The 55,838-nt window shown below is 65.4% G+C and carries 53 protein-coding genes and 2 pseudogenes (1 of these 55 running past the window's edge); 41 read left to right on the top strand and 14 right to left on the bottom strand.

All coding sequences use genetic code 11. The annotated features are described in order from the left end of the window. Window positions 1-133: the 5' end (the start) of a hypothetical protein gene (locus tag UNPF46_RS01600; protein ID WP_142248811.1), read on the bottom strand. It extends 488 nt beyond the left edge of the window; 133 of the gene's 621 nt are visible here — the first part of the coding sequence; its start codon is at window positions 131-133; its stop codon lies beyond the left edge, outside the window. Window positions 134-240: 107 nt separating this feature from the next. On the opposite strand from UNPF46_RS01600, the gene UNPF46_RS01595 reads away from it, so the two are divergent. Continuing rightward, on the top strand, window positions 241-894 hold the full coding sequence (locus tag UNPF46_RS01595; protein WP_245448504.1) for a TetR/AcrR family transcriptional regulator: 654 nt from the start codon (window positions 241-243) through the stop codon (window positions 892-894). A 217-nt stretch (window positions 895-1,111) separates the two neighbouring features. Further along, window positions 1,112-2,824, top strand: a complete 1,713-nt coding sequence (locus UNPF46_RS01590) for an LTA synthase family protein (RefSeq protein ID WP_142248810.1) — start codon at window positions 1,112-1,114, stop codon at window positions 2,822-2,824. Window positions 2,825-3,014: 190 nt separating this feature from the next. Here UNPF46_RS01590 and UNPF46_RS01585 read toward each other — a convergent pair whose 3' ends face one another. Together UNPF46_RS01585 and UNPF46_RS01580 are read right to left on the bottom strand one after the other, a co-directional pair. Further along, window positions 3,015-4,571 carry a glycine betaine ABC transporter substrate-binding protein gene (locus UNPF46_RS01585; RefSeq protein ID WP_142248809.1) on the bottom strand — a complete coding sequence of 519 codons (1,557 nt, stop codon included), beginning with the start codon at window positions 4,569-4,571 and terminating at the stop codon, window positions 3,015-3,017. Beyond that, the gene (locus UNPF46_RS01580) at window positions 4,568-5,350 is read right to left on the bottom strand and encodes an ATP-binding cassette domain-containing protein (RefSeq protein WP_142248808.1); all 783 of its coding nucleotides are present in this window, start codon (window positions 5,348-5,350) and stop codon (window positions 4,568-4,570) included. Before UNPF46_RS01580 ends, UNPF46_RS01585 begins: the two co-directional genes overlap by 4 nt. 277 nt (window positions 5,351-5,627) lie before the next feature. On the opposite strand from UNPF46_RS01580, the gene UNPF46_RS01570 reads away from it, so the two are divergent. The 6 genes from UNPF46_RS01570 to UNPF46_RS01545 all read left to right on the top strand — a co-directional run bounded on the left by UNPF46_RS01570 (window position 5,628) and on the right by UNPF46_RS01545 (window position 10,680). Beyond that, window positions 5,628-6,446 carry an ABC transporter ATP-binding protein gene (locus UNPF46_RS01570; RefSeq protein WP_142248807.1) on the top strand — a complete coding sequence of 273 codons (819 nt, stop codon included), beginning with the start codon at window positions 5,628-5,630 and terminating at the stop codon, window positions 6,444-6,446. Next, window positions 6,446-7,234 carry an ABC transporter permease gene (locus UNPF46_RS01565; protein WP_142248806.1) on the top strand — a complete coding sequence of 263 codons (789 nt, stop codon included), beginning with the start codon at window positions 6,446-6,448 and terminating at the stop codon, window positions 7,232-7,234. Before UNPF46_RS01570 ends, UNPF46_RS01565 begins: the two co-directional genes overlap by 1 nt. 74 nt (window positions 7,235-7,308) lie before the next feature. Further along, the gene (locus tag UNPF46_RS01560; protein ID WP_100180626.1) at window positions 7,309-7,872 is read left to right on the top strand and encodes a DUF305 domain-containing protein; all 564 of its coding nucleotides are present in this window, start codon (window positions 7,309-7,311) and stop codon (window positions 7,870-7,872) included. Between the two features lie 9 nt (window positions 7,873-7,881). Further along, complete coding sequence (locus UNPF46_RS01555) at window positions 7,882-9,351, top strand: YncE family protein (RefSeq protein WP_142248805.1); 1,470 nt, start codon at window positions 7,882-7,884, stop codon at window positions 9,349-9,351. 40 nt (window positions 9,352-9,391) lie between these two features. Continuing rightward, a complete protein-coding gene (locus UNPF46_RS01550) occupies window positions 9,392-9,910 on the top strand; it encodes a sigma-70 family RNA polymerase sigma factor (RefSeq protein ID WP_100181552.1) in 519 nt (172 codons plus the stop codon). Next, the gene (locus tag UNPF46_RS01545) at window positions 9,907-10,680 is read left to right on the top strand and encodes an anti-sigma factor family protein (RefSeq protein WP_142248804.1); all 774 of its coding nucleotides are present in this window, start codon (window positions 9,907-9,909) and stop codon (window positions 10,678-10,680) included. Before UNPF46_RS01550 ends, UNPF46_RS01545 begins: the two co-directional genes overlap by 4 nt. Before the next feature lie 175 nt (window positions 10,681-10,855). Here UNPF46_RS01545 and UNPF46_RS01535 read toward each other — a convergent pair whose 3' ends face one another. Beyond that, on the bottom strand, window positions 10,856-11,305 hold the full coding sequence (locus tag UNPF46_RS01535; protein WP_100180623.1) for a cupin domain-containing protein: 450 nt from the start codon (window positions 11,303-11,305) through the stop codon (window positions 10,856-10,858). Window positions 11,306-11,442: 137 nt separating this feature from the next. Between UNPF46_RS01535 and UNPF46_RS01530 the strand changes: the two genes are divergently transcribed. The 19 genes and pseudogenes from UNPF46_RS01530 (at window position 11,443) to UNPF46_RS37250 (ending at window position 32,480) form a co-directional block, all read left to right on the top strand. Continuing rightward, entirely contained in the window at window positions 11,443-12,468 is a 1,026-nt protein-coding gene (locus UNPF46_RS01530) for an ABC transporter substrate-binding protein (RefSeq protein WP_174719245.1), read from the top strand. Between the two features lie 29 nt (window positions 12,469-12,497). After that, window positions 12,498-13,202 (top strand): NUDIX hydrolase, encoded by a 705-nt coding sequence (locus UNPF46_RS01525; protein WP_142248802.1) that lies wholly within the window; start codon window positions 12,498-12,500, stop codon window positions 13,200-13,202. Window positions 13,203-13,295: 93 nt separating this feature from the next. Beyond that, the gene (locus UNPF46_RS01520; protein ID WP_142248801.1) at window positions 13,296-14,618 is read left to right on the top strand and encodes an ABC transporter substrate-binding protein; all 1,323 of its coding nucleotides are present in this window, start codon (window positions 13,296-13,298) and stop codon (window positions 14,616-14,618) included. Window positions 14,619-14,633: 15 nt separating this feature from the next. Then, entirely contained in the window at window positions 14,634-15,404 is a 771-nt protein-coding gene (locus UNPF46_RS01515) for an ABC transporter ATP-binding protein (protein ID WP_100181551.1), read from the top strand. Continuing rightward, the gene (locus UNPF46_RS01510) at window positions 15,404-16,108 is read left to right on the top strand and encodes an ABC transporter ATP-binding protein (RefSeq protein WP_100180619.1); all 705 of its coding nucleotides are present in this window, start codon (window positions 15,404-15,406) and stop codon (window positions 16,106-16,108) included. Before UNPF46_RS01515 ends, UNPF46_RS01510 begins: the two co-directional genes overlap by 1 nt. 5 nt (window positions 16,109-16,113) lie before the next feature. After that, entirely contained in the window at window positions 16,114-16,995 is an 882-nt protein-coding gene (locus UNPF46_RS01505) for a branched-chain amino acid ABC transporter permease (RefSeq protein ID WP_142248800.1), read from the top strand. 11 nt (window positions 16,996-17,006) lie between these two features. Next, window positions 17,007-18,027, top strand: a pseudogene (locus UNPF46_RS01500) (branched-chain amino acid ABC transporter permease). Beyond that, window positions 17,987-18,904, top strand: coding sequence for a polyphosphate kinase 2 family protein (locus UNPF46_RS01495; RefSeq protein WP_100180617.1), 918 nt, complete (start codon window positions 17,987-17,989; stop codon window positions 18,902-18,904). The pseudogene UNPF46_RS01500 and the gene UNPF46_RS01495 overlap by 41 nt, the downstream one beginning before the upstream one ends. Window positions 18,905-19,730: 826 nt before the next feature. Continuing rightward, complete coding sequence (locus UNPF46_RS01490; protein ID WP_142248799.1) at window positions 19,731-22,070, top strand: mechanosensitive ion channel domain-containing protein; 2,340 nt, start codon at window positions 19,731-19,733, stop codon at window positions 22,068-22,070. A 102-nt stretch (window positions 22,071-22,172) separates the two neighbouring features. Further along, on the top strand, window positions 22,173-23,165 hold the full coding sequence (locus UNPF46_RS01485) for a tripartite tricarboxylate transporter substrate-binding protein (protein WP_142248798.1): 993 nt from the start codon (window positions 22,173-22,175) through the stop codon (window positions 23,163-23,165). 164 nt (window positions 23,166-23,329) lie between these two features. Next, a complete protein-coding gene (locus UNPF46_RS01480; protein ID WP_142248797.1) occupies window positions 23,330-24,982 on the top strand; it encodes an NAD-dependent malic enzyme in 1,653 nt (550 codons plus the stop codon). 352 nt (window positions 24,983-25,334) lie between these two features. Next, window positions 25,335-25,727, top strand: a complete 393-nt coding sequence (locus UNPF46_RS01475) for a BlaI/MecI/CopY family transcriptional regulator (protein WP_100180614.1) — start codon at window positions 25,335-25,337, stop codon at window positions 25,725-25,727. After that, window positions 25,724-28,243: a M56 family metallopeptidase gene (locus UNPF46_RS01470; protein WP_142248796.1), complete on the top strand. Its 2,520-nt coding sequence runs from the start codon at window positions 25,724-25,726 to the stop codon at window positions 28,241-28,243. The genes UNPF46_RS01475 and UNPF46_RS01470 overlap by 4 nt, the downstream gene beginning before the upstream one ends. Window positions 28,244-28,439: 196 nt before the next feature. Beyond that, entirely contained in the window at window positions 28,440-29,909 is a 1,470-nt protein-coding gene (locus tag UNPF46_RS01465) for a DUF1800 domain-containing protein (RefSeq protein ID WP_142248795.1), read from the top strand. Window positions 29,910-29,911: 2 nt separating this feature from the next. Then, window positions 29,912-31,162, top strand: a complete 1,251-nt coding sequence (locus UNPF46_RS01460; RefSeq protein WP_142248794.1) for a DUF1501 domain-containing protein — start codon at window positions 29,912-29,914, stop codon at window positions 31,160-31,162. Between the two features lie 30 nt (window positions 31,163-31,192). Beyond that, entirely contained in the window at window positions 31,193-31,360 is a 168-nt protein-coding gene (locus UNPF46_RS37260; RefSeq protein WP_181769725.1) for a hypothetical protein, read from the top strand. A 154-nt stretch (window positions 31,361-31,514) separates the two neighbouring features. Next, a complete protein-coding gene (locus tag UNPF46_RS01455; RefSeq protein WP_142248793.1) occupies window positions 31,515-32,036 on the top strand; it encodes a septal ring lytic transglycosylase RlpA family protein in 522 nt (173 codons plus the stop codon). 100 nt (window positions 32,037-32,136) lie between these two features. Beyond that, window positions 32,137-32,292, top strand: a complete 156-nt coding sequence (locus UNPF46_RS37255; protein ID WP_174718673.1) for a hypothetical protein — start codon at window positions 32,137-32,139, stop codon at window positions 32,290-32,292. Between the two features lie 29 nt (window positions 32,293-32,321). Beyond that, complete coding sequence (locus tag UNPF46_RS37250; protein ID WP_161497172.1) at window positions 32,322-32,480, top strand: hypothetical protein; 159 nt, start codon at window positions 32,322-32,324, stop codon at window positions 32,478-32,480. 87 nt (window positions 32,481-32,567) lie between these two features. Here the strand turns inward: UNPF46_RS37250 and UNPF46_RS01450 are convergent, their stop codons facing one another. The 3 genes from UNPF46_RS01450 to UNPF46_RS01440 all read right to left on the bottom strand — a co-directional run bounded on the left by UNPF46_RS01450 (window position 32,568) and on the right by UNPF46_RS01440 (window position 36,035). Beyond that, on the bottom strand, window positions 32,568-32,873 hold the full coding sequence (locus tag UNPF46_RS01450) for a hypothetical protein (protein ID WP_100174574.1): 306 nt from the start codon (window positions 32,871-32,873) through the stop codon (window positions 32,568-32,570). A gap of 85 nt (window positions 32,874-32,958) precedes the next feature. Continuing rightward, window positions 32,959-33,231, bottom strand: coding sequence for a hypothetical protein (locus tag UNPF46_RS01445; RefSeq protein ID WP_100174573.1), 273 nt, complete (start codon window positions 33,229-33,231; stop codon window positions 32,959-32,961). Between the two features lie 131 nt (window positions 33,232-33,362). Then, window positions 33,363-36,035 (bottom strand): flavin-containing monooxygenase, encoded by a 2,673-nt coding sequence (locus UNPF46_RS01440; protein ID WP_142248792.1) that lies wholly within the window; start codon window positions 36,033-36,035, stop codon window positions 33,363-33,365. A gap of 228 nt (window positions 36,036-36,263) precedes the next feature. On the opposite strand from UNPF46_RS01440, the gene UNPF46_RS01435 reads away from it, so the two are divergent. Together UNPF46_RS01435 and UNPF46_RS01430 are read left to right on the top strand one after the other, a co-directional pair. Beyond that, window positions 36,264-36,476 carry a hypothetical protein gene (locus UNPF46_RS01435; RefSeq protein WP_128918757.1) on the top strand — a complete coding sequence of 71 codons (213 nt, stop codon included), beginning with the start codon at window positions 36,264-36,266 and terminating at the stop codon, window positions 36,474-36,476. Window positions 36,477-36,552: 76 nt separating this feature from the next. After that, a complete protein-coding gene (locus tag UNPF46_RS01430) occupies window positions 36,553-38,013 on the top strand; it encodes a carboxylesterase/lipase family protein (RefSeq protein WP_142248790.1) in 1,461 nt (486 codons plus the stop codon). Window positions 38,014-38,034: 21 nt separating this feature from the next. On the opposite strand, the gene UNPF46_RS01425 is transcribed toward UNPF46_RS01430, so the two are convergent. Then, entirely contained in the window at window positions 38,035-38,214 is a 180-nt protein-coding gene (locus UNPF46_RS01425; RefSeq protein WP_097665084.1) for a hypothetical protein, read from the bottom strand. A gap of 152 nt (window positions 38,215-38,366) precedes the next feature. Between UNPF46_RS01425 and UNPF46_RS01420 the strand changes: the two genes are divergently transcribed. Then, window positions 38,367-39,170, top strand: a complete 804-nt coding sequence (locus UNPF46_RS01420; protein WP_142248789.1) for a DODA-type extradiol aromatic ring-opening family dioxygenase — start codon at window positions 38,367-38,369, stop codon at window positions 39,168-39,170. Window positions 39,171-39,196: 26 nt separating this feature from the next. On the opposite strand, the gene UNPF46_RS01415 is transcribed toward UNPF46_RS01420, so the two are convergent. Both UNPF46_RS01415 and UNPF46_RS01410 read right to left on the bottom strand, forming a co-directional pair. Beyond that, a complete protein-coding gene (locus tag UNPF46_RS01415; protein ID WP_142248788.1) occupies window positions 39,197-39,916 on the bottom strand; it encodes a Crp/Fnr family transcriptional regulator in 720 nt (239 codons plus the stop codon). 167 nt (window positions 39,917-40,083) lie between these two features. After that, window positions 40,084-40,353 carry a hypothetical protein gene (locus tag UNPF46_RS01410; RefSeq protein ID WP_142248787.1) on the bottom strand — a complete coding sequence of 90 codons (270 nt, stop codon included), beginning with the start codon at window positions 40,351-40,353 and terminating at the stop codon, window positions 40,084-40,086. Window positions 40,354-40,644: 291 nt separating this feature from the next. Here UNPF46_RS01410 and UNPF46_RS01405 point away from each other — a divergent pair, with 291 nt between their 5' ends. Next, window positions 40,645-41,370 carry a Crp/Fnr family transcriptional regulator gene (locus UNPF46_RS01405; RefSeq protein ID WP_100180889.1) on the top strand — a complete coding sequence of 242 codons (726 nt, stop codon included), beginning with the start codon at window positions 40,645-40,647 and terminating at the stop codon, window positions 41,368-41,370. A gap of 6 nt (window positions 41,371-41,376) precedes the next feature. On the opposite strand, the gene UNPF46_RS01400 is transcribed toward UNPF46_RS01405, so the two are convergent. The 3 genes from UNPF46_RS01400 to glgC are packed head-to-tail and all read right to left on the bottom strand — an operon-like array spanning window position 41,377 to window position 44,388. Next, a complete protein-coding gene (locus UNPF46_RS01400) occupies window positions 41,377-41,637 on the bottom strand; it encodes a SemiSWEET transporter (protein ID WP_100174567.1) in 261 nt (86 codons plus the stop codon). 37 nt (window positions 41,638-41,674) lie between these two features. Further along, window positions 41,675-43,129 (bottom strand): glycogen synthase GlgA, encoded by a 1,455-nt coding sequence (glgA, locus tag UNPF46_RS01395; protein WP_142248786.1) that lies wholly within the window; start codon window positions 43,127-43,129, stop codon window positions 41,675-41,677. Beyond that, entirely contained in the window at window positions 43,126-44,388 is a 1,263-nt protein-coding gene (gene glgC / locus UNPF46_RS01390) for a glucose-1-phosphate adenylyltransferase (RefSeq protein ID WP_100174565.1), read from the bottom strand. The genes glgA and glgC overlap by 4 nt, the downstream gene beginning before the upstream one ends. A 342-nt stretch (window positions 44,389-44,730) precedes the next feature. Here glgC and UNPF46_RS01385 point away from each other — a divergent pair, with 342 nt between their 5' ends. Continuing rightward, window positions 44,731-45,168 (top strand): hypothetical protein, encoded by a 438-nt coding sequence (locus UNPF46_RS01385; RefSeq protein WP_142248785.1) that lies wholly within the window; start codon window positions 44,731-44,733, stop codon window positions 45,166-45,168. Between the two features lie 131 nt (window positions 45,169-45,299). On the opposite strand, the gene UNPF46_RS01380 is transcribed toward UNPF46_RS01385, so the two are convergent. Next, window positions 45,300-46,280 carry an ABC transporter substrate-binding protein gene (locus UNPF46_RS01380; protein WP_142248784.1) on the bottom strand — a complete coding sequence of 327 codons (981 nt, stop codon included), beginning with the start codon at window positions 46,278-46,280 and terminating at the stop codon, window positions 45,300-45,302. 483 nt (window positions 46,281-46,763) lie between these two features. Between UNPF46_RS01380 and UNPF46_RS01375 the strand changes: the two genes are divergently transcribed. From UNPF46_RS01375 to UNPF46_RS01335, 9 genes and pseudogenes are all read left to right on the top strand, one after another. Then, the gene (locus UNPF46_RS01375) at window positions 46,764-47,864 is read left to right on the top strand and encodes an ABC transporter substrate-binding protein (protein WP_100174562.1); all 1,101 of its coding nucleotides are present in this window, start codon (window positions 46,764-46,766) and stop codon (window positions 47,862-47,864) included. Continuing rightward, window positions 47,842-48,864 (top strand): ABC transporter permease, encoded by a 1,023-nt coding sequence (locus UNPF46_RS01370; RefSeq protein WP_142248783.1) that lies wholly within the window; start codon window positions 47,842-47,844, stop codon window positions 48,862-48,864. The genes UNPF46_RS01375 and UNPF46_RS01370 overlap by 23 nt, the downstream gene beginning before the upstream one ends. Then, the gene (locus tag UNPF46_RS01365; RefSeq protein ID WP_100174560.1) at window positions 48,858-49,655 is read left to right on the top strand and encodes an ABC transporter ATP-binding protein; all 798 of its coding nucleotides are present in this window, start codon (window positions 48,858-48,860) and stop codon (window positions 49,653-49,655) included. Before UNPF46_RS01370 ends, UNPF46_RS01365 begins: the two co-directional genes overlap by 7 nt. Then, on the top strand, window positions 49,649-50,821 hold the full coding sequence (locus UNPF46_RS01360; protein WP_142248782.1) for an acyl-CoA dehydrogenase family protein: 1,173 nt from the start codon (window positions 49,649-49,651) through the stop codon (window positions 50,819-50,821). Before UNPF46_RS01365 ends, UNPF46_RS01360 begins: the two co-directional genes overlap by 7 nt. Before the next feature lie 21 nt (window positions 50,822-50,842). After that, entirely contained in the window at window positions 50,843-51,943 is a 1,101-nt protein-coding gene (locus tag UNPF46_RS01355) for an LLM class flavin-dependent oxidoreductase (protein WP_142248781.1), read from the top strand. Continuing rightward, window positions 51,940-52,877, top strand: a pseudogene (locus tag UNPF46_RS01350) (ABC transporter substrate-binding protein). The gene UNPF46_RS01355 and the pseudogene UNPF46_RS01350 overlap by 4 nt, the downstream one beginning before the upstream one ends. A gap of 381 nt (window positions 52,878-53,258) precedes the next feature. Continuing rightward, a complete protein-coding gene (locus tag UNPF46_RS01345) occupies window positions 53,259-54,104 on the top strand; it encodes a CmcJ/NvfI family oxidoreductase (RefSeq protein WP_142248780.1) in 846 nt (281 codons plus the stop codon). Between the two features lie 104 nt (window positions 54,105-54,208). Then, window positions 54,209-54,520: a septal ring lytic transglycosylase RlpA family protein gene (locus tag UNPF46_RS01340; RefSeq protein ID WP_100174555.1), complete on the top strand. Its 312-nt coding sequence runs from the start codon at window positions 54,209-54,211 to the stop codon at window positions 54,518-54,520. Window positions 54,521-54,568: 48 nt separating this feature from the next. Then, window positions 54,569-55,738: a Gfo/Idh/MocA family protein gene (locus tag UNPF46_RS01335; RefSeq protein WP_142248779.1), complete on the top strand. Its 1,170-nt coding sequence runs from the start codon at window positions 54,569-54,571 to the stop codon at window positions 55,736-55,738. Window positions 55,739-55,838: the final 100 nt, after the last annotated feature.

The raw sequence follows: 55,838 nt of genomic DNA, 5'->3' as shown, positions 1-55,838 counted from the left end.
AGCGGATCACCATCCGTACACCCTCGACCTCGAACTGGCGCATCGAGGCTATCCACAGGCTGAGGACGACCAGGCTCAGGGTGAGGGCGGCCAGCAGCCGCCAGCCTTCGAGCCAGCCTTGACGTTGCGACATGATGATCTCCCTTCGTTATGTAATCATCGATTACATTTCGACGCGCGCGGGCGGTCAATGGTGTAATCGCTGCTTACATTCACGTTCGGGTGATGCTAGGAAGCATCATGCCTGCCCGTCAGCCCTCCAAGCCGCGCGTTCGCCGCCCCGGAGCCGAACCCCGGCCGTATCACCACGGCGACCTTCGCCGCGTCCTGATCGATGCTGCGTTGCAACTCGCGGCGGAGGGAGCGGAGGTCTCGGTCCGCGAGGCCGCGCGCCGGGCCGCGGTGTCGCCGGGGGCGCCTTTCCGGCACTTTCCGAACCGCGATGCCCTGATGGCCGCAGTGGCCGAGGAAGCGCAGCGGCGTTTTCGTATCGAGATCGAGGTGGCGCTGGGCAAGGCCCCCGCCGCCGGCCCGCTCGCCCGCTTCCGCGCCTTTGGCCTTGCCTACCTGCGCTGGGCGATGCGCAATCCCGCCCACTTCGAAATCATCTCCACCGGGCGCTATTTCGCCCATGGCAGCTCCGCCGAGCTGACCCGCGACAACGCCGAGCTGATCGCCCTGACCGAGGGAATCCTCACTGAAGCGGCGGAGCAGGGCCTGCTGCGCCCGGGCGATCTCAAGCAAGTCCAGATCGCCGGCCGCGCGCTGGTCTACGGCTTCGCCCGGATGAATCTCGACGGCCACTTTCCCCGCTGGGGCGTCGCAGAGGACGAGATCGAGCGGATGGCGGAAGCGGTGATCGATCTGTTCATCGCAGGGATCGCGAAGGCCTGATCTTGCAGGCGGCTCCGTGCGGCGCTTCGCCGCCTCGTAACAATAAGCGAACGTCGCATCACGGCATGCGTTGCCTGTCCTTGACCGTTCCGTTACAGTTTTATGACACGGTGCAGGCTTCCGGCTGCGCCGGATGCCTAGCCGCCCTCTTTCCACCCTTGGGCCGGCCAGACGGCTAGGCAATACATTGCGCCGGACCAGCTGTTGCGTGTCGTCGATGGCGTCCGCGCCTAATCCAGGTCCTTCTGCCACGACTGCCGTGCTGGCGAGCGTCGCCGCGCTCGGCATCTGGCGGCTGCTTGCCGTTGCTGCGCCGCACCTCGCCGCCCTCGCATTGATGTACCAGACCGAGACCGATTTCGGCTCGCGGCTCTCCTTTGCGCTCGCCTGGGGCATTCTCAACTTCTTCTGGATCACGCTGCTGCGGCGGCCGGCGCTGTCGGGCGCGCTGTCGCTGACCATGGTCGTGGTGCTGGTGCTGCTGTCGCGGCTCAAGCACGACGTCGTCCAGATGACGGTCAACTTCATCGACCTGATGATGATCGACCGCGATACCGTGGCGTTCCTGTTCACGATCTTCCCGAATTTGCGCTGGTCGGTGATCCTGGCCGGCCTCGTCACGCTGCCGCTGATGTATGCGCTGTGGTGGCTCGATCCGTTCCGCATCCGCCGCCTGCCGGCGCTCGCCTGCAAGCTCGCCTGTCTCGCCGCGCTGGTCGGCTATTCGCTCTATCATCCGGACGAAGCCTGGCGCGGCTATTACGACGACGGCTATCTGTCGAAATTCTTCCGCTCCGGCGTCAGCTCGGTGTCGGACTTCGTGCAATACGGCTTGATGGAATCGGCCGCCGCGAGCAACGAGCGGCTCAACCTGCCGCTGGTCGATTCCTGCCACCCTGCCGGGCGCCGGCCGAACATCATCATGATCCATGATGAATCGAGCTTCGACATCCGCGCCGCGCAAGGGATCAAGGTGCCGCAAGGCTATGGCAGCCACTTCAAGTCCTGGGACGGCAAGCAGCGTACGTTCCTGGCCGAGAGCAATGGCGGGCCGAGCTGGTTCACCGAATACAACGTGCTGGCGGGGCTTTCCTCGCGCTCGTTCGGCCGCTTCGCCTATTTCGTGACACGCATCGCCTCAAATCGCGTCGAGCGCGGGCTGCCGCTGGCGCTGCGCCGCTGCGGCTACGACACGATGTCGCTCTATCCCGCCTATGGCGGCTTCATGGGCGCCCGCAGCTTTCAGATGACGACCGGTATCGAGCGCTTCCTCGACTCGAAGGATCTCGGCGCCAAGGACGTCGAGCCCGACAGCTTCTTCTACGACAAGGCGCTTCAGCTGATGGGCCAGCAGCCGCCCAACAAGCCGCTGTTCACCTTCATCTATCTCGGTGCCAATCACTTCCCCTGGGAGACGCGTTTCCGTCCCGAGCTGCTGCCGAACTGGCGCGCGCCGGGCAATGTGGCATCCATCGACGAATATCTGCGCCGGCAGGCGATGAGCGCCGAGCAGTACAGGGCGTTCATCGCTGGCCTCAAGAAGACCTTTCCCGGCGAGCCCTTCCTGATCGTGCGCTATGGCGATCATCAGCCGGAATTCGCGCCTGCCATCCTCGAGCCCGGGCTCGACGAAGGTGCCATCGGCAAGAAGCTCGACGCCTACGATCCGCGCCTCTATGCGACCTATTACGCGATCGATGCCGTCAATTTCGAACCGGTGAAGAGCGACGCCGTGATGGACACGATCGACGGTCCCTATCTGCCGCTGGTGATCCAGGAAGCCGCCGGCATCCCGCTCGACCCGTCCTTCGCCGAGCAGAAGGAGATCATGCTCCGCTGCAAGGGGATGTTCTATGCTTGCAAGGACGGCGCCGAAGCGCGGCGGCTGAACCGCCTGCTGATCGAGGCCGGGATGATCCGGGGGCTGTAACGCGATCGCTTGGATCTCGGACACAACTCCTCGACCGTCACCCTGAGGCGCTCATCAAGCGGCAAGCCGCTTGGTGAGCCTCGAAGGGCGACAGCCCGGATGCATCGCGGCCGCTCATCCTTCGAGGCTCGCCGCACGGTGCTATGCACCGCGCAGCTCGCGCCTCAGGATGACGGATCCTGCAGCTGACCTACTGCTTGATCTTCCCCCACAACCACTTCGCCACCGCCTCCGGCGAGGAGTTCGCGTCATTGCCGCTGGCGCGCAAATTCGCCTCGCGCATGGTGGCGATGTCGATCTTGCCGAGCAGCGGTTGCAGCGCCGTCTTGAGCCGCTCGTCCCCGGCGCGCTTCGGCGCCAGCAGCAGGATCGCGTCGTAGGGCGGGATCGCGTGCCTGGGATCGTCGAGCGCGACCAGGTCGTATTTCGCGATCAGGCCGTCGCTGGTGTAGCCGGCGATGACGTCGACCTCGCCGCCGGCGACCGCCGCATACATGAAGTCCGGCTGCATCTGGCGCTGGGCGCGGAACTGGAGCCCATAGGCCTTTTGCAGCGCTGCCCATTCGGGGCGCGAGAAGAATTCGTAATCGCCGGCAATCGACAGCGTCGAGGCATGTGCGGCGAGATCGGCGATGGTGCGGATGCCGAGCGCCTCGGCCTTCTTCCTCGGCATCACCAGCGCGTAGGCGTTCTCGAAGCCGAGCTCACCGAGCAGCGTGATGTTCTCCTTTGCCAGCGCAGTCTTCAGCTCTGCGACCAGCTCGGCGCGCGGCTTGATCTCGGTCCGATGCAGCTGGTTGGCCCAGAGCGTGCCGGAATAATCGACATAGAGATCGATGTCGCCGGCCTTCAACGCCTCGAAGATCACGCTGGAGCCGAGGCCGGAGCGCGCCGTGGCCGAGAGGCCCGCCGCCTGGAGGCGGTCCCTCATCAACGCCGACAGCACATATTGCTCGGCGAAGGTTTTTGCGCCGACCACATAGCCTGACGACGAGTGGCCCATCGTCGGCACCAGCGTTGCCGCGACCAGTGCCGCGATTCCCGCGGCGCCGAACGCGGTACGAGCGCGGCTGCGCTGGCGCAGGCCGCTCTCGATCAGGCCGAGCAGCTGGTCGACGGCGAGCGCGAGCAAAGCCGAGGCAAGGCAGCCGAACAGCACGAACACCCAGTTCTGGGTCTGGAGCCCGGCAAAGATGTAATTGCCGAGGCTGGTCTGCCCGATCGGCGTCGAGAGCGTCGCGGTGCCGATCACCCACACGGCGGCGGTGCGGATGCCCGCCATCATCACCGGCAGCGCGAGCGGCAGCTCGACCATCACCAGCGATTGCCGCGCGGTCATGCCGACGCCCATGGCCGCCTCGACCAGCGCGGGATCGATGCCGTTGAGCCCGGCGATGCCGTTGCGCAGCACCGGCAGCATCGAATAGAGCGCCAACGCCAGCATTGCCGGGAGGAAGCCGAACGCGGAGAAGGATACGCCGAACCAGGCTAGCGTGACCGAGGCCGCAAGGAGCAGCAGCGGATAAAACAGCGCGAGCAGCGCCAGGCCCGGCACGGTCTGCACGATGCTGGCGAGCGCGAGCAGGATGCCGCGCGGCGCCGGACGGTTGCGCGTCAGGATCGCCAGCGGCAGGCTGACGGCAAGGCCGAGTGCGAGCGCGGCGAGGCTCACCCGCACGTGGTTGCCGAGATAATCGGGCAGATGCGCCAGTGCCTCGCCCCAGCGCGGATCGGCAAGGAAGCTCATGCCGCACCGCCCTGCGGCAGCAGTGCGTTCAGCCGCTCGACCTGGCGGCGCGGCGTGCGCAACAGCTCCAGCACGTAAGCGTCGCTGCTGTTCGAGAGCTCCGCAGGCGTGCCCTGGGCGAGCAGCTTCCCGCCGCGCATCACCGCGATGCGGTCGGCGAGCAGGATCGCCTCCGTCATGTCGTGGGTGATCATCACGGTGGTCAGGCCGAGCTTGCGATGCAGCGAACGATAATCGTCGCCGAGCGCATCGCGGGTGAGGGGATCGAGCGCGCCGAACGGCTCGTCCATCAGCACGATGCGGGGCCTCGCCGCGAGCGCCCGCGCCACGCCGACGCGCTGGCGCTGGCCGCCGGAGAGCGCCGCGGGCAGGCGGTCGCGATGCGCGTTCCGGTCGAGCTGCACGAGCTCCAGCAGCTCGTCGACGCGCCGTGCGATCGCCGCTGCCGGCTCTCCCAGCAGTTTTGGGGTGATGCCGATATTGTCGGCGACGCTCAAGTGAGGGAACAGTCCGCCGCTCTGGAAGACGTAGCCGATCCGCCGCCGCAGCGCGACAGGATCGACGCTTTGCACATCCTCGCCCTCGACCGTGATGGTGCCGCCGTCGGCCTCGATCAGCCGGTTGGCGAGCCGCAGCAGTGTGGTCTTGCCGGAGCCGGAGCCACCGACGACGGCAAGAAACTCGCCCTCGGCAATGTCGAGCGAGACGTCGTCGACGGCCTTGAGCGCGCCGAAGCTCCTGGTCACGTGGACGTAGCTGATGGCTGGCTTCGAAGGCATCGACGCGGCTCATTCTTCCTTACCCTCCCCTGGAGGGGGAGGGTCGATCGCGCGCAGCGCGAGCGGGGTGGGGTGATCTCTCAACACGGGTAGTGTTGGACGTGGAAAGACCGTCACCCCAGCCCGCTGCGCATTTCGCTCCGCTACATGCCCAGCGACCCTCCCCCTCCAGGGGAGGGTACGAGCGCCCGGCAATCCATGCGTAGCACGCTTGGCGGCTTGATTGAACTTGGCCGCGCGAGCGGCTAAGGCATCAAGCGAAATTCGGAGGAAGCATATGTCGACGCCCACGGCAGTGGCGCTGGAAGATGCCAAGGTCGCGTTCCGGCTCGGGGACGGGCGGGTCTATACGGCGGTGGAGAAAGCCCATCTTGCGGTCGCGCAGGGCGAGTTCGTCGCCATCGTCGGCCCCACGGGCTGTGGAAAATCCACGCTGCTCAACGTCGCGGCCGGACTGCTCAAGCCCGCCGCCGGCAGCGTCAGGATTTTCGACCGGCCGCTCGCCGGGCTGAACCGTGAGGCCGGCTATCTGTTCCAGGCCGACGCGCTGTTCCCGTGGAAGACCGCGCTCGACAATGTCGCGATCGGGCTCGAGATCAAGGGCACGCCGCGGGCTGACGCGCTGCCTCAGGCGCAAAAATGGCTGACCTCCGTCGGCCTCGGCGCGTTCGCGAACCGCTTTCCGCACATGCTCTCCGGCGGCCAGCGCAAGCGCGTGGCGCTGGCGCAGGTGCTGATCCGCGATCCCAAGATTCTGCTGATGGACGAGCCGTTCGGGCCGCTCGATGCGCAGACCCGGCAGGTCATGGGCAATCTGCTGCTCGACTTGTGGAACGCCGACCGCAAGGCGGTGCTGTTCGTGACCCATGATCTGGAAGAGGCAATCGCGCTCGCCGACCGTGTCGTGATCATGTCCGCCGGTCCGTCCTCGCGCATCATCGGCGACTGGCGCGTCAGCCTCGCCCGCCCGCGCGACATCTTCGAGGTGCGGCTGGACAAGGAGTTCCACGAGCTCCATCGCGAGATCTGGAGCGTGCTCAAGGACGAGGTGATGAAGGGCTACGCCCAGTCCACGCAAGCGGTGGAGGCGGTGTGATGTCGCGCCCAACGCTGTTCGCGCTGCAAGTTCTGGTCGCGGTCGTCTGCATCGTGCTGTGGCAGGTGCTGTCGACCGTCCCCGTGTTCGGCAAGATCCTGCTGCCGCCGTTCTTCTTCTCCAACCCGCTCGACGTCTTCAGCCAGATCGTGAAGTGGTTCGTCTCCGGCGTGATCTGGAAGCATCTCGGCATCACGCTGACGGAATCGATCCTGGCCTTCGTGATCGGATCGGCTGGCGGTGTGCTGGTCGGCTTCTGGTTCGCGCGCCAGCCGCTGGTGGCCGCCGTGTTCGATCCCTACGTCAAGATGGTCAATGCGTTGCCCCGCGTGGTGCTGGCGCCGATCTTCGCGCTGTGGCTCGGCCTCGGCATCTGGTCCAAGGTCGCGCTCGGCGTCACCTTGGTGTTCTTCATCGTCTTCTTCAACGTCTATCAGGGCGTCAAGGAAGTCAGCCGCACCGTGCTCGACAACGGCCGCATGCTCGGCATGAGCGAGCGGCAGCTGATGCAGCACGTCTATTGGCCCTCGGCGCTGTCCTGGATGTTCTCCTCGCTGCACACCTCCGTCGGCTTCGCCGTGGTCGGCGCGGTCGTCGGCGAATATCTGGGGTCGGCAGCTGGCCTCGGCTACCTCATTCAGCAGGCCGAGGGCGTGTTCGACGTCGCCGGCGTGTTCGCCGGCATGTTCGTGCTGTCGGCGTTCGTCATCCTGATCGACTTCGGGGTGACGCTGGTCGAGCGGCGGCTGCTGGTGTGGCGGCCGACCGCGTCGGACGGGCGCGGCTAGCCACATCCGTCACCTGCTGACTTTTATGTGATTGGCCGTTCGGAATAGAACGCGCGCCCGCGCGTCATACCCCCATGCAACCGCCTGCATGGGAGTTCAGCATGCACTCGTTACAGTTTCGCTGCGTCGTTACGGCGCTCGTAAGCCGATGCCGATGGCCCAGGCCCGGCCTCGGCACGGCATTCCTGGCCGCGCGCATTCTGGTCGCGTTCGCGGTGCCTCCGCTTGCGTTCGCGCATGAATCCCATCCTGCCGCTCCGCCAGCTGCGGTGAGTACAGAAGAACGGGCGTTCCTGGAAGAAAACGAAGCCGCCATGACCAAGATGATGAACGACATGGCGGCCAAGCCGACCGGCGATGTCGATCGCGACTTCGTAGCAATGATGACCCCGCATCATCAGGGCGCGATCGACATGGCGGTGATCGAACTGCGCTACGGCAAGAACGAGCAGCTGAGGCGTATCGCCCAGGAAATCATCGTCGACCAGATGCAGGAAATCGCGGCCATGAAGCTCGCCATCGGCGAGCCAGCCACGGATACGACGCCTGCTCCGACCCAGTCGCCACCCGCTCCCGTCGCAGCCGGTCCTCATCGTCCGGGCATGCAGATGGACATGTCCAATGTAATGAAGAAGTAGGAGCCGCAGATGACCACGTCACGAAGCAATATGATCAAGAGCATCTTCCTTGCAGCCACGATGCTGGCGACCGGATCCGCGGCATGGGCGGGGCAGGCACCGGGCGCGTTGTCCGCACCCGATATTCCGATCAGCCACCACGACCGCGTCTACGCCGCAGAACAGTTCTCGAATACGGTTTCGGTCACCGACCCCGTCGACAACAAGCTGCTCGGCGTGATCCGGCTAGGCGACCCGCAACCCGGCAATTTCAGTCCGCTCTACAAGGGCCAGGTCCTCGTGCATGGCATGGGCTTCTCGCCTGATCACAGGACGCTTGCCGTGGTGTCGATCGGCTCGAATTCGGTGACGTTCATCGATACCGCGACCAATGCGGTCAAGCACACGACTTATGTCGGGCGGTCGCCGCACGAGGCATTCTACACCCCCGACGGCAAGGAGGTCTGGGTCACGGTTCGCGGTGAGAACTACATCTCGGTCATCGATGCGAAGAGCTTTGCGGAGAAGTCCCGCATCACGACCCCGAACGGGCCGGGCATGCAGATCTTCTCGCCCGACGGCAAATACGGCTATATCTGCTCGTCGTTCAACCCCGAGACGGACGTCGTCGCGGTCGCCGAGCACAAGATCATCGCCACGGTGAAGCAGGAGAGCCCGTTCTGCCCGAACATTGCGGCGACACCGGATGGAAATCAGGTGTGGTTCACGCTGAAAGATGTCGGTCGCATCCAGGTGTTCGACGCGAAGCCGCCGTTCAATCTCATCAAGACGATCAACACCGGGCCGATCACGAACCACGTCAACTTCGCGCATACGGCCAAGGGGACTTTCGCTTACGTGACGGTCGGTGGTCTGAACCTTGTGAAGGTCTTCCGGACCGACGATTTCTCGCAGGTTGCGGCGATCCCGGTCGGGAATCTGCCGCATGGCGTCTGGCCGTCCGGCGACGGCACGCGGATCTATGTCGGGCTCGAGAACGCCGATGCTCTCGCGGCGATCGACACCGCCACCAACAGCGTCGTGGCGAACGTCCCGGTCGGCCAGGCCCCGCAGGCGATCGCGTATGTTCCAAACGCCGCGCCGAACCCGGACGACCGCCAGAACCTGCAGGCGCTCGGCGTTGCCGGCCAAGTCGCTCATCTCTCGCTCACGTCGAAAGACGGTGCGAGGGACGGCAAGGCGCCGACCAGCGTGTCGCTGTTCGATCAGGGGCTGATCCAGATCTTGCAGGCCTCGGTGACCGGGCTTCAGCCCAAGCAGAAATATGTGCTTGCACTGGCGGAACGCGGTGACGGGACTGGTCCCCTGCAGCCATTGGCGGCGTTCATGACCAATCCGGCCGGATCGGCTATCGTCAACGCCGCCGGCCCGATCCGGCAGATCGTCGACCAACCGAGTGCTGCAGCAAAGCGCTATCTGGTGATTGCCGCCGGCGACGCCGCGATGCCGGGCGAGGCGGTTCAGATCGAGGCGCAATGACTTCGGTCAGGACGACATCGGAAAGATGGCGGAGTGCCTTATGAAGGACATGCTGGTTCAGGTCGAACCACTGATCCCCGCGCTCCGCCGCTATGCGCGTGCACTCATGCGCGATCGCGCTGCGGCTGACGATTTGGTCCAGGACTGCCTGGAGCGCGCCGTCAGCCGCTGGCATCAGCGGCGTGACGGCAGCGTGCGCGCCTGGCTGTTCACCATCCTCCACAATCTGGCGATCACCCAATTCCGCCAGGCCACGGCGCGAGGCAGGCATATGCCGATCGACGATGCGGGCGAGCAGGAGCTCGCCAGTGCGGCAGCTCAGGAACAGAGGTTGATCTATCAGGATGTCCTGAGCAAGCTTGCAAAACTCCCGGAAGAGCAGCGGTCCGTGCTGTTGCTGGTCGCAGTCGAGGATCTTTCCTACGCGGACGCCGCGGCAGTTCTCAACGTCCCGGTCGGCACGGTGATGTCACGCCTGTCACGGGCACGGGAGCGGCTCTTGCAGGAGATGGATGGCGTCGCGCCAGGAAACGTCGTGGTATTGCGGAGCTTGAAATGATCCAGCGACCGATCACAGAGGACGATCTGCACGCCTATGTGGACCAGGCGCTCGAGCCAGAACGCCGCGCGGCGGTCGCATCCTATCTGGACAATCATCCCGACGTCGCCGGGCGCGTCGCGGCCTTCGCCACGCAGCGGGAGCAATTGCGCGGCGCACTGGCGTCAATCGCTGACGAGCCCTTACCGGCAGAATTGAACCTGTCGCATATCATCGAGGGCCGAAAACGGCGTCCGCGATGGGCCGGGGGAATGGTCGCAGCCATGCTGCTCATTGGCCTCGGCGGTCTCGGTGGCTGGACCATGCATGGTCTGTTGCAGGACGGTTCGAACGGACTGTCCTCGTTGGCGCAGGAGGCCGCTTACTCCTATAGCGTTTTCACCCCGGACCACGTGCGGCCGGTCGAGATCAAGGCGTCCAACAGCGCCGAGTTCGCGCAATGGGCCACCACCCGGCTGAAGCAGCCGGTGAAGGTGCCCGATCTCTCGGTCTCAGGCTATCGACTGATGGGAGGCCGCCTGGTTCCGACGTCGCATGGCCCGGCGGCGATGTTCATGTACGACGACGATCGCGGCAACCGCCTCGTGGTGCTGACACGCCCGATGAGCAACCGCGATCTGGCGACGCCGATGATGCCGCAATCGACCGGCGACGTCGCGGGCTTCGTGTGGGCGGAGGCCGGCATGGGTTACACGCTCGTCGGCCAGCTTCCGGGCGACACCCTCAAGCCGATCGCAAACGAGATCCGCAAGCAGGCGCGCCCGATCTAAGAGCGTTTTCGAGCGAAGTGGATACCGGTTCGCGTCAAGAAAACGCGTCTAAACAAGAATCTAGAGCTCCGTTCCGATTCCATCGGAACGGGAAAGGGCTCTAGCACCAGGATGGACGAAACGGGCCCGCACGGCCGTGCGGGCCCGGTCACTCGACCAGGCCCGGCTTTCGGCCTCAATCCAGCAGCTTGACGTCGTCGGGCGCCTGCGGCGGCGTCTTGATCGCGATCGCCTTGACCTGGCCCGAGATCGGCTTGGTGCCGCCATGCGGCGTGCCCTTCGGGATGATGACGAGGTCACCCGGCTTGACCGTGACTTCCTTGTCGCCGAGCCAGATCGTTCCGGTGCCGTCGAGGATGTACTGGATCTCGTTGGTGTTGGGATGCAGGTGCTTGGGCACATTGCCGACCTGGATCGACACGGTGGCGCCGTCGGCGGTCATGAACGTCTTGGAGCGGTAGCCGACCTTGTTGGCGGGGCCCAGCGCGTCGCCTTCCATTTCACCGGTATGGATGATCTGTGCGGTGATGCTCTCGGCGGCAAGCGCCGGACCGAGCAGGTAGGTTGCGCCGCATCCGGCGATGAAGGCGGCCGTAATCGACAGCCCGGCTGTAATACGATTCATGGATGATCCTCCCCATCGAGAATTGTTCTTGTCTGGACATGCTATTGCGCCGAATGGCCGATGGCCAGTGCCTCCGGCAGTGCTTCTCAAGCCAGCCGGGCTGCTCTATGGTGCCGCCGGCCGAACGGAGGAAACCAATGAAGAACACGATTGCCAGGCTCGCCGGTGCGCTGCTCGCGCTGACGCTCACCACCGGTTTTGCCGCGGCGCAAAGCAAGGTCACCATCGCGGTCGGCGGCGGCTCCTGCCTGTGCTATTTGCCCACGGTGCTGGCCAAGCAGCTCGGTGAATACGACAAGGCCGGCCTCAATGTCGAACTCGTGGACCTCAAGGGCGGCTCGGACGCGCTGAAAGCCGTGCTCGGCGGCAGCGCCGACGTGGTCTCCGGCTATTTCGACCATTGCGTCAACCTGGCCGCCAAGAAGCAGGAGCTGCAGTCCTTCGTGGTCTATGACCGCTATCCCGGCCTCGTGCTGGTGGTCGCGCCCGCGCGCACCAACGACATCAAGTCGGTCAAGGACCTCGCCGGCAAGAAGGTCGGCGTCAGCGCGCCCGGTTCCTCCACCGACTTCTTCCTGAAATACATGCTGAAGAAGAACGGGGTCGATCCCACCAGCGCCGCCGTGATCGGCGTCGGCCTCGGCGCCACCGCGGTCGCCGCGATGGAGCAGGGCCAGATCGACGCCGCCGTGATGCTCGATCCCTCCGTGACCGTGCTGCAGGGCAGCCACAAGGATCTGCGCATCCTCTCCGACACCCGCACGCAAAAGGACACGCTCGAGACCTTCGGCGGCGAATATCCGGGCGGCGCGCTGTATTCGACCGCGGCCTGGGTTGCCAAGCACGAGAAGGAGACGCAGGCGCTGACCAACGCGATCCTCGCCACGCTCGCCTGGATCCATTCGCACAGCCCTGAGGAGATCATGGCGAAGATGCCGGAGGAGACGGTCGGCAAGAACAAGGACCTCTATCTCGCTGCGCTGAAGAACACGATCCCGATGTACTCGGAGACCGGCAAGATGGACCCGAAGGGCGCGGACGCCGTGCTCGCGGTGTTCAGCGTCGGCTCGCCCGAGGTGGCCAACGCCAAGATCGACGTCAGCAAGACCTTCACCAACACCTTCGTCGAGCAGGCCAAGAAGACCACAGGGAATGCCAAATAACTGACGCGAAGGCTTGGTAATCAGGCGTCATGACGTCACCAATCATTCATCGCGTCACGGCGTTTGGTCTTGCCGTACGGCCGATTGTCTGGCCGTTCGCAGAGGAGCGCCGCGACGAGATCGCGGCGCATTTCGCCGAGAAGCAGCGCGAGCGCCCCAAAATCTGGAACGGCCGCGTCCTGCTCGGGCGCGACGCGGTGTTTACGGACGACATTCTTGCCGCGACCTATTTCGAGACGGACTTTGCGAGCTTCCTCGCCTGGCGCGACTGGGGCTTTCCCGACAAGGCGGTGTTCAACGGCTTTGGCATGGGGGCGCTGCGGGCCTCCGACGGCGCCTTCGTTATGGGCGAGATGGCGCAGCACACGGCCAATGCAGGCCGTATCTATTTTCCTTCAGGCACGCCAGATCTCGACGATGTCATGGACGGCGCCCTCGACATTGCTGGCAGTGTCGTCCGTGAGCTTGGGGAAGAGACCGGGTTGACCACAGCTGACTACTGGGCAGAGCCGGAATGGCACTGTGTCGTCACCGGGCCGTCGATTGCAATGATACAAGTCCTCAACCTGAACATGCCCGGTGACGAGGCGCGCGCCCGGATTGAAGCCAACCTCGCCCATGAGGACGAGCCCGAATTGTCGGCCATCCATCTCGTGCGCGGGATGAGCGACCTCAGGCCGACCATGCCGCGATTTGTCACGGCCTTCGTCGAGCAGCAGTTCGCCTCGCGCTGATGCGCGAGGCTTGACATCGCTGCGCTCTGCCCATGTGATGGGGGCAAGAAAGATCAAGACGAATGCAATGCACAATCGTCCAGGGAGGTTTTGATGCGCCTGCGCATGGCTGCCCGTTTGGTACGTGGGCTGATGGTCGCGATATCGGCGACGGGCTTGGCGGTGTCCGCCAAAGCCCAGGACAGACCTCAGGACAAGAAGATCAAGATCGGCGTCGTCTTTGATTTGACCGGACCTCTGGCCGGCGGCGGCTCCGAGCTCAACTATGTCGGCACCAAGATCATCCTCGACCATTTCGCCAAGACCGGCGTCGAGGGCTACAAGATCGAGGCGGTCTATGCCGACGCGCAAAGCAAGCCCGACATCGCCATCAACGAATCCGTCCGCCTGCTGGAGCAGGAGAAGGTCGACATGGTGCTCGGCTTCTTCTCCTCGGCGCAGTGCGTGCCGGTCGCCGCCCGCGTCGAGCAGCTCAAGAAGTTCATGTGGATGACGACCTGCATCTCGTCGGCCGTGTTCAACGAGAAGGGCTACAAATACGTCTTCCGCCCGCAGGCGAGCGGCGACCAGTTCGGCATGATGACGATGGATTTCATCGCACAGAACGCCAAGGAGAAGTTCGGCAAGGAGCCGAAGGATCTGCGCGTCGCCATCATCCACGAGGACGGCGCCTATGGCGTCGACGTATCAAGAGGCAACGAGGTCGGTGCGAAGAAGGCCGGCTTCAACGTCGTGCTCAAGGAGGGCTATTCGGCGACCGCGCCGGATCTCTCCGCGCTGGTGACCAAGCTCAAGCGCGCCAAGCCCGACGTCATCTTCCACACCGGCTACAATCCCGACATCACGCTGCTGCTCCGCCAAGCCCGCGAGCAGGGCCTGAAGTTCGGGGCGCTGATGGGGCACGGCGCAGGCTATGGCGTCTATGAGAAGCTGAAGGAAGGCATGGGGGCCGACGCCACCTACATCTTCAACACCGACCCGATCTCGATCTGGCTCGCCAACCAGAAGACCATGGATCCGAAGCTCCCGCCCGTCATCAAGATGGTCGGCGAGGAGTTCGACAAGATCAAGCCGGGCGTCGCCATCCGTTCCGCCCATGTCGGCATCGGGGCGTCCAACACCTACGTGTTCATGGCGGATGTGCTGCCGCGGGCGATCAAGAAATACGGCGGCGTCGATCCCGACGCGCTGCGCAAGGCGGCGCTCGACACCGACATCCCCGAAGGCGGCACCATGCTCGGCTTCGGCGTGAAGTTCTACGGCGAGGGCACGCCCATGGCCGGGCAGAACGAACGCTCGTTCCCCGTCGTGATCCAGTATCTCGAGGACAAGTCCCACGTGGTGTGGCCGAAGAGCCAGGCGCAGCGCGAGGCCGTGCTGCCGCTGCCGAAGGGCACCACCTACAGCAACCAGTAGCGGCGGAGGGCCTTGGTGCTGGAAGTCAGCGGGCTGGTGAAGCGGTTCGGCGGCTTCACCGCCGTCAACAACGTGTCGTTCAAGGTCGATCAGGGCGAGATCCTCGGCCTGATCGGCCCCAACGGCTCGGGCAAGAGCACGATCTTCAACATGCTCTCCGGCACGCTGGCGCCGACGTCAGGCTCGATCCTGTTCGCCGGCTCCGAGATCGCGGGCCTTGCGCCGCACCGGATCATCAACAGCGGCATCGGCCGCACCTTCCAGATCCCGCGCCCTTTCCGCCGTCTGACCATTTTCGAGAATGTCGCGCTGGCCGGCTTCTATGGCCAGGGTCGCCACAGCCGCGTCAAGGCCGAGGAGGCCGCCGAGCGCTCGCTCGCCATGGTTGGCCTGCCGACCGATCGCCACGCCAGCGTCGATGGTCTCGGCGCGGCGGGGCTGAAGAAGCTCGAGCTCGCCAAGGCGCTTGCGACGTCACCGAAGCTGCTGCTCGCGGACGAGAGTCTCGGCGGTCTCGACGAAGCCGAGATGGGCCAGGCCGCCGACATGCTGCGCAACATCCGTGACGAGCTCGGCATCACCATCATCTGGGTCGAGCATATCATGGGCGTGTTGATGCGCGTCGTCGATCGCGTCATGGTGCTGGACCACGGCGAGAAGATCTCGGAAGGCCTGCCAAGCATGGTGGCGGGCGATCCGCGCGTCATCGAGGTCTATCTCGGCACCGATGCCGAGACCACGCAGGCCGCGGCCGCCGAGGCGCGCCGCCGCGCGGGAGGCGCGTGATGCTGGAGCTCCGCGGCGTCAATGCCGGCTACGGCACCTTCCAGGCGCTGTTCGACGTCGCTCTCGACGTCAAGGCCGGCGAGGCCGTCGGCGTCATCGGCCCCAACGGCGCCGGCAAGACCACCCTCATGCGCGTCATCTCCGGCCTGATCCGGCCCTCGCGCGGCGCGATCAAGATGGAAGGCATCGACGTCGTCGCGACACCGGCGCACAAGATCGTCAGCCTCGGCATTGCCCATGTGCCGGAGAACCGGCGGCTCTTTCCGCAGCTTACGGTCGACGACAATCTCAAGATGGGCGCTTTCATGAAGGAGGCGAGGGACCACTATGCCGAGCGGCTCGAGGTGGTGTTCGACCTCTTTCCGCGCCTGAAGGAGCGGCGCCACCAGATGGCCGGCACCATGTCCGGCGGCGAGCAGCAGATGTGCGCGATCGGCCGCGCGCTGATGTCCAATCCAAAGCTGCTGCTGCTCGACGAGCCGTCGGCCGGGCTCGCGCCGGTCGTGGTGCAGCAGGTGTTCGAGCTGGTGAAGCGGATCCGGGCCAGCGGGCTGACCGTGCTGATCGTCGAGCAGAACGTGCAGCAGGTGCTGAAAGTGGTCGACCGCGCCTATCTGATCGAGGCCGGCACCATCCGCGCATCCGGCACCTCGGCCGAGATGCTGGCGAGCGACACGGTCAAGGAAGCTTACCTCGGGGTGTGATGTTCATGCAGGCGTTCCTGGACATTTTCGACATCTACCTGCTGGAGGCCGTCATCAACGGCATCCTGCTTGGCGGCGTGCTGGCGCTGCTCGCGCTCGGGCTCAACCTGATCTTCGGCGTCATCGACGTCACCTGGATCTGCTATGCCGAGCTCGTGATGATCGGCATGTATGGCATGTACTTCATGGTGCAGTACTACGGCATCAGCTATTTCATTGCGGCGCCTCTCACCATCCTGCTGGTCGCGATGCTCGGTGCGGCGCTGCATTACCTCGTGATCGCGCCGCTGCTGACCGCGCCGCCGATCAACCAGCTGCTCGCGACCGGCGGGGTTCTGTTCGTGCTGCAGAGCTTTGCCACCGTCGCCTTCGGCATCGACTTCCGCAATCTCGGCATCCGCCTGCCGGTGCTCGCCTTCGGCGACATGAACTTCAGCTACGCGCGGCTCTTGTCATTCTTGGCCGCGCTGGTCGGCATGGTCGCGGTCTATCTGTTCATGACGCGCACCTTCACCGGCACCGCGATCCGCGCCATCTCGCAGGATCGGCAGATCATGGCGCTGATGGGCGTCGACACAAAGCGGATCTATCTCATCACCTCCGCAATCGGCGGTGGGTTAGCGGGGCTCGCCGCCTGCCTGCTGGTGCTGCAATACGACGTGCATCCCTTCGTCGGCCTCTCCTTCGGGCCGATCACCTTCCTGATCTGCGTGCTCGGGGGGCTCGGCAACTTCATCGGCGGCTTCATTGCCGCCTTCGTGTTCGCCGAGATCATCTCGCTCGGCGGCCTGTTCTCCGACCTGGAATGGGGCTACGTGCTCGCCTTCGCCTTCTTCATCGTCATGATGTTCATCCGGCCCGCGGGCTTGCTTTCGAGGCGCCGATGATGGGGCAAGGGATGATCGGGCAAGGGCGGCTTGCAGCATGGGGGATCGGGCTGGCGGCGCTGGTCGCGCTGCCCTTCGTCTACCGTGATCCCTATCATCTGCACATCCTGGTGCTGATCCTGATCTGGTCGTTCGCCTACACGTCCTGGTCGATGATGGGGCGGTTCGGTCTGGTCTCGCTCGGCCATGGCGGCTTCATGGGGATCGGCGCCTATGTCACCGCGCTGCTCTGGAACCACCTCGGCGTGTCGCCCTGGATCGGCATTCCCGTCAGCATGGTCGCGGCGGGCGCGCTGGCGCTGATCGTCGGCTATCCCTGCTTCCGCTTCCGCATCACCGGGCACTATTTCGTGCTGGTGACGCTGGCGCTGTCAGGCATCGTGCTCCAGGTCATCACCGCGACGCGCGACTATACCGGCGGCTCGCTGGGCTATACGCCGAACCGGGCGTCCGGCAACAAGCTGCTGGCGCTGCAATTCGACGACAAGACCACCTGGTACCTGATCGCGCTCGGGGTCTGGCTGTTCGGCATCGTGGTCTGGCACTGGGTCGACCGCAGCATGGCCCGCTATGCGCTGGAAGCGATCTCGGAGGACGAGGACGCCGCGGCGGCCGCCGGCGTCGACGTGACCGCCGAGAAGCTGAAGATCACGCTGCTCAGCGCGCTGATGACGGCGCTCGCCGGCGCCATCTACTGCCAGTACCAGATGTTCATCACGCCCGACACGGTCAGCGGCATCGCGGTGTCTCTGCAGATGGTGTTCGCGGCCATCGTCGGCGGGCTGTTCGTTTCGCTCGGCCCGACCTTCGGGGCGGTGATCACCATTCTGCTCGCGGAAACCCTGCGCATCGGCTTCGGCACCAAGGCGGTCGGCTGGGACAACCTCGTGTATGGCGTGCTGCTCGTGCTTTTCATCATATTCCTTCCCAAGGGTATCCTTGGTAGCGTGCTCGACCGATTGAAGCCCGCAACGCAAGGTTCCCCGCGCTCATGAACAAGAAGCCGTCCCAGTCGCTCGCCCAGGAGCTTGACCGCTACATCACGCCATTCCGCTACGATGGGTCGGGCAAGTTTCATCTCAAGGCGCACAAGACCGACGAGAAGGGCGATCTCGACAAGGAGAAGGCGCTGGCGCTTCTCGAGGCCAACAAGAAGCGGTTGACCGAATTCCAGGAGAAGCTCTACGCCCAGGACCGCTGGTCGCTGCTGATCGTGTTCCAGGCCATGGATGCCGGCGGCAAGGACAGTGCGATCAAGGCGATCTTCGAAGGCATCAATCCGCAGGGCTGTGAGGTCCATGCCTTCAAGGCGCCGAGCAGCAAGGAGCTCGACCACGATTTCCTCTGGCGCCACGTGATCGCGCTGCCCGAGCGCGGCCATATCGGCATCTTCAACCGCTCCCACTACGAGGAATGCCTGGTGACGCGCGTGCACCCGGAGCTCCTCGCCAAGGAGAAGCTTCCGCAAAAGCTCGTGACCAAGAGCATCTGGAAGGATCGGTTCGAGGACATCTCGGCCTTCGAGCGCTACCTCTGCCGCAACGGCACCGTGGTGCTGAAATTCTTCCTCAACGTCTCCAAGGACGAGCAGCGCGAGCGCTTCCTCGATCGGCTGGAGGACCCGTCCAAGCAGTGGAAATTCTCGATGGACGACATCAAGGAGCGTGCGCTGTGGCCGCGCTACCAGGCGGTCTACCAGGACATCGTCCGGCACACCGCCACGTCCCACGCGCCGTGGTATGTCGTGCCCGCCGACCACAAATGGTTCGCGCGTGTCGTGATCGGCTCGGTGATCAATGCTGCGCTCGAAAAGCTGGACCTGCGCTTTCCCCGCGCCGACAAGGCCTCGCGGGAGGAATTCGAGCAGGTGCGCAAGGCGCTGGAGAAGGAGGGGAAGGGGAAGCGGTAAGGCGCCGCGCGCCGACATGGCGCGGCGCGCAGCCGCTCCGCGGAACTGCCGCGTCCAATTGTGATCGCTCGCCCGATTGATCCCGCTTGACAGTTTTGTGTCACAGGAGGAGCATAGTCGCGGTCGCAAACAAGCGACGCGCAACGTCCACCTCGAGAGCAAGGGGAGGTCTATGACACCACCTCCGCAAATCCAGCCGCGTTAAGTGCGATGGAGCTCGTTCGGACTATCGCATAGCGGCAGAAACCGCGAACGGCACGCCGGGTCAAGGTTTAGTGGGCTCCATCAGTGAGGCAAAGCCCCTACCTTCCCGGCGCTGTATTTTGCATCACATCGATCGTGTCGGACGGCCGTGATGAGGCCGCCGCGCCGATGGCATTTTAACATCTCCGTTTCCTCCTCCTCCTTCCTCCACGCCGTCGTTCCGGGCCGACGCCCGGAACGACGGACGTGACCGCATGTCGCTCGCGGTGACGGCCTGAGCGCATACCTCGTCCTTCGAGACTCGCGCACGAGTGCGCTTCTCAGGATGGGGCTTATCGGCTCGGTGCTTGCTGGAAACTGTTGCCGAGCAATCCGTCCTCATCCTGAGGAGCCCGCGAAAGCGGGCGTGTCGAAGGATGGCCGCAGCAAGATTGCAGGCAACGGAGCTCCGATCTCGCGGGTTCCCCAATCTTCGCATTGCGGCAAATGCCAAGAGAATGTCGTCTCGGAGGCCAACTTCCGACACAGGCTCCGGGCGAATAGCGGCCATCCGACATGACGCATGCGCTTCGGCGGTGTCTCGACGCCGCCGGCGCATGCAATTTTGTTTCAGGGAATCCTCGTGTCGCATAAGCTTGCCTCGGCTTTCATTGCCGCTCTCTTCCTCGCAATCTCGTCTCTCTCCGGCGTCCGCGCCGAGCCGCCTCGGCCGACGACGAACAATGCGGCTGTGTTGTCGGCTGATGAAGCCAGGCGCGCGCTGGACACGCTCCAGGACGACAAGAAGCGCGCGCAGATGATCGACACGCTGCGCGCGATCGCCAATGCGTCCGGGCCGCAGCAGCCAGCGCCGCCCGCGCCCGAGCAGAAGTCGCCAATCCCGCTCTCGGCCGACGGTCTCGGTGCGCAGCTCCTGCTCACGGTGTCCGAGGAGATCGGCGACATATCGAGCCAGATCGCAAGCGTGGCGCGGACGATCACGCATTTCCCGGCGTTCTATTACTGGATCGTGCGGACTGCGAACGATCCTGCGGCCTATAACCTTCTGATCGAGATCGCCTGGAAGCTCGCATTGGTGGTCGGTTGCGCGCTCGCGGCCGAGTGGGTGCTGTTCCGCCTGATCCGCCGCCCGGTTGCGTTCCTGGAGGGACGCGTGCCGCAGACCGCGCATCTGGCGGCGCAGGTGTTGCCGATGGCCGATCCGCCGTCGTCGGTTGCCGACGTCACCCCCGCACCCGAGCTGAGCAAGCGCCGCCACAGCCTCGCGCGCGTCTGGCAGGTCATGCTGCGGCTGCCCTACGTGCTCGGCCGTCTCGTCCTCGAATTGCTTCCCGTACTTCTCTTCGTGGGCGTCGCGACGGCGCTGCTGGGCACGGAGATCGGCCAGCCTACCACCGTTCGACTCGTCATCCTTGCGGTCGTCAACGCCTATGCGTTCTCGCGCGGGCTCATTTGCGTGGTTCGGGCGCTGGCGGGGCCGTTCGGCCTGTTTCCGGTCCGCGCCGAGACCGCGGCCTATGTCGAGATCTGGGCGCGCCGCATCGTCGGCGTCGGCGTCACCGGCATCGCCTTCGCCAATGTGGCGCTGCTGCTCGGCCTGCACCGCGCCGGCTATGCCGCGTTGCTGCGCATGGTGATGCTGGTCGTGCACCTCTTCGTCGTCGTCATCATCCTGCAATGCCGCCGGCAGGTGGCTGAGGCCATCCGCGCGCCGGCCGAGCGGCAGGGCATCGCGGCGCGTCTGCGCGATCGCATCGCCGGCGGCTGGCATTATCTCGCCATCGCGCTCGATCTTGCGCTGTGGGCGGTGTGGGCGCTCAACATCCGCAACGGCTATTCGCTGCTGCTGCAATATTTCGTCGGCACCATCGCCGTCGCGCTGATCACGCGCGTCGCCATCATGGTCACGCTGGGCCTGATCGACCGCGGCTTCCGGATCAAGCCGGAGATCCTCCAACGCTTTCCGGGCCTGGAGATCCGTGCCAACCGCTATCTGCCGCTATTGCGCAAGATCGTCTCCGGCGTGATCGCCTTCATCGGCTTCGTGGCCGTGCTCGAGGTCTGGGGCGTGGATGCCATCGTCTGGTTCTATGGCGGCCAGATCGGCAGCCGGCTGATCTCGGCCGTGGTGACCATCGGCCTCGCCGTGTTCATCGCAGCGGCAATCTGGGAGGCCAGCAATGCGCTGCTGGACCGCCAGATCAACACGCTGTCGCGCGACGGGCACTACGCCCGTGCCGCGCGCCTGCGCACCTTCCAGCCGATGCTGCGCACCGCGCTGCTCTGCCTGATCGCCACGATCGTCGGCCTCACCGCGCTCAGCGAGATCGGCGTCAACGTTGCGCCGCTGCTCGCGGGCGCCGGCATTGTCGGCATCGCCATCGGCTTCGGCTCGCAGAAGCTGGTGCAAGATCTCATCACCGGCCTGTTCCTGCTGCTGGAGAATACGGTGCAGGTCGGCGACAATGTCAGCGTCTCGGGACTGTCCGGGGTGGTCGAGAACGTTTCGATCCGCACCATCCGCCTGCGCGCCGGCGACGGTGCCGTGCACATCGTGCCGTTCAGCGCGGTCACGACCATCACCAATGCCAGCCGCGGCGCCGGCAACGCCTCAGTCAGCGTCAACGTGGCCTACAAGGAAGACACCGACCGCGCCGGCCAGATCCTCAAAGACATCGTCGAGGAGATGCGCCGCGAGCCGGATTTCCGCGCGCTGATCCGCGGCGACCTCGATCTCTGGGGCATCGACAAGGTCGACGGCGCGATGGTGTCGATCGTCGGCCAGATCCGCTGCACCGAAGCCGGACGCTGGCCGGTCCAGCGCGAATTCAACCGCCGCATGAAGCTGCGCTTCCAGCAGCATGGCATCAATGTCGCATCCGCCACCCAGACCATCCTGATGCATATCGCGCCGCCGGCCGATGGCGCCGCCAACCTGACGCCGCGGCGCGCGGCCGGATAGAAGCGCAATCAACTTCCCGCTTGCCTCGGCCAGCCCGGCAGCGTTCACTCACCCTCCAGCCCGCTGACGACATGCGGGCGGCAAAAAGGGTGGGAGAGGCTGATGCGGGGGCTGCGGGCTGTGTTGCGCGATCATGTGGTCGTCATTGGCGCGTTGATCGGATGCGCGATGTGGTGTGCACCGGCGAGCGCCCAGTCATCGCGCCCCGTCACCCTCATCGTACCGTTCGCGGCCGGCGGCCCGACCGACACGCTGGCACGGATCCTGTCGGAGCGGATCGCCGCCGAGCTGCACACCACGGTCGTGGTCGAGAACGTGGCCGGGGCTTCCGGCAGCATCGCCGGTGCCCGCGTCGCACGTGCGGCACCCGACGGTACCACGATCACGATCGGCCATTGGGGCACCCATGTGCTGAACGGCGCGATCTTCAAGCTGCCTTATGACGTGGTCACCGATTTCGAGCCTGTCGCGATGATCGCGATGGGAACGCAGCTCATCGTCGGCAGGAAGTCGCTCGAGGCGGGCAATCTGAAGGAGATGATCGCCTGGCTGAAGGCCAATCCCGGCAAGGCCACCGCCGGGACGGCCGGCGCCGGCACGGGCGCGCATGTCGCGGGTGTCTTCTTCAAGGACAAGACCGGTACCGATTTCCAGTTCGTGCCTTATCGCGGTGCAGGGCCCGCGATGATCGATCTCGTCGCCGGGCAGATCGACATCATGTTCGACCAGGCTTCGAACTCGCTGCCGCACGTCAAGAGCGGTGCGATCAAGGCCTTCGCCGTGACCTCGCCGACGCGGCTTCCGTCAGCGCCCGACGTTCCGACCGTCGACGAAGCAGGTTTGCCGGGACTTTATATTTCCTATTGGCACGGCATCTGGGCACCGAAGAACACTCCGAAGGAGATCGTCGGCCGGATCAACGCGGCGATCGTCGCCGTGCTTGCCGATGCCGCGGTCAAGCAGCGCTTTGCCGAACTGGGGCAAGAGATACCGCTGCCCGACCAGCAGACACCCGCAGCGCTCGCCGCTTTCCAGAAGGCCGAGACCGACAAATGGTGGCCGATCGTGAAGGCAGCCAACATCAAGCCGGAGTAGTTCGCCGCGTTAACCTTTGCGGCTCGTGCGACTGCCAGGCGTTCGCGCAAGTCTCGCTGCGGTGCGAGATCACAATCGGCGCCGCAGTGTCTACGTCCTTGATCTCGATGGAGCACTGGCCGACAATACGCGCGGTTCAATGTGAAGCTTCTTTGGGGGAATTCGTGAATAGACCTGCCCGGGTCGTTGCCCAATCGACCTCGTCCAATCCGCCGCAAGGCATGGCGCTGCTGCGCGATCCCCTGCTCAACAAGGGCACCGCCTTCACGGAATCCGAGCGCGCCGCACTCGGGCTGCGCGGCCTCCTGCCGCCTTGCGTGCTGACGATGGAGACGCAGGCTCAGCGCGTTCTCACCAATCTGCGCACGTTGCCCACGGACCTTGAAAAATATGTCGCGCTGAACGCGCTGCATGATCGCAACGAGGCGCTGTTCTTCCGCGTCGTCGTCGACAATATCGACGAGATCCAGCCGATCATCTACACGCCGACGGTCGGGCTCGCCTGCCAGAAATACGGCCTGATCTTCCAGCGGCCGCGCGGCATGTTCATCTCCTCGCGCGACCGAGGCCAGATCGCCGAGCTCTTGAAGAACTGGCCCTATCAGGCCAAGCTGATCGTCGTCACCGACGGCGAGCGCATTCTGGGACTTGGCGATCTCGGCGCCAACGGCATGGGTATTCCCGTCGGCAAGCTGTCGCTCTATTCGGCCTGCGCCGGCGTGCATCCGGAAGCGTGCCTGCCCGTTGTCCTCGACGTCGGCACCAACAACGACGAGCTCCTGAACGATCCCTATTATCTCGGCCTGCGCGAGCGGCGGCTGACGGGCGAAGCCTATGACAGCTTCGTCGACGAATTCATGCAAGCCGCGCGAAAAACCTTTCCCGGCGTGCTGATCCAGTTCGAGGATTTCGCCAATCATTCCGCGTTCAAGCTGCTGCATAAATATCGCGACGAGGCCTGCGTCTTCAACGACGACATTCAGGGGACCGCGGCGGTGGCGCTTGCCGGCTTGTTCTCGGCGCTCCGTGTCAACGGCGGCAAGCTGAAGGATCAGAAGATCCTGTTCCTTGGGGCAGGCGAGGCGGCCACAGGCATCGCCGATCTCGTGGTGTCCGCCATGATGGCGGAGGGCGTGAGCGAGGCGGACGCGCTCCGGCGCAACTGGCTGGTGGATTCCCGGGGCCTCGTCGTCGGCGGCCGCCAAGGTCTCCACGGCCACAAGCTCCGCTACGCCCATGCCGACCAGGCGCCGATCGCCGACTTCCTCACCGCGATCAGGACGCTGAAGCCGACGGCGATCATCGGCGTTGCCGCGGTCGGCGGCGCCTTCACGCCCGAGGTGCTCAAGACGATGGCCGAGCTCAACGAGCAGCCGATCGTGTTCGCGCTCTCCAACCCGACCTCGAAGGCGGAATGCTCGGCCGAGGACGCCTATCGCTACACCGAGGGCCGCGCGCTGTTCGCCTGCGGCAGCCCCTATGATCCGGTGACGCTGAACGGGCGCAGCTTCGTGCCGCGCCAGGGCAACAACTCCTACATCTTCCCCGGCGTCGGCCTCGGCGTCATCGCCAGCGGCTCGAAGCTGGTGACGGACGAGATGTTCATGGCGGCGGCCCATACGCTGGCCGATTGCGTCGGCAGGGACGACCTCGCGCAAGGCAGTCTCTATCCGGCCCTGCCGCGCATCCGCGAGGTCTCGGTCCGCATCGCCGCGGCCGTCGCGGACGTCGCCTTCCAGCGCGGACTCGCGGATGGACCCGCACCCAACGACGTCAGGGCGCTGGTTCAGTCCCAGATGTACGAGCCGCACTACTGAGGCTTCACCCCTTCGAGTCGAAGCCGTGGACAGAGTTCCTCACCCCACCCTCTCCCCGTAAGAACGGGGCGAGGGAGTGAGAGAGCGTGCCTTCCTAACCTCTCCCCGCTCTTTGCGGGGAGAGGTCGGATTGCCCCCGGCGATGCGTAGCATCGTCCGGCGCAATCCGGGTGAGGGGCAGGACACCCCGCCAGTCAGATCAAGAGTCCATCCGACTCGTAGAGTGTGTCTGATGGATCCGCGTTAGCTCAAGCCGCCACCATCCCAAGTAGAATCGCCATTGTCTCGCGCGGCCCTATATGCGACAGTCTGTAGCGTTACAAGAAGAACTCAAGCCGCAAGGTCAGATGCCATGGACGATCGTTTGCCCGAACTGGGCGACCTCGAGCGTGAGGTCATGCAATTGGTTTGGGCCCATGGTCCCGTCACGGCCGAGATCGTGCGTGAACGTCTGTCGCGGCGGCTGAAGGAATCAACGGTCCGCACCGTGCTGCGGAGGCTGGAGGAAAAGGGCTACGCGAACCACACCGTGGACGGTCGCACCTATGTCTATCGCGCCGCCGAAGAGCGGGCGAAGGTGGCGGCCAAGGCGGTGCAGCGTATCGTCGACTGGTTCTGCAACGGCTCGATCGAGGAAGTCCTGGTCGGCATGGTCGACAACAAGATGCTCGACCAGCAGCAATTGCGGACGCTGGCCGACCAGGTGGCCAAGGCGAAGAAAGCGAGGGGAGTGAAGAAAGAATGATCGCAACTCTGGCGGAGGCGGCACTGCGCTCCCTTGTGCTGGGAGGCGTCGTCTGGTTCGGTCTCAACCTGTTTCGCGTGCGCAATCCGCACGTTCACATGACGGCCTGGGTCGTCGTGCTGCTGGCGTCGCTGGCGATGCCGTTCGTGATGCATTGGCCGACGCTCACGATCAGCCGGCTGCCTTTGCCGGTCTCGGTGCCGGATGATGTCCTGCCGGCCGAGCTCTCGATGCTGGAGATGCCGCAGCCGGCGCTGCCGGTCGCGCCCGGCATCGATGTCGCGCCGCAGGTTGCGAGGCGCGGGCTCTCGATCAATTGGTGGCTGGTCGCCACCATCGTCTATGCCGGCGTCGCCGGCCTGCTGCTGCTGCGGCTCGCGATCGGTCTGTGTCTGACCTGGCGACTGGCGCGGGCGGCAACGCCGGTCGCCGGCGTTGCGATGATCGGCACCGACGTGCGCGTCAGCCGCGACATCGGCGGTCCCGTCACCTTCGGCTCGACCATTCTGGTGCCGCCGCAGTTCTCCGCTTGGGATGCCAAGAAGCGCCTTGCGGTGCTCGCGCATGAGGGCGCGCATGTCGCCAATCGCGATTTCTACGTCCTCCTGCTGGCATCGCTCAACCGCGCGGTGTTCTGGTTCAGCCCGTTTTCATGGTGGCAGCTCGCCCGCCTCGCCGAGCTCGCCGAGATCATCAGCGACGCCGAGGCGGTCGAGGTGATTGACGACCGGCTGTCTTACGCGGAAATCCTGCTCGATTTCGCCAGCACGGTGAAGCCAAGGCCGGTCGAGCTCGCGATGGCGCGAGCCTCGACCGTGCGTGCCCGCGTCGAGCGCATCGTCGCGGCGGCCGCCATGCCCGTCGCGGTCAGCTGGCGCAAGCGGCTGTGGATCGTGGCCACGATCGCACCGGCCGTGATCGTGTCCGCCGGCATGATCGCCTATCGCACGCCGGAGATGGCACCTGTCGCCGTGGATACCGGCGAAGTGCCGGCCCAGCATTACCGCCCGTTCGTCAATTTCTACGCCATGGGTCCGAGCTCGGTGTTCGCCATCTTCCGCGAGGGCGACGACCTCTACGGCCAGCTCACCGGCCAGCGTCGGTTGCCGCTGACGGTCGCAAAGGACGGCACGGCGTCCTACCCGGCCCCCTCCGGCGAGATCACCTTCGCGCTCGATGCGGAACGCCGCTCCTCCGGGCTGACGCTGCGCATGAACGGCCGCGATGTGCGCGCGGTTCGTGTCGCCGAGATGCCGGCCGCGGCAGCGGAGTCCGCGCCGCTCGATCAGTATGTCGGCTGGTACAGGCTGGCGCCGAACCGCGTGCTCACCGTACGCCGCGACGGCGACCGTCTCTCGTTGCAGGAGACCGGGCAGGGCGCAACGCAGGTGCTCGCCGAGGGCGCTGACGCCTTCTCGTTCCGCGGCGATCATCTGGTGGTCTTCCTGCGCGACGAGGAGGCGAAGGTCTCGCGCGTGCTGCTGCACAGCGCGGTCTTCGGTGCCCGCCTCGCGACCCGCGTCGATGCGGCGGTGGCGCAGACAATCGAGGCGGACTTCGCGCGCCGCCTCGCCAAGGTGTCGGACAGATTCAGGGAGCAGGTGCCGGCGGCCGGCAGCAAGGAAATGATCCTGCTCGGCATCGAGGGTTTGCGCCGCGGCACGCCGGACTACGATCGCATGAGCGCGCCGCTCGCGGCCAAGGTCCATCGCTATCTCGGCGAAATGCACACGACCTTCGTGGCGCTCGGCGCGGTGGAATCGATCTTCTTCCGCGGCGTCGGCCCTGGCGGCTACGACATCTATGGTGTGAAGTTCGAGAACGGCAGCGCGGAATTTCGCCTGTTGATCGAGCCGGACGGCAAGGCCGGCGACGTGTTCTTCCGCGCCGACGGCAATGACGAGCTCGGCGGCATCGTGCCTTGTGCGGAAGAGGCGAGCGTTCGCGGCCGCGCCGGTACCTCGCCGATCAGGATCATGCTCTACAACGAGATGGGCAGCGACATCCAGGTCTCCAATCTCGATGCGGACGGCAACCGCAAGACCGAGATCGTCAGGCCGAATATGACCTGGGCCGCCACGACCACCGTGAACAATCCCTGGATGATCGCCGACAAGTCCGGACGGTGTCTGGAGATCGTGATGCCGGGCCGGCAGACCCGTTTCCACAATGTCGAGGCCTCGAATATCGGCGCGCGTCCGGGCCGCGCCGCGCGCCGTGCCGTTCCGATCGCCAATGGCGAGGAGATGCTGCGCCGCTATATCGAGGGCGTCGGCAAGGGACAGCCGGACTACGAGCGCATGACGCCGGAGGTGGCCGACATCACGCGTCAGCAATTGCCGTTCGACCAGGCGATCCTGGCGCGGCTCGGCGCGCTGCGTGCGGTCTCCTTCCGCGGCGTCACCGCGCTCGACAGCGACATCTACATCGCCCAGTTCGCCAACGGCTCGGCGGAATGGCGCATCGGCGTCAGGAACGACACGATCACGAAGATCGCGCTCGGGCCGAATTTCTAAAGCATGATCCGGAAAAGTGTGAAGCGGTTTTCCGGAAAGATCATGCGCAAACAACAACCTAAAGCGCGATGACGATTCATCCAAATCTCATCGCGCTTTAGGACGCGGGAGGTGCAGCAATCCCCCTTGTCGGCCTTGGTCTTGAATGTTACGATAGGTAGCATTACAACTCGTAGCCTATAGCCGGGCAATCGCCATGAGCAATTCCGCAAAGGCCGAAGCCGTGTTGGCGCTGCATCGCTTCGGGATGGGGCCGCGGCCGGGATCGATTGCCGCCATCGGGAGCGACCCGCGCGGCGCGCTGATCGCCGAGCTCGACCGGTCGCTCGGCTTGAGCGCTGCAGCCAGTCTTCCCGCCAGCGCGAAGGCCTATCGCACCGTGGCCGATGCCAATGCGCGGCGAGCGGCGCGCGCCAAGCAGGCGCAGCAGCAGGCCAAGAAGCAGCAGATGGCGTCGGCCGCTGCGGGTGATCAGGCCGAAGCGCGGCGTGAGGGTCAGGCGCAGGGCTATGCGCAGGAGAAGGATGCAGCCGAGATGGCGGCGAAGCAGGCCGCCGACGCCATTCCCGATCCCGGCCGTCCGATCTATCTGCAGGAAGCCAAGCTGCGCACGGAAGCCGCGCTCGCGGCCGATATCGGCTTTGCCGAGCGGCTGGTGTGGTTCTGGTCCAATCATTTCTGCGTCTCGGCCAACAAGATCCAGAGCATGTCCGGCGCCTATGAGCGCGAGGCGATCCGCGCTCATACGCTCGGCCGCTTCGTCGACCTGCTGCTGGCGGCCGAAGGCCATCCGGCCATGCTGTTCTATCTCGACAATCTGGCATCGATGGGCGCCAATTCGACCGCCGGCATCAACCGCAACAGCGGCCTCAACGAGAACATCGCGCGCGAGATCATGGAGCTGCATACGCTGGGCGTGCGCACCGGCTACACCCAGGACGACGTGATCAGCTTCGCCAACGTCATGACGGGATGGACGCTTGTTCCGCCCGGTGACAATCCGGAGCATGGCGGCGAGTTCACCTTCAATCCCCGGCTGCACGAGCCCGGCGGACAGACCGTGCTCGGCAAGCGATACGAGCAGGAGGACGTCGAGCAGGGCCGCGCCGTGCTGCGCGATCTCGCCGCGCATCCGGCAACCGCGACCCATGTCGCGACCAAGCTCGCGCGCCATTTCGTCGCCGACGAGCCGCCGCCGGCCCTGGTCGAGCAGATGGCCAAGACGTTTCGAGATACTGGAGGCGATCTCAAGCAGGTCGCGATCGCGATGGTGTCGTCGGACGAGGCCTGGCGCGTACCGCCGGCGAAGCTCAAGCGTCCGAGCGAATGGGGCGTCGGCATGGTGCGCGCGACCGGCATCACGCAGGTCGATCCCGTCCTCTACACCGGCGGCCAGCAGCTGCTCGGCGAGCCGCTGTGGCGTCCGTCCGCGCCCAAGGGATATCCGGATGACGAAGCGAGCTGGATCGACGGCGTCGGCCGCAGGCTCGACGTCGCCAACAATTTTGCCGAGCGCGTCTCCGGCTTGGCCGATCCGCAAGCCATCATCGAGGACGTCTTTGCGTCCGAGATCGCCGCCGAGGTGAAGCAGGCGGTCGGCCGTGCGGAGAGCCGGCAGCAGGCGCTGGCACTGTTGTTCATGTCGGCAGATTTCCAGAGGAGGTGAGCATGGGCGTCGTCAATCATTTGCCCACGCGGCGCGAGCTTCTGGCCGGCTCCGGCGCACTGTTCGCGTGGAGCCAGATGCCGCGGATCGCGCGTGCCGAAGGTCGAGATCCGCGCCTGCTCGTCATCGTTCTTCGCGGCGCGCTGGACGGCCTCGGCGCCGTCGCGCCGGTCGGCGATCCCGACTGGATCGCCTTGCGCGGCGATCGCGCGCTGGTGCTGGACGGCAAGCCGCCGGCGCTGCCGCTCGACGCCTTCTTCGCGCTCAACCCGGCGATGCCGAACCTGCACCGGCTCTACAAAAGCGGCAAGGCCGCGATCGTCCATGCCACTGCCACGCCCTATCGCGAGCGCTCGCATTTCGATGGCCAGGACGTGCTGGAGAGCGGCTTCACCAAGCCGGGCGCGGCCGCTTCGGGCTGGCTCAATCGCGCGCTGCTCGCGATGGAAGGCGGCGGCCGCGTCGATCCGCGCGGCAGCCGCGCGCTCGGCATCGGCTCGGTGACGCCGCTGGTGGTGCGCGGCGCCGCGCCCGTCATGACCTGGGTGCCGCAAAGGCTCCTGCCGGCGAGCCAGGACACGCAGAGCCGCCTGCTCGATCTCTATCAGCACACCGACCCGAAGCTTGCGACCGTGCTGCAGGCGCGGATGAAGCTGGCCTCGCTCAACGGCGCACCGGGCACCGGCGAAGCGATGCCGGATGATCCGACGCTGGCGCCGCCGGGCATCGCGCGCGTGCGCGCCTATTTCGCGGAAGCCGCCGGCACCGCCGCGCGCTATCTTGCCAAGCAGGACGGTCCGCGCGTCGGCGCCATGGGCTTCGTCGGCTGGGACACGCATATCGCCGAAGGCGCAGCGTCGGGCCAGCTCTATGATCTGCTCGGCGCGCTCGACGGTGCTCTCGCCGCGATCGAAAGCAACATGGGCGAAGCCTGGAAGGAGACGGTCGTTGCCGTCGTCACCGAGTTCGGCCGTACCGCGCGCATCAACGGCACGCAGGGCACCGACCACGGCACCGGCACGGTCGCGTTCCTGATCGGCGGCGGGCTCGCCGGCGGCCGCGTGATCGCGGATTGGCCGGGGTTGAAGCCGGCGCAGCTGCTCGAGGATCGCGACCTCAAGCCGACCACCGACCTGCGCGCCGTGCTGAAGGGCCTGCTGAGAGATCATTTGCGCGTCGAGGAGAACGTGCTGGCTGACGCGGTCTTCCCGGGCAGCGCGGACATCAAGCCGATGGCCGGTCTCGTCGGCTGACGGCGCCGCCCTCGCAACCGGATCGGGTTCATGATGTGCACACTGACACAGGTGGAGCTCGACTTTCTCGCCGGCCTGAAAACCGGCTGGCGGCGGCTCTATCGGCGCGAGCTTGCGCGGCTCCTCAAGGGCGAGGCTGAGGCCAACGGGCCCCAGCCTAATCCGCGCCCGATCGCGTGGCGGGTCGTCTCGGGCTGATTTTTCGCGCCGTTGTCCCGATTCAGGACGCGTCACTGTGGTGGAATCGTCACAGCTGGTGCGAAACGGCGGCGGCCCCACGCCTGCTTTTGTTCCGACAAGGTTCTGCCCTCATTGCCCACCGAAAATCCGCCCCAGTTCGGAGGGGCGTACCATGTCTTGCATTGCACGTGCCGAAACTGCCCGGATTTCCCCCGCAGCCGCATCCCGGCTGCTGCTCGCCATCATCGCTGCCGCTTCGCTCGCCGCCTGCGCGCAATCGCCGGTCGGCCGCCAGAAGGCCGATCTGGCAGGGACCAGCCGACAGGCCGCGGTCGAGCGGCCGCACCGGGTGGCGGCGCTGCATCCAAGGCCGATCAGCCGGGCGCGCGTTCCCGAGGCGCCGGGCGAGGCAAAGCAAGCCTCGCACGGCCTTGCCAGCTTCTATTCGGACACGGAGACGGCGAGCGGCGAGAAGTTCGACCGTAACGAACTGACCGCGGCGCATCCGAGCCTCCCGTTCGGCACCAAGCTGCGCGTCACCGACGTATCCTCGGGCCGCTTCGTCACCGTCAGGGTCAACGACCGCGGGCCCTTCGTCCGCGGCCGCGTGGTGGATATCTCGCCCTCCGCAGCCGAGGCGCTCGGCATGGTCGACAAGGGCATCACCAATGTCCGGCTCGACGTCGTGCAATGAAATGGAGACATCGCGTTCGGCTCGCCGCTTAACCGGCTGTTAGCGGCTTCTCAAGCACCATGCCTGTCCGGAAATTTGGGGCTGTTGGGGAGACGGGCGCTTGAACACGATCCAGTATCTCGAAGATCAGGCCGCGCGCGCCGAGCGGCTCGCCAAACGGATCACGGATACGCTGACGATCGAAAGGCTCCTGGCCTTCGCCGACGAACGCCGCCGCGAGATCGAGGTCATCGCCGGCAAATATCGGCGCGCATAACGCCTGCAAACCATGCTCTGAACGCATTCGTGCTTCCTGTGAAGCGCGGAACTTCTTCCTCTTTCCTGCGTCATATGGGCAGTGAGAGAGAGGAGGACATCATGGGTTTTGGACGAGGTGCTTTGCTCTGGTTGCTTGGCGTGCCGCTGCCGATCGTGCTGCTGCTGGCGTTGTTCTGGCACCACTGAGGTTGACTCCACCAGAATAAAAGCGCCGCGGAAGCGGCGCTTTTATTGCTCGTGCGAAATGGCGTAGCGCTCTCCATGCAGCGCCATTTATGAATGGCTCTCGACGAAGTCGCTGAGATAGTCGGGCAGTGTCACGCCGTCGATATCGCATCGTGTGCGGATCTCGCCGGCGACATCCGTCGAGATGTCCTTCGTCCAATGCTCGAGCGTATTGAACGAAATCACCTTGATGGGATCGTTGAAGCAGCCGGCGACGAGCTCGCCGATCGTGGTGTCGAGATCGCTCCGCTCGACGCGGATCTCCGTCGCGTTGTCGCGGCGGTCGATCACCACGAACAGGGTCTGGTCCGCGCCATAGGGCACGACGGGAGATGACAGGCCAGCTTCAAGCATCTTTTGGGCACTCGCGACTTGGCTTCCGATCTCCGTTAACGGGAAGAACCGGAAGAAAGTTCCTGCGCGTTGCCGTGAAGTGCCCTCAGAGAAATTCCCTCAAGCGCGAGAGCTCGAGGACGTGCTCGGGCGCGAGGATTTCGGTGACGAGCGGAGGTTGCGCGATGGTGCGAATCTCATAGAGGTGCCGGGTTGCCGCCGGCTTGTCCATGAACGCCGAGATGCACGCGTCGAGCGTACCTTCGAGGACCTGGTAGGGCTCACGGTCCGGTTGACGCCGATTGGCCAGCGACGGCCATTTGTTCAGCACCGCAAGCGCACTGAAATCGACCTTTGACTCCGCAACCGCGTCCCCCATCGTCCCGCCTCACGCAAAAAACGCCCCAGCAGGCGGATTTGCGTGCCGGGGCCACACCTGTCGCTGTATCTCAATGCCACAACTTCACAACGCAGCAGCCGGGAAAAGGTTTCCCGGCCGCCTTGTCGCGATCAGCTCGCTGCCGCCGCGATCTTGAAGCCCGGGCTGTCTTCGTCGCCGACGCTGACCTTCGGCGGAAGCCCGGCGAAGCGCCGCAGGGCTTCGGCCATCTGCATCCGGCCCGACACGCCCGTGATCACCACGTCGACCATGGTGAAGGAGGAGTGGAAATGGCCGTGTGCCTTCAACTGCTCGACCGGGACGCCCGCGGCCGACATCGCCTCGGCATAGGCGACGCCTTCGTCGCGTAGCGGATCGAACTCGCAGGTCGCCACGAAGGCGGGCGGCAGCCTTTCGACCTTGCCGCGCAGCGGTGAGACGCGCGGATCGGTGCGGTCGGCCGGCGAGCAATAGAGGTCCCAGAACCAGAACATCAGCGAGCGCGTCAGGAAGTAGCCCGTCGCATTGTCGTTGTAGGAGGGACGGTCGAAGCTGCAGTCGGTGACTGGACAGATCAGGAGCTGGCCGGCGATCTCGGGCCCGCCACGATCGCGCGCGAGCTGGCAGGTGACGGCAGCGACGTTGCCGCCGGCGCTCCAGCCGGCGACCAGCACCGGGCCCGGCCTGCCGCCGAGCTCGCTGGCGTGCTCGGCGACCCAGCGCGTGGCCGCATAGCCGTCTTCGGCCGCGGTCGGGAAGCGATGCTCCGGCGCGTGACGATAGCCGACGCTGACGAACATCATGCCGGTCCGCCGCACCATGTCGCGGCAGAACGGCTCGTCCGACTGCTCGTCGCCGAGCACCCAGCCACCGCCGTGGAAATAGACCACGACCGGATGCGGCCCCGGCGTTGCCGGCTTGTAGACGCGGTAAGGCAGCGCGGCGCCTGCAACGGGCAGTGTGCCGTCGGCGATGTCGCCGATCGGCCGCCCCGCAGGCCGGCTCTTGTTGAACTCGTTCACGAACGCGCGCGCGCCCTCCGCCCCCATCGACTCGATCGGCGGCAGGTTGAGCGTTGCGAGCAGGTTGAGCACCAGCCGCACATCCGGCTGTAGCCGCACCACCTCGCCGTCATTGCATTGCGTGGCGCCATCAGGGCCGGTGAGCTTGAAGCCGAGCATGCCGCGGCTGACCACCTCGTCGCAGATGCTGCGATAGGGGCCGACGCCGCCGGTATAGGGCATCAGGCCCTGCACCTTGCCGGGCACGTTGGCGCCCGTGTACCAGGTGTTGGCGAGCCGGTGCAGCGTCAGCATCGAGCAGTCGGCCATGTGCCTGCTCCAGCCGGCCTGCGCCGTCTCGGTCGGCTCGATCGTGGTAAAGCCGGCATCGCGCAGAGCGGCCAGGCGGTCGACCACCCAGTCGACATGCTGCTCGATCGACACCGCCATGTTGGACAGCACCGAAGGGCTGCCGGGCCCCGTGATCATGAAGAAGTTCGGGAAGCCTTCCACCGTGAGCCCGAGATAGGTCTGCGGCCCCTGCGCCCAGACGTCGGTGAGCGATCTGCCGTCGCGCCCGGTGATCGGATGCACGGCGCGGATCGCGCCGGTCATGGCGTCGAAGCCGGTCGCGAACACGATGACGTCGAGGTCGAAGCTGCGGCTGCTCGTGGAGATGCCGCTTGCGGTGATCGCCTTGATCGGTTCCTGGCGCAGATTGACCAGCGTGACGTTCGGCCGGTTGTAGGTGGCGTAGTAATTGGTGTCGAGGCAGGGGCGTTTTGCGCCGAAGGGATGGTCGTCCGGCATGAGCGCCGCCGCCGTCTCCGGGTCCCTGACCGCAGCGCGGATCTTCTCGCGGATCAGGTCCTGGACGATCTTGTTGCCGTCGACATCGACGGCCTGATCGGCCCAGAGCTGCGTCAGGATGTGGACGAGGTCGCCGGCGGCCCAGGCGCGTTCGAACCGCTCGCGACGCTCGGCATCGCTCAACTGCCAGCTCACGACGGTCTGCTGCGGGTAGGGCACGCCGGCCATCGACTGGCGCGCCTGCTCGCGATAGGCGGCGCGGTCGCTCTTCAGCAGGCTCATGCGGTCCGACGGCGCCGGGCCGTTATGCGCGGGCAGCGCGAAGTTCGGCGTGCGCTGGAACACGGTCAGATGCGCGGCCTGCTCGGCGATCAGCGGGATCGACTGGATCGCCGACGAGCCCGTGCCGATCACGGCGACGCGCTTGCCCTTAAGATCGACGCCGCCATGCGGCCAGCGTCCGGTGAAATAGACCTCGCCCTTGAAATCCTTGACGCCCTCGATCTCCGGCGGCTTCGGCGCCGAGAGGCAGCCGGTGGCCATGATGTAGTGGCGGCAGGAGACGGGCGGTCCGTTGTCGGTGGTGATGAGCCAGCGCTCGGCCTTCTCGTCCCATCGGGCTTCCGTGACCTTGGTCTTGAAGCGGATGTCGCGCCTGAGGTCGTAGCGATCGGCGACGAAGCCGAGATAGCGCAGGATTTCGGGCTGGGTGGCGTATTTCTCCGACCAGGTCCAGGCCGTCTCCAGCTCGGGATCGAACGTGTAGCTGTAGTCGATGGTCTGGATGTCGCAGCGTGCGCCAGGGTAACGGTTCCAGTACCAGGTGCCGCCGACGTCGCCGGCCTCCTCGAGTGCGACGGCCGAGAAGCCGGCCTTGCGCAGGCGATGCAGAAGATAGAGGCCGGAAAATCCGGCGCCGACCACGGCGACGTCGACCTGTTGAGCGGTTCCGTGTTCCTCGGAGGCACGTGTAGCAACCATTGCGTCAGACATCGCATTTCCTCCCGTAAGTTTGTTTTGCCGGCAGGCTATCGCTGCAGGTTCAGCTTGTCATCAGAGCAAGTGCAATCTTCGGTGGTCGTTTGCGGCGGCATCGTGGCCACGTGAATGTCGCGGCGTTGCACGCATCGCGATGCACAATGGCCGTGATCACCCGGGCTAATCATGCCTGATCCGCCTGTGTATGCTTGCGGTTACAAGCCACGCGTAGCGACGAGCGTCATGCCAGAGTTGAGTGAGCGGACCAAAGCGAACATGGACGTCGTCCTGGAGGAGACCTGCCGCCAGCTGCCGCATGGTGGCGATCACGACAGCCGCAAGTTCATCGCCGAGCGCCTGATCGAGGCCGCGCAGGCGGGGCACTCCACGCTCGGCGAGCTCGGCATCGTCGCGCGGCGCGCGCTGGCGGAGATTCTCGCAAAGCGCGGTGAGTGAGCCGTCAGGCTTGCCTCGTGGCGCGCCGCGGACATAACCTCACGGGAAATTCTCCGCGCATCGAAATGCCCAGAAGATGCGATCCCTGCTTGCGCTCATTGCGGCTTCCGCATTGCTCTTGCTCGCCGGCTCGGCCACGGCTCAGCCGGTCGGACAGTTTCCATTCGCGCTGACGCGTGAAGGACAGATGCTCGGCGCCGTCGAGGGCGAGGTGGCGTCCTTCAAGGGCCTCGCTTACGCGGCGCCGCCGGTCGGCGCGTTGCGCTGGCGTCCGCCGCAGCTGGCGCCGGAAAGCTCGGAGATGCACACCGCCTACGAGTACGGCGTGCCCTGTCTTCAGCCGGGCCGGCCAGAGGCGAGCGAGGATTGTCTCACGCTGAACGTGTTCCGCCCCTTCGGGGTCGACGGCCCGCTGCCGGTGATGATGTTCATTCACGGCGGCAGCTTCATCGCCGGCACCGCGAACGAGCCGCTGTTCGACGGTGCAAGGCTTGCGCAGGCCGGCCTCATCGTGGTGACCGCCAATTATCGCCTCGGCGCGCTCGGCTGGCTGGCGGATCCGGCGCTGTCGGAAAGCGGCTCCGGCAATTTCGGCCTGATGGATCAGATCGCCGCGCTGCATTGGGTTCACGACAACATCGCGGCGTTCGGCGGCGATCCCGGGAACGTCACGTTGTTTGGCCGTGACGCCGGCGCGAGGTCGATCGCGCTTCTGATGCTGTGTGCGCAAGCGCGTGGTTTGTTCCAGAAGGCCATTCTGCAATCGATCCCCGCGCGCGCCCGGTTGCGATCGGCGCAGGAGGCGGAGACTATCGGCCGGCAGTTCGTGGCGGTGCTGGGATCGCCGGCGGATGTGCGCGCCGTCGAGCCGCGACGCCTGCTTGCCGCCGAAATCCGACTTCTGGAGACATCGCGGCGCAGCTTCGCGCCGATGCTGGATGGAAGTCTGGTGACCGAGGACGTTGCCGCGGGTTTTGCGGCCGGACATCAAAGCCGCATTCCCCTGATCATCGGCTCGAACGACGACGAGACCGGTTTCGACACCGAGCTCGACGTCAAGGAGGAAGTTGCGTCGTCGGGCATCGCGAGCGATGAGCTGCGCAAGCTTTATCCCGACCTCGCCAGGCCTTCCGACCTTGCGGCGCGGCTCTATACCGACAAGGTCTTTTCCGAGCCCGCTCGATTGCTGGCCCGTCTGCACGCCGCAACCGGCGCGGCAACCTTCCGCTATCGCTTCGCCTATGTGCCCGAGGCCCGGCGCGCAAACCCCGAGGGCGGGCGCGGGCAGGAGCTGCAGTTCATCTTCGGCGTGGAGGGGGTGCTGGGTGCAGGTATCTTCTCGCGCGGCGATCGCGAGGTCGCAGGCCGCATCCGCTCCTATTGGATCAACTTCGCCCGGAGCGGCGATCCCAACGGCCCTGATCTGCCGCGCTGGGATGGAGCCGCAAGCCGCGATCGTCTGCTGCTGATCACGAACGATCGCATCACGAGCGGCGACGATCCCCTCGCGGAGCGTCTCGACCGGCTCGCGCGCTAGCGCGAGGAGAGTGAAGCGGAGTTACGCCGCGAGCTCGACCCGGGGAGCCGGCGTCAGCCGGTCTTCCTCCAGATAGTCCACCGCGCCGTCCTTCTCGACGGCGTAGAACTGCTGGCCTTCGCGCGACTTGAAGGCGGCGCGGACGATGCCGCGGCGGCCCTTGTCACTGTTGACGACGTCCCCCAGCGCAAACTTCCTCATCTCACGTCTCACTTGTCTTCAGGCCGACTGCTTCGGCCACGGCCCGATTTTGGGCGGCAAATCGTTAACGACTTGCTAACCATGCCGGTTTGCCTATGCTCGCCGCCGGTCGCGCGGGAACTGGCGCGCCTGTTGCCGACGAGACGAGCCCCATGACGCGATTTCCGACCCTGTTTCTGTCGCATGGCGGCGGCCCCTGGCCGTTCATGGAGGACAGGCGGGTGCAATATGCCCGGACCGCCGAGGAGTTCGGCCGGTTGCCGCAGCTGCTCCCCGAACGGCCGAAGGCGGTGCTCGTCATCACCGGTCATTGGGAGGCCGATGCCTTCACCGTGTCGACCTCGGCGCATCCGCCGATGGTGTACGACTATTACGGTTTCCCCGAGCATACCTACCACCTCAAATATCCGGCGCCGGGAAAGCCCGAGCTCGCCGCGCAAGTGAAGGCGCTGCTGACGCGTGCCGGTGTCGATTGCCGGGAAGATCCCAATCAGGGATTTGATCACGGCACCTTCGTGCCGCTCGGCCTGATGTATCCGAACGCCGACATGCCGATCGTGCTGCTGTCGCTGAAGTCTGCCTACGATGCGGCCGAGCACATCAAGGTCGGCGAGGCGATCGCCTCGCTCCGCGACGAGGGCATTCTGATCGTCGGCAGCGGGCTGACCTATCACAACATGCGCGGCTTCAACCGGCCGGAGTCGAGGCCGGTCTCCTACGATTTCGAGGCCTATCTGAACGAGGCGATCAGCAACCCGGATCCGGCCCGCCGCAATGCGATGCTGGTGGATTGGGAGACCGCACCGAGCGCGCGCCTCGCGCATCCCCGCGAGGACCATCTGCTGCCGCTGATGGTGGCCGCCGGCGCCGCCGGCAGCGACACGGGCAGGCGCGTCTTCGTCGACGAGGTCGCAAATGTTGCGATGGCGTCGTATGTGTTTGGCGGTCAGGCGTAAATCGCGCGATCGCCGGCGATTGCGGTCTACGACGAGATCGCGTCGATCCGTTTCGTCGTATCCGTTCCCAGCAATTGCTCATAGCGGGCCCGGACGGCGGCGTAACATTCGCATGTGCCTTCCTCCAGTCCCTCGGCATCCAGGATCCTGATCTTGCCGCGCGCGTATCGGATGAGGCCGGCCGCCTGCAGCGTGCGCGCCACCACGGTCACGCTCGAGCGCCGAACGCCCAGCATCTGCCCGAGATATTCCTGCGTGAACTGGAGCTGGTCGCTGCCGGATAGATCGCGCGCGCGCAGCAGCCAGCGACAGAGCCGGGCCTGGACGCTGTGCGAGGCGAAGCACGCTGCGGACTGCTGGGCCTGGGCGTAGACGGCCTGCTCGTGCCGCATCAAGAGAGCCAGCAGCCTGGGGCTCTGCAGTGCGGCTGTCTTCAGGGCGTCGATATTGCAGACGACGATGTTTCCGCCGAGTTGAACGATGCCGCGGCAGAGCGACATCCGCCCGTCCAGCGCGGCGGCGGCGCCGACGACGCCGTCGATGCCGACCATCGCGGTCTCGATCATCTCGCCGGTCGAGAGAGTGACGACGAGCGAGATGACTGCGCCGGCGGGAAAGTAGACGGAGCGGATTTCCTGATCGGCTTCGAACAGCAGGGAGTGCTGCTCGAAGGCGACTGTCTTCAAATGTGGCTCGAGAATCTTGAGATCGGCTTCGGAAAGCTGCCTCAATAAGAGGTTCTTCATTTGTCGCTCCCGGGGACAGGCGGGAGCGCAAAGAACTCTCAGCTATCGGTGCCTCATGCGGATATCCGATAATGCGACGACAGTAAGAGCTGTACCGCACATAGCGAGTCTTTATTTCACTGTGTCAAATTTTGACATAAGAGACGCGGGCGTGCCGTCGCAAAACGTCAGCAGGGCTCGCCCTTGTTTGCGGTCAGACAAGCAGAGGCGACGGCCTCACATGTCTCGGCGAGCAGCCGGATGCGATACAGCGGCTCCCGTCTCGAGCCCAGAAGCTCGATGCGCCATTCGGCATTTTCCTTGAGCCCGCAGCCGCGGGCGAGATCCCCGAACACTTTGGTCGTTTCTGCCCACGCCGATTTCACGTCCGCGATCTCGGCCAGATGCTCGATCGTGCCGCCGTCGCAGTTGGTAATCCGGAAATAGTGGTTGGGCATGATGCGCTCCGAGCGGCAGCGAGGGATATATCGCTTACTCCAACCGGGCCCGCCGAATTATGTCCGGTAACGCACATAGCGACCTTGGGCGCGTGCGCCGGCAAAAGCAAGTGAATTCGGGCGGACGATTCGAGATTGTTGCCCGCAGTAGTTGAGTCGTGACATAGAGGTGTTGGTGCGCGTCGATCATCCGCACGCAATCGTGCATATCAAGGCATTTCCGGCAATTTCTCCTGGTTCGTCGTCGCGCTATGGTTGTGATCGTTGCGGCATGAATTTCCGAAGAATTGGATGGTGTCACCAGATCCGTTTCAGAACGCCTTTCTCAAGTCGCTTGACCCGGCCGACTTCGCGGCCATTCGCGGGCATCTGAAGGCTGTCGAGCTTCGGGAAGGGGCCTCGCTGATCGAGCTTGGCCGGACCGTCGTGTGGGCCCATCTTCCGCTCACAGCGGTCGTGTCTCTCGTTGTCGAGCTCGAAGCAGGAGAACGGATCGAAGTGGCGCTGGTCGGCCCCGACAGCATCCTTGGCACCTTCGGCGTATTGGGCGAACCCGTGGCACTGGTTCACGCCGTCGTGCTGGTGCCCGGTGCGGCCTTGTTGATCGAGGCTGCCCGCCTGCGTGCTCTCGCCCAGCAGAGTGCGGCGTTTCGAGACAACCTGATGCGTCACAGCCAGGCGCTGTTCGTTCAGGCCCAGCAATCCGTGGGCTGCAATGCATCACATACCGTCGAAGCGCGACTGGCGCGATGGCTCCTGCGGGTTCGGGATCTGTCGGGCCGCGATCGCTTCAAGCTCACGCAGGAATTGATGGCCGAGATGATCGGCGTCCGCCGAAACAGCGTCTCGTTCGTCGCCCACGCTCTTCAGCAGGCCAACATCATTCGGTTCAGCCGCGGTCACATCGAGATCATCAACGTTGCCGAGCTCAACAGGGCGACCTGCGAATGCTATCGCGCGGTGAAGCTGCAATACAAGCGACTTGGTCTTTCGACCGGCGAAGAGCCGGGGGCATGACCAAGCTCAGCCGTATCTGAGCTTCATCACCAGGATGCCGCCGGCGAGCAGCATGGTGACGGCGTTCGAGGCGATCAGCGGGGCATCGCCTGATAGCAGGCCATAGATCAGCCAGAGCGCCAGACCCAGCACCATGACCAGGAACATGCCGAGCGAGATGTCGCCGGTGGAGCGGGTCTTCCACACCTTGATGGCCTGCGGAGCGTAGGCCACGGTGGTGCAGGTGGCGGCGGCAAAGCCGATCAGCTTGATCAATAACGGATCCATGCCGGCTCTATACCATGGATTCGACGTAGGTCATGCCTCAGGCGCGGGCCGCCACCAGGTTGCGGTACAGCGCCGCATACTCGCCGGCGCGGCCGCGCCAGGAGACGTCGGTCGCAAGGCCGTTTCGTTGCAGGCGCCGCCAGGCCGGCTTGTCGTGGAAGGCGGTGTTGGCCTTGCGCAAGCTGCCGGCGAGCGCATCCGCGGTCACGGGGGCGAACTTGAAACCGGTGGCATCGCGGCCGGAGGAATCGGCCTCGTCGACATCGACGATGGTGTCCTCGAGCCCGCCGACGCGCGAGACGATCGGGATGGCGGCGTAGCGTAGCGCGCAGAGCTGGGTCAGGCCGCAGGGCTCGAAGCGCGACGGCACGATCAACGCGTCCGATCCGGCCTGGAGCAGATGCGCCAGAATCTCGTCATAGCCGATCACGACGCCGATCCGGCCGGGATTGGCGCGGGCGGCGGCCTGATAGCGCTCCTGGAGATCGCGGTCGCCGCTGCCGAGCAGTGCCAGCTGCATGCCTTCGCCCAAGATGGTCGGAATGGCCTCGAGCAGCAGATCGAGCCCCTTCTGCCACGACAGCCGGCTGATGACGCCGAGCAGCGGCGCCTCGTCCGAGGAATCGAGGTTGAATTGCTGCTGCAGCACCGCCTTGTTCGCGGCCCGGAACGCGAGGTCCTCCGCGCCGTAGCGGTAGGCGATGTGGGCGTCGGTTTGCGGATTCCACACGCCGGTGTCGATGCCGTTGAGGATGCCGCTCAGCACGCTTGCGCGTTGGCGCAACAGGCCGCCGAAGCCCATGCCGCCTTCGTCGCTCTGGATCTCCCGGGCGTAGGTCGGCGATACCGTGGTGATGCGATCGGCGAATTGCAGGCCGGCCTTCAGGAAGCTGATGCCGCCGAAATACTCCAGGCCGTGGACGTCGAACGAGCTCCAGGGCAGGCCGATCGATCCGATCAGCTCGCGCGCGAACTTGCCCTGATAGGCCATGTTGTGGATGGTCATCACGGTGGCAGGCCGCGGGCGATTGTCATAGTGCAGATAGGCCGGCGCGAGCCCGGCCTGCCAATCATGGGCGTGCACGATTTCGGGCACGAAGGCCGGGACGAGGCCGTGGCCGATGTCGGCCGCGACGCGCGACAGCGCCGCAAAGCGCAGGCCATTGTCCGGCCAGTCGACGCCCTCGGTGGTGACGTAGGGATTGCCCGGCCGCGCATAGAGATGCGGCACGTCGAGCACGAACAGGTCGAGCCCGTCATGGGAGCCGGCGAGCAGCCGTCCGGGACCGCCGAAATAATCCGGCCAGGTCCGGATCTCCGCCGTGCCGGAGACCAGCCGCATCACGTCGGGATAGCCCGGCATCAAGGTGCGCATCTCGACGCCATGCGCCTTCAGCGCGATCGGCAGCGCGCCGGCGACATCGGCGAGGCCGCCGGTCTTGACGATGGGATAGACTTCGGAAGCGACCGCGAGGACGCGAACAGGCGTCATCTATTGAGCCCGTCGATCATCGGCTGGGTGATCAGCGAAATGCCCTGCTCGGTGGTGCGGAAGCGCTTTGCATCGAGTTCGGGGTCTTCGCCGATGACGAGACCCTCGGGGATCTCCACGCCGCGGTCGATCACGACGTTCTTCAGCCGCGCGCCACGGCCGACATTCACGTAAGGCATGATCACGGCGTTCTCGACATTGGCATAGGAGTTGATGCGCACCCCGGTGAACAGCAGCGAGCGGCGCAGCGAGGCGCCGGAGATGATGCAGCCGCCCGAGACCAGCGAGCTGACGGCCTGGCCGCGCCGGCTTTCCTCGTCGTGGACGAACTTGGCGGGCGGGGTGATCTCCGAATAGGACCAGATCGGCCAGGCGCGGTCGAACAGATCGAGCTCCGGCACCACGTCGGTGAGGTCGATGTTGGCCGCCCAATAGGCATCGACGGTGCCGACGTCGCGCCAATAGGAGCGGGGGTCGCTGCCGGAGCGGACGCAGGAGGTCGAGAATTGATGCGCGATGGCGCGGCCGTTCTTGACGAGGTACGGAATGATGTCCCTGCCGAAATCGTGGTTCGAGTTCGGATCCTCGGCGTCGCGCTTCAGCTGGTCGAACAGGAGTTTGGCGTCGAAGACGTAGATGCCCATGCTGGCGAGCGAGACGTCCGGCTTGCCCGGCATCGGCGGCGGATCTTTCGGCTTCTCCAGGAACTCCTGAATCCAGCCGTTCTCGTCGATATGCATGATGCCGAAGCCGGAAGATTCTTGGCGCGGCATCTCCAGGCAGCCGACGGTGACGTCGGCGCCGCTCTCGACGTGCTGGCGCAGCATCACCTCGTAGTCCATTTTATAGATGTGATCGCCGGCCAGCACCACGATGAAGCGGCAGGCGTGGGATTCGATGATGTCGATGTTCTGGTAGATCGCATCCGCCGTGCCGACGTACCACATGTTCTCGGAGACGCGCTGGCTCGCCGGGAGAATGTCGAAACTCTCGTTGCGCTCGGGGCGGAAGAAGTTCCAGCCCATCTGAAGATGCCGGATCAGGCTGTGCGCCTTGTACTGGGTCGCGACCGCGATGCGGCGGATGCCGGAGTTGACCGCGTTGGACAGCGCGAAATCGATGATGCGGGATTTTCCGCCGAAATAGACGGCCGGCTTGGCGCGCCGGTCCGTCAGCTCCAGAAGCCGGCTGCCGCGCCCGCCTGCCAGGACGAACGCCAGCGCCTGACGGGCGAGCGGCTCATTACCGACGGCACTCATGTCATCCTCCCACTCACGCCCGGCGCAAGCCGAGGCTATTCGTCGCGAGAAGCCCCGCGCCCTTGGAACCGATAGTAACGGTACGCATAGTAAATCGTGAAGTCCGTTGTTGGTTGCGAAGGTGGGAAGCTTAATGGCCTTGCCTTGGTCGCCGCGCGCCGGAATGCGCCGAGGCCGTGCGGGGCGGAGCCGGCGGGCCGACCAGCCCGCACGCCGGCGGCCGTCTCGCGGCAAGCGGCACTTGTGCGCTGCACGCAAATGCAGACTTTGACTTGGCGCAAGGATGCCCGATCATGATGCTGCGATCCTTCTACAAACAAGACGTCAGACAGGAGTAAGGCGATGAGGATCTGGAAAACGGCAATTGCCTGTTCGTTCGCCGGCGTGGTCTTCGCCGGCCAAATTCAACAGGCGGCAGCGGCCCCGCTGCCGACCAACGTCGCGACCCTGAAGGCCGCGGTCGGTGACGACGTCAAGCAAGTGCACTGGCGCGGTGGTGGCTGGGGCTTGGGCATCGGCGGTCTTGCGGCCGGCATGATCATCGGCGGCGCCATCGCCAGCGGCGCGCCGTATGGCTATTATGGCGGACCGTATTACGGCGGCTACGGCTACGGATATCCGGGCTACGGCTATGGTTATGCCCCCGCTTATTACGGCGGCTATTACGCACCGGTCTATGCCTATCCCCGCTACTACCGGCCGTATCGTCCGTACTACCGCTATGGCTACTACCGGCCGTACCGCGTCTATCACCGGCACTATCATCGCCGATATTGGTGAGCGCCTCGCGCGGCTAGAGCGAGAGCCAGACGATCAGGCTCATGCAGGCGAAATGCATGAGCAGGATCGCGGCGAGATGCAGCGGGCCGGCCTTGGGGCGAGGCCTGCACATCGCGCCGCCCCCCCCCGCGCTAATTCGATCCCGCGGCCGCAGCCGTGAAGCTGCGGTCGACGGCTTTGCTGACGTCGAGCTTTTTCGGCAGGATACCGTAGCGGGTCGAGCGGTCCGAGGCTTCCTGCAACTCCTTGACCACGTTCTCGTCGATCACGATCGGACTGGTGTGCTGTGCGGTGTAGGCCGACCGCAATACGTCTTCCGGCAGCTTGGTCAGTTCGGCCGTGTTCCTGGCGTACTCGGCAACATGATCCAGCGACCATAGCCGGGCCTTGTTGAGCCGCTGCACCAGATCCTGCACCGCCGCGCGCTTGGTGGCGATGGCGTTGTCGGAGGCGACGATGAAGGTGATGGTCGGCGTCAGGCCCTCGCCGTCGGCGATTACGCGGGCCTTGTCCTTCAGCGTGGCGAACGACACGTAGGGCTCCCACACCGCCCAGGCGTCGATGGAGCCCGCGACCAGCGCGATCTTGGCGTCCACCGGGCCGAGCGGAGCGAAGGTCGCATCCTCCAGCTTGATCTGCGCCTTCTCCAACGTCGCATCGATCAGGAACTGGCCCCAGCCGCCGCGCGTGCCGGCGAGGCGTTTGCCTTTGAGGTCGGCCGCCGATTTGATCGGCGAATCCTGCCGCACCAGAATGGCCTGTGTCTTCGCATCCGAGCGCGTGCCGCCGATCGCCTTGATCGGCGCGCCTGCCGCATAGACCGAGAGAAAGGAGAGGTCGCCGGTGTAGCCGACGTCGAGCGCGCCGGCGTTGAGTGCTTCCAGGATCGGTGCCGCCGCGGGGAATTCCGACCATTCGATCCTGTAGGGCAGGTCCTTCGCATAGCCCGAGATTTCGAGCAGCGAACGGTTGCCGCCCTTCTGGTCGCCGACGCGCAGCACGATCGTGTCGGCCGCGAGCGATGCGGCCGCGGTCGAGAGCGTGATGGCGGCGGCGAGCAGCGATGCGGCGAGCCGGCGCGTGATGGAATGATCGTGGGAGTTGATGCTCATGTCTTGCTTGATCTGTCTTCTTGTCCAGCTCACGACGCGTGAGCGAGCGATGCAGCGAGACGACCAAGTCTATGACCGCGCGATGCGCAGTCAATGAAATGGCCGCCCGTATTGCGCGCGCGTTCGGCAAGGACGTTTCAACGAAGCGCCGCTTTCAAGGATGTGCCGTGCGCGCCACCCGTTCTGCACGGAGGTGAAGCAGGATGCGGGCTGCAAGCGCACGTCTGCCGCGCGATGCATCGGCGAAAATCGTTTCGTCGTTCCCGCGCATGTCGATGGAGAGAATGACTTCGCTTCGCGTCACATTCGAAATTCCATTTCATTGACGATACGACGGGCGCGCCGCATGATTTGCGCATCGCATCAACGCGGCGCGACGCCGCCGCCGGAACAATTTTCTCTCAACGCAGCTCCGCACGGAACATGCGCAACGTGAACCGTTGTGCAACCAGCGGAGCCGTGCCAGCGCAGGAGCGGGGACGAATGACCAGTGACGACAAGCGCGGAAGATCGAGGCTCGATCGGCGCCATCTGCTCCAGGGCGGCCTTGCGGCGGCCTTCGCCGCGCCGCTCGGCGCGCTGGGCGCACAGGCCTTCGTGCCGCGCGGGATTGCGACTGGCGTCGACTTCTCGGAATTTCCGCTGTGCCGGACCGCGTCCGACGCGCCCGCGTTCAGCGGCGCGCCGCGCAAGCTGAAGCTGTCGTGGAATGCCGGCGCGGTGTGCCTGGCGCCGGTGCCGGTCGCCATCGAGCACGGCTTCTTCCAGAAGCACAATCTCGACGTCGAGCTCGTCAATTATTCCGGCTCCACCGACCAGTTGCTCGAGGCCATCGCAACGGGCAAGAGCGACGCCGGCCTCGGCATGGCGCTGCGCTGGCTGAAGCCGCTGGAGCAGGGCTTTGACGTCAAGATCGCCGCCGGCACCCATGGCGGCTGCATGCGCGTGCTGTCGCGCACCGACTCCGGCGTTGCCAGGCTCGCCGATCTCAAGGGCAAGATCGTCGCGGTCGGCGATCTCGCCGGCCCCGACAAGAACTTCTTCTCGATCCAGCTCGCCAAGCTCGGCATCGACCCGGTCAAGGACGTCGACTGGCGCGCCTATCCCGGCAATCTCCTCAACGTCGCCGTGGAGAAGGGCGAAGTGCAGGCGTTCCTGTCCTCCGATCCGCTCGCCTATCTCTGGCTCAAGGATACCCAGTACAAGGAAGTCGCCTCCAATCTCGATGGCGAATACCGCGAGAAAAGCTGCTGCATCCTCGGCCTGCGCGGCAGCCTGGTGCGCGAAGAGCCTCAGGTCGCGCGTGCCATCACCCAGGCGCTGCTCGATGCCGCGATGTTCACCGCGCAGAATGCAACGATTGCGGCAAAGTCTTTCCAGCCCTACGCGCCGAAGGCGGCCACGCTCGCCGACATCGAGGGCATGGTGCGCTACCACACCCACCATCATCATCCCGTCGGCGACGTGCTGAAGCGCGAGCTGAAGGCCTATGCCGACGATCTCAAGAGCGTGCAGGTCTTCAAGCCGAGCACCGACACGGCCAAATTCGCGGAGCGCATCTATGTCGACGTATTCGCTGTCTGACGGCCTCGCCTCCGGTGCGCCGCGCGTCTCACGCGTGCCGCTGCTCACCGCCTGGGTGAAGGACTCCGGCGCCGGCGTGCTCGCCAGCGTCGCCTGGATCGCCTTCGGCCTGTCCTGCCTGTGGTGGGCGGATGTCGGCGACTGGTCGCGCACGCGTTCGCTCGGCATTGCTGCCTTCGTCATCGCGGCCGTCGCGCTGTTCGGCACCGTCGGTGCCGACTATCTGGGTTCGGCCGGCAAGGCGCTGCATAAGCGGGCACCGTGGCTGGTCGCGCTCGGTGCGTTCCTGACGGTTTGGGAGCTTGCGACCGCGAAATTCGCCTGGCTGCCGCTGCCGTTCTTTCCGCCGCCGCAGGCGATCATCGAGGTCTATACCGACGATCTGCCAAAACTGCTCGACAGCGTGTTCGCGTCCGTGAAGCTGCAGCTCGGCGGCTATCTGATCGGCGCGGCGGTCGGCTTCCTGACCGGCGTCTCGATCGGCTGGTCGCGCGCGGTCGGCTATTGGGTGCATCCCGTGCTGCGCTTCATCGGCCCGTTGCCGGCGACGGCCTGGCTGCCGATCGCCTTTTTCACCTTCCCGTCGAGCTGGAGCGCCTCGACCTTCCTGATTGCGCTTGCGACCGGCTTTCCCGTCACGGTGCTGACCTGGTCCGGTGTCGCGAGCGTCAGCAAGGCCTATTACGACGTCGCGCGCACGCTCGGCGCAAAGCCGTCCTTCCTGGTGCTGAAGGTCGCGATCCCCGCCGCGCTGCCGCACGTCTTCGTCGGCCTGTTCATGGGGCTCGGCTCGTCCTTTGCCGTGCTCGTCGTCGCCGAGATGATCGGCGTCAAGGCCGGTCTCGGCTGGTACCTGCAATGGGCGCAGGGCTGGGCCGCCTATTCCAACATGTATGCGGCGCTGATCGTGATGTCGCTGCTCTGCTCCGGCGCGATCACGCTGCTGTTTGCGATCCGCGACCGCCTGCTGGTCTGGCAGAAGGGAACCGTGAAATGGTAGCCACCGCCCTCGCTGAAGCCGTGACGCATCCCGCGGCCGGCGCCGCGCTCGACATCGAGCAGGTCAGCCACGCCTTCGACATCGACGGCGCGGAGCTGCCCGTCCTCAGCGATGTCAGCATTTCCGTCGAGCCCGGCGAGTTCGTCGCGCTGCTCGGTCCCTCCGGCTGCGGCAAGTCGACCTTGCTGCGTCTGGTCGCCGGCCTCGACAAGCCGAAGGCGGGGCGCCTGCGGGAAGACGACAGCCGCATCACGCGGCCGCATCCGTCGCGCGTCGTCGTGTTTCAGGATCCGACCTTGTTTCCCTGGCGGTCGGTCTGGGACAACGTCGCCCTGGGCCTCGAGGCCCAGGGTATTCTGAAGAGCCAGCGTCAGCGCGTCGACGACGCGCTCGACCTCGTCGGGCTGTCGTCGTTCCGCCACGCCTATCCGCACCAGCTCTCGGGCGGCATGGCGCAGCGCGTCGCGCTGGCGCGGGCGCTGGTCAACGATCCCAGGATCCTGATCCTCGACGAACCCCTGGGAAAACTGGACTCGCTGACCCGCATCACCATGCAGGCCGAGATCGTCGCGCTCTGGCAGCGCAAGGGCTTTACCACGCTGCTGGTGACGCACGACGCCGAGGAAGCCCTGGTGCTCGCCAACCGCGTCATCGTGTTCAGCGACCGGCCGGCCCGCGTGAAGGCCGACATCCGCGTCGACCGGCCCTATCCGCGCCATCGCGGCGATCCTTATCTTGCCGATCTGCGCCGCCAGATCCTCGGCCTGCTCGGACTGGACGCGACATGGTGACCTCGATCGCCAAGGGACGCCCGGCGCATCACGAACCGGACTATGTCGCCCGCGCCGAGGCGTTGGCCGAAATGTTTGCCGCGCGCGCGGCCGAGCACGACCGCAACGGCAGCTTTCCTTTCGCGAGTTTTCGCGATCTCTCCGAAGCCGGCCTGTTGTCGTTGACCGTACCGGCGGCCCATGGCGGCGCCGGCGCTGGCGCGCAATACGCCGCGCGAATCATCGGCATCCTCGGCAAGGCCGATCCCTCGACCGCGCTGGTGCTCTCGATGCACTATATCAATCATCTCGTGATGGCGCGCAGCCCGACCTGGCCGGCGCGGCTGGCGCGCAAGCTGGCGCGCGAGAGCGTGGAGGGCCTTGCGCTCATCAATGCGCTGCGTGTCGAACCGGAATTAGGTTCGCCCGCGCGGGGCGGTCTGCCGGCGACGATCGCGCGCCGCACAGAGACCGGCTGGCGCCTCTCCGGCCACAAGATCTATTCGACGGGCTCGCCGATCCTGAAATGGTACCTCGTCTGGGCACGGACCGACGAGGCCGAGCCGCGCGTCGGCCAGTTCCTGGTGCCGGCGGGCCTGCCGGGCACGCGTGTCGTCGAGACCTGGGACCATCACGGCCTGCGCGCCAGCGGCAGTCACGACGTGATCTTCGAGGACGTCGTGATCCCGCTGGAGTCCGAAGTCGATCTGCGCAGGCCCGCGGACTGGCGCGGCCCCGATGCGACGCAGGCGACCGTCCACACGGTCTTCGTCGCCGCGATCTATGACGGCGTCGCCCGCGCCGCGCGCGATTGGCTGATCGCGTTCCTGAAGCAGCGCGTCCCCGCCAGCCTCGGCGCACCGCTCGCGACCCTGGCCCGTGCGCAGGAGATCCTGGGTGCGATCGAGGTGCGGCTTGCGGTCAACGCTCGGTTGATCGCCTCCTTTGCCCGCGATTTCGACGATGGTGTCGAGCTTTCCGCAGGCGAGTCCAATGTCATCAAGCTGACGGCGACCAACAACGCCGTCGCCGTGGTCGAGGACGCGCTGTCGCTGAGCGGCAATCATGGCCTCAGCCGGACCAATCCACTGGAGCGGCATTATCGCGACGTGCTGTGCGGGCGCGTGCACACGCCGCAGGACGATTCCACGCGCATCGGCCTCGGCCGCGCCGCGCTCGGGCTTTAACGGTTCAACAGGGAGACGATCATGTCGATCGAGTTCATCGGCTTCATCAGCAACAACAATTCGTCGGAGACCATCGTTCGCGAAGGTCCGGTCCTCAATCCCACCCATATCGAGACGGTGGCGAAGGCGCATGAGAATGCCGGCTTCGACCGGGCGCTGCTGGCATTCCATTCGACGACGCCAGACTCGCTCCAGGTCGCGCAGCACGTGCTGAGCCACACCGAGAGGCTCAACGTGCTGATCGCGCAGCGGCCGGGCTTCACCGCGCCGACGCTGTTGGCGCGCCAGTTCGCCGTGCTCGACCAGCTTTCCCGCGGCCGCGTCGCGCTCCACGTCATCACCGGCGGCAATGCCACCGAGCTCCGGCAGGACGGCAACACGCTCGACGACAAGGACGAGCGCTACGCCCGCACTTCCGAATTCCTCGACGTGCTCAAGCTGGAATGGAGCAGCGACAAGCCGTTCTCCTACAAGGGCCGGTACTACCAGGTCGAGAATGCCTTCTCGCAGGTGAAGCCGTATCGGCCCGAAGGCATCCGCGTTTATTTCGGCGGCGCTTCGGACGCGGCGATCGACGTCGCCGGCAAGCACGCCGACACCTTTGCGCTGTGGGGCGAGTCCTATTCCCAGGTGCGCGACATCACCTCGCGCGTGCATAACGCGGCAGTGAGGCAGGGGCGGCCGACGCCGCGCTTCAGCCTGTCGGTGCGGCCGATCATTGCCCCGACCGAGAAGCAGGCCTGGGAGAAGGCGGAGGAGATCCTGGCGCGCGCCACTGCGCTGCAGGACAAGACCGGCTACCGCAAGCCCGCTGATGGCCATGCCACGGCCGGCGCACGGCGCCTGCTCGCGCTCGCCGATCAGGGCAGCCGCATCGACAAGCGGCTGTGGACCGAGATCGCAAAGCTCACCGGCGCCAATAGCAACACCACGGCGCTGGTCGGCACGCCCGAGCAGGTCGCCGAGGTCTTCGGCGACTATTACGACCTCGGCATCAGCCATTTCCTGATCCGCGGCTTCGATCCGCTGATCGACGCCATCGAATATGGCCGCGAACTGATCCCGCTGACGCGCGAGCTGATCGCGAGGCGTCAGGCCGTGCGCGGCGAGGCGGCAGAATGATCCGCCTCATGCTGGCCGGCGCGCTGCTGTTCGGCTCGCTTGAACCGGCGGCAGCGCAGACCACCCTGCGCGTCGGCGACCAGAAGGGCAATGCGCAGGCCGTGATGGAAGCGGCCGGCGTGCTCAAGGACGTGCCGTACAAGATCGAATGGAAGGAGTTTCCGGCGGCCGCCCCGTTGCTGGAGGCGCTGAGCGCGGGCGCGATCGAGACCGGGCTCGTCGGCGATGCGCCCTTCACCTTCGCCGCCGCCTCCGGCGCGCCGGTGAAGGCGATCGCCGCGATCCGGCAGACCCGCGAAGGACTAGCCATCCTCGTGCCCGAGACGTCGCCGATCAGGAGCTTTGCCGACCTCCGCGGCAAGAAGATCGCAACCGGCCGCGGTTCGATCGGTCACCAGCTGATCCTCGCCGCGCTCGAGAAGAACGGCTGGGCTGCGTCCGACGTGCAAATCGCGTTCTTGGCCCCCTCGGACGCCAAGCTCGCCTACACGCAAGGCTCGGTCGACGCGTGGTCGACCTGGGAGCCGTATGTGAGCCAGGAGGAGTGCTGTTCAAGTCGCGCCGCATCATCACCTCGGAAGGCCTGACCCCTGGCCTCAGCTTCCAGGTCGCGCGGCCGGATGCGATCCGCGACAAGCGCGCGGAGCTGACCGACTTCATTCGTCGTCTCACCGTGGCGCGGGCGTGGTCGCTGAACAATGTCGACAGCTATGCCGCGACCTGGGGCAGGCTGATGAACATCCCGACTGCCGTGCCGATCAACTGGCTGTCGCGTGCAAAAATCCGCATCGCGCCGATCGACGACGGTGTCGTGGCGGACGAGCAAGCCACGATCGACCTCTATTTCCGCTGGGGCCTGATCAAGCAGAAGCTGGATGCGGCCGAAATCGTCGACCGCTCCTTTGCGGATGCGATTGCGAAGGCGGGGCTGTAATCTCTACGCGCGCTCTCGTGTCCTGGACGCGGGTTTTCCCCTCTCCCCTTGTGGGAGAGGGTGGCTCGCCGCGATAGCGGCGAGACGGGTGAGGGGTTCTCTCCGCGTGCGAACCTCTCACAATTGAATTTGCGGATGGATACCCCTCATCCGGCGCTTCGCGCCACCTTCTCCCACAAGGGGAGAAGGAAGAAACGCTCTCACGGACGCTTCAAGGACTCGTGAGAGAAGAGGAGGTTTCCAGCGCAATCGCCTTCCTCAAAACGTTCTTTCTGTATCTGGCCCTACCGACAACATCCCTATTGCTATTTGCTCGATCTCCCTTGCACCGCGCCCCCTGCCGTCAAAAATCAATCCGACGACCACATCGGGAGACCGGCCATGGGCCTGCAAGAAACAAGAATCGAGTCGCTTCCCTTCGTCATCGCCGAACTCAATTATCTCGCGCCGACAACGGCCAAGCCGCGCACTTACGCCTTCGATCCTCCGCCCGGCGAGCCCAAGAGCACGTCGCTGCCGGAGCCGCACCAGGTGCCGATCTTCGACGCGCGACTGATCGCGCACAATTTCTCGCTCGATCGCGAGGGCTTTGCGCTGGTGCGTCATCCGACCCGGGTGAAGGATTTCTACGACGAGGAAGAGGTGAGGGCGGTCTACTATCCCGCCGTCGAGGCGTTCCTGCGCGCCACGCTGAAGGCCGATCGCGTCGTCATCTTCGACCACACCGTGCGCAAGCGTGTCGAGGGCGCGCCGGATATCCGCGGCGGCGGCCCGCGCCAGCCGGCGACGCGCGTCCATGTCGACCAGACCGTCGTCTCCGGCGCCAATCGCGTCCGCGAGCATCTGCCGGACGAAGCGGAGGAGCTGCTGAAGGGCCGCGTGCAGGTGATCAACCTGTGGCGGCCGATCCGCGGTCCCCTGCGCGACTCGCCGCTGGCGATGACCGACGGCACGACAGTGGCGCCCGAGGATCTCGTCGCCACCGACCTGATCTATCCCAACCGCCGCGGCGAGACCTATTCGGTGAAATACAATCCGAACCATCGCTGGTTCTATGTCCCGGAAATGACGCCGGACGAGGCACTGCTGCTCAAATGCTATGATTCCGCAACCGATGGCCGCACCCGCTTCGGGCCGCATACCGCGTTCGTCGACCCGACCACCCCGGCCGACGCGGCGCCGCGCGAGAGCGTCGAAGTGCGCACGCTGGTGTTCCACAAACAGTAACAATGTGTGATGGCACTGCCGGGCATCACCCGGCAGTGTTCCCGGAACTTCCGGGAACAACGCGACGTTTGCAGCGCGGGGCAGGGCGAACCGGGAGCGGTACCGTGCGAGCGCATTCGACGTTGTTGCTTTGTCTTACCGCCTCATCTGTTGCTCTCATTTCAGTTGCAAATGCCGAAAGCGGGCTGGCCTCGTATTACGGGTACGGGAAAGGCAAAGGCGCAGAGCTGACCTGTGCTCACCGCACGCGCCCGTTTGGCAGCGTGCTCACGGTGTCCTATGGCGGGCGCTCGATTCAATGCCGCGTCAACGATCGCGGTCCCTTCATCCGCGGCCGGATCGTCGATCTTTCCGTTCCCGCAGCCCGGGCGCTGGGCATGATGAGCGCGGGCGTGGTGCGGGTCTCGGTGGAATAGGCCTCCAAGCGCGCTATAGTGCCGCCCAAAGTTTGGGTGAGGGGCGCTATGGCCAGGATCAGGGTCGGACTCGTCGGCTGCGGCTTTGTGTCGGAGCTGCATATGTATGCGTTCCGACGCGTCTATGGCGTCGACGTCGAGGTTGCGGCGGTCGCCGCGCGCGGCGATCGCGTCGTCGAATTCGCGCGGCATCACGGCATTCCGCGCGTCTATCGCAGCTTCACCGATCTGATCGCGGACCGCGAGCTCGACGTCGTCGACATCTGCACCCCGCCCAATCTCCATGCGGAGATGATTGTCGGTGCGATGCAGGCCGGCAAGCATGTGATCTGCGAAAAGCCGTTCGCCGGCTATTTCGGCCGCGAAGGCGACGCGCAGCCGATCGGCAAGCACGTGCCGAAGGCGCTGATGTATGAGCGCGTGATCGAGGAGATGGACAAGACGCGCGCCGCGATCGAGCGCACCGGAAAACTCTTCATGTACGCGGAGGACTGGATCTACGCGCCGGCGGTCACCAAGACCGCGGAGATCATCAAGGCGACGAAAGACAAGATCCTGTTCATGAAGGGCGAGGAGAGTCATTCCGGCTCGCATGCTGCGCATGCGGCGCAATGGGCGATGACCGGCGGCGGCTCGCTGATCCGCATGGGCTGCCATCCGCTCTCGGCCGTGCTGTATCTGAAGCAGGTCGAGGCCAAGGCGCGCGGCGAGACCATCCGGGTCGCCAGCGTCACCGGCGACGTCGGCAACGTCACCGCCGCGCTCAAGCCCGAGGAGCGCAGCTACATCAAGGCCAATCCGCTCGACGTCGAGGATTGGGGCACGCTCACCGCCACCTTCTCGGACGGCACCAAGGCGACCGTGTTCTCCGGCGACATGATCATGGGCGGCGTGCGCAACCTGATCGAGACGTATACGAGCGGCGGCTCGCTGTTCGCCAACATCACGCCGAACAATCATCTGATGAGCTACCAGACCTCCGAAGAGAAGCTCGCGTCCGTCTACATCACCGAGAAGGTCGACCGCAAAACCGGCTGGCAATATGTCTGCCTCGAGGAGGAGTGGACGCGCGGCTATCTGCAGGAGATCCAGGACTTCATGGAATGCGTGGCCACCGGCCGCCAGCCGCTGTCGGATCTCGCGCTGGCCTACGAGACGATCAAGGTGAACTACGCCGGCTATTGGGCGGCGGAGGAGGGGCGGAGGGTGGTGTTGTAGGGAGAGGGCTCGCCTACCCTCCCCTGGAGGGGCAGGGGAATCGCATGTGGTTTTGAGGGTGGTATTGCGCGGTCCAGCGATATGGATTCTGAAGAGGACT

It is taken from the genome of Bradyrhizobium sp. UNPF46 (assembly GCF_006658625.1).
GTDB lineage: Bacteria > Pseudomonadota > Alphaproteobacteria > Rhizobiales > Xanthobacteraceae > Bradyrhizobium > Bradyrhizobium nitroreducens.
Note: the sequence above shows the minus strand (reverse complement) of the source record. Positions and strands in the feature narration are given on the sequence as shown.

Excerpts from the sequence above, each read along its gene's own strand:
- UNPF46_RS01335 (WP_142248779.1), top strand. The coding sequence starts at position 54,569 with ATGGCCAGGATCAGGGTCGGACTCGTCGGCTGCGGCTTTGTGTCGGAG.
- UNPF46_RS01595 (WP_245448504.1), top strand. The coding sequence starts at position 241 with ATGCCTGCCCGTCAGCCCTCCAAGCCGCGCGTTCGCCGCCCCGGAGCC.
- UNPF46_RS01435 (WP_128918757.1), top strand. The coding sequence starts at position 36,264 with ATGCCAGAGTTGAGTGAGCGGACCAAAGCGAACATGGACGTCGTCCTG.
- UNPF46_RS01400 (WP_100174567.1), bottom strand. The coding sequence starts at position 41,637 with ATGGATCCGTTATTGATCAAGCTGATCGGCTTTGCCGCCGCCACCTGC.
- UNPF46_RS01440 (WP_142248792.1), bottom strand. The coding sequence starts at position 36,035 with ATGTCTGACGCAATGGTTGCTACACGTGCCTCCGAGGAACACGGAACC.
- UNPF46_RS37260 (WP_181769725.1), top strand. The coding sequence starts at position 31,193 with ATGATGTGCACACTGACACAGGTGGAGCTCGACTTTCTCGCCGGCCTG.
- UNPF46_RS01550 (WP_100181552.1), top strand. The coding sequence starts at position 9,392 with ATGAAGGACATGCTGGTTCAGGTCGAACCACTGATCCCCGCGCTCCGC.
- UNPF46_RS01360 (WP_142248782.1), top strand. The coding sequence starts at position 49,649 with ATGGTGACCTCGATCGCCAAGGGACGCCCGGCGCATCACGAACCGGAC.
- UNPF46_RS01555 (WP_142248805.1), top strand. The coding sequence starts at position 7,882 with ATGACCACGTCACGAAGCAATATGATCAAGAGCATCTTCCTTGCAGCC.
- UNPF46_RS01420 (WP_142248789.1), top strand. The coding sequence starts at position 38,367 with ATGACGCGATTTCCGACCCTGTTTCTGTCGCATGGCGGCGGCCCCTGG.
- UNPF46_RS01560 (WP_100180626.1), top strand. The coding sequence starts at position 7,309 with ATGCAACCGCCTGCATGGGAGTTCAGCATGCACTCGTTACAGTTTCGC.
- UNPF46_RS01425 (WP_097665084.1), bottom strand. The coding sequence starts at position 38,214 with ATGAGGAAGTTTGCGCTGGGGGACGTCGTCAACAGTGACAAGGGCCGC.
- UNPF46_RS01410 (WP_142248787.1), bottom strand. The coding sequence starts at position 40,353 with ATGCCCAACCACTATTTCCGGATTACCAACTGCGACGGCGGCACGATC.
- UNPF46_RS01405 (WP_100180889.1), top strand. The coding sequence starts at position 40,645 with ATGGTGTCACCAGATCCGTTTCAGAACGCCTTTCTCAAGTCGCTTGAC.
- UNPF46_RS01530 (WP_174719245.1), top strand. The coding sequence starts at position 11,443 with ATGAAGAACACGATTGCCAGGCTCGCCGGTGCGCTGCTCGCGCTGACG.
- glgC (WP_100174565.1), bottom strand. The coding sequence starts at position 44,388 with ATGAGTGCCGTCGGTAATGAGCCGCTCGCCCGTCAGGCGCTGGCGTTC.
- UNPF46_RS01345 (WP_142248780.1), top strand. The coding sequence starts at position 53,259 with ATGGGCCTGCAAGAAACAAGAATCGAGTCGCTTCCCTTCGTCATCGCC.
- UNPF46_RS01365 (WP_100174560.1), top strand. The coding sequence starts at position 48,858 with ATGGTAGCCACCGCCCTCGCTGAAGCCGTGACGCATCCCGCGGCCGGC.
- UNPF46_RS01375 (WP_100174562.1), top strand. The coding sequence starts at position 46,764 with ATGACCAGTGACGACAAGCGCGGAAGATCGAGGCTCGATCGGCGCCAT.
- UNPF46_RS01485 (WP_142248798.1), top strand. The coding sequence starts at position 22,173 with ATGCGGGGGCTGCGGGCTGTGTTGCGCGATCATGTGGTCGTCATTGGC.
- UNPF46_RS01455 (WP_142248793.1), top strand. The coding sequence starts at position 31,515 with ATGTCTTGCATTGCACGTGCCGAAACTGCCCGGATTTCCCCCGCAGCC.
- UNPF46_RS01565 (WP_142248806.1), top strand. The coding sequence starts at position 6,446 with ATGTCGCGCCCAACGCTGTTCGCGCTGCAAGTTCTGGTCGCGGTCGTC.
- UNPF46_RS01380 (WP_142248784.1), bottom strand. The coding sequence starts at position 46,280 with ATGAGCATCAACTCCCACGATCATTCCATCACGCGCCGGCTCGCCGCA.
- UNPF46_RS01355 (WP_142248781.1), top strand. The coding sequence starts at position 50,843 with ATGTCGATCGAGTTCATCGGCTTCATCAGCAACAACAATTCGTCGGAG.
- UNPF46_RS01520 (WP_142248801.1), top strand. The coding sequence starts at position 13,296 with ATGCGCCTGCGCATGGCTGCCCGTTTGGTACGTGGGCTGATGGTCGCG.
- UNPF46_RS01370 (WP_142248783.1), top strand. The coding sequence starts at position 47,842 with ATGTCGACGTATTCGCTGTCTGACGGCCTCGCCTCCGGTGCGCCGCGC.
- UNPF46_RS01385 (WP_142248785.1), top strand. The coding sequence starts at position 44,731 with ATGAGGATCTGGAAAACGGCAATTGCCTGTTCGTTCGCCGGCGTGGTC.
- UNPF46_RS01590 (WP_142248810.1), top strand. The coding sequence starts at position 1,112 with ATGGCGTCCGCGCCTAATCCAGGTCCTTCTGCCACGACTGCCGTGCTG.
- UNPF46_RS01495 (WP_100180617.1), top strand. The coding sequence starts at position 17,987 with ATGAACAAGAAGCCGTCCCAGTCGCTCGCCCAGGAGCTTGACCGCTAC.
- UNPF46_RS01460 (WP_142248794.1), top strand. The coding sequence starts at position 29,912 with ATGGGCGTCGTCAATCATTTGCCCACGCGGCGCGAGCTTCTGGCCGGC.
- UNPF46_RS01585 (WP_142248809.1), bottom strand. The coding sequence starts at position 4,571 with ATGAGCTTCCTTGCCGATCCGCGCTGGGGCGAGGCACTGGCGCATCTG.
- UNPF46_RS01570 (WP_142248807.1), top strand. The coding sequence starts at position 5,628 with ATGTCGACGCCCACGGCAGTGGCGCTGGAAGATGCCAAGGTCGCGTTC.
- UNPF46_RS01510 (WP_100180619.1), top strand. The coding sequence starts at position 15,404 with ATGCTGGAGCTCCGCGGCGTCAATGCCGGCTACGGCACCTTCCAGGCG.
- UNPF46_RS01430 (WP_142248790.1), top strand. The coding sequence starts at position 36,553 with ATGCGATCCCTGCTTGCGCTCATTGCGGCTTCCGCATTGCTCTTGCTC.
- UNPF46_RS01415 (WP_142248788.1), bottom strand. The coding sequence starts at position 39,916 with ATGAAGAACCTCTTATTGAGGCAGCTTTCCGAAGCCGATCTCAAGATT.
- UNPF46_RS01505 (WP_142248800.1), top strand. The coding sequence starts at position 16,114 with ATGCAGGCGTTCCTGGACATTTTCGACATCTACCTGCTGGAGGCCGTC.
- UNPF46_RS01535 (WP_100180623.1), bottom strand. The coding sequence starts at position 11,305 with ATGAATCGTATTACAGCCGGGCTGTCGATTACGGCCGCCTTCATCGCC.
- UNPF46_RS01465 (WP_142248795.1), top strand. The coding sequence starts at position 28,440 with ATGAGCAATTCCGCAAAGGCCGAAGCCGTGTTGGCGCTGCATCGCTTC.
- UNPF46_RS01450 (WP_100174574.1), bottom strand. The coding sequence starts at position 32,873 with ATGCTTGAAGCTGGCCTGTCATCTCCCGTCGTGCCCTATGGCGCGGAC.
- UNPF46_RS01580 (WP_142248808.1), bottom strand. The coding sequence starts at position 5,350 with ATGCCTTCGAAGCCAGCCATCAGCTACGTCCACGTGACCAGGAGCTTC.
- UNPF46_RS01525 (WP_142248802.1), top strand. The coding sequence starts at position 12,498 with ATGACGTCACCAATCATTCATCGCGTCACGGCGTTTGGTCTTGCCGTA.
- UNPF46_RS01445 (WP_100174573.1), bottom strand. The coding sequence starts at position 33,231 with ATGGGGGACGCGGTTGCGGAGTCAAAGGTCGATTTCAGTGCGCTTGCG.
- UNPF46_RS01470 (WP_142248796.1), top strand. The coding sequence starts at position 25,724 with ATGATCGCAACTCTGGCGGAGGCGGCACTGCGCTCCCTTGTGCTGGGA.
- UNPF46_RS01475 (WP_100180614.1), top strand. The coding sequence starts at position 25,335 with ATGGACGATCGTTTGCCCGAACTGGGCGACCTCGAGCGTGAGGTCATG.
- UNPF46_RS01545 (WP_142248804.1), top strand. The coding sequence starts at position 9,907 with ATGATCCAGCGACCGATCACAGAGGACGATCTGCACGCCTATGTGGAC.
- glgA (WP_142248786.1), bottom strand. The coding sequence starts at position 43,129 with ATGACGCCTGTTCGCGTCCTCGCGGTCGCTTCCGAAGTCTATCCCATC.